58 protein-coding genes are annotated in these 55091 nt (G+C 67.3%); 27 read left to right on the top strand and 31 right to left on the bottom strand.

All coding sequences use genetic code 11. The annotated features are described in order from the left end of the window. The first annotated feature begins 70 nt into the window (after window positions 1-70). The 13 genes from PNO31109_RS19580 (at window position 71) to hemP (ending at window position 10528) form a co-directional block, all read left to right on the top strand. Window positions 71-1048, top strand: coding sequence for a DMT family transporter (locus PNO31109_RS19580; RefSeq protein ID WP_280525238.1), 978 nt, complete (start codon window positions 71-73; stop codon window positions 1046-1048). 213 nt (window positions 1049-1261) lie between these two features. Continuing rightward, window positions 1262-1834, top strand: a complete 573-nt coding sequence (locus PNO31109_RS19575; protein ID WP_150557123.1) for a TIGR00645 family protein — start codon at window positions 1262-1264, stop codon at window positions 1832-1834. Window positions 1835-1849: 15 nt separating this feature from the next. Beyond that, entirely contained in the window at window positions 1850-3373 is a 1524-nt protein-coding gene (locus PNO31109_RS19570) for a fumarate hydratase (RefSeq protein WP_150557122.1), read from the top strand. Between the two features lie 274 nt (window positions 3374-3647). Further along, on the top strand, window positions 3648-4127 hold the full coding sequence (gene bfr, locus PNO31109_RS19565; RefSeq protein WP_150557121.1) for a bacterioferritin: 480 nt from the start codon (window positions 3648-3650) through the stop codon (window positions 4125-4127). A 120-nt stretch (window positions 4128-4247) separates the two neighbouring features. Then, entirely contained in the window at window positions 4248-5126 is an 879-nt protein-coding gene (murI, locus tag PNO31109_RS19560; protein WP_150557120.1) for a glutamate racemase, read from the top strand. 169 nt (window positions 5127-5295) lie between these two features. After that, window positions 5296-5553, top strand: a complete 258-nt coding sequence (locus PNO31109_RS19555) for a (2Fe-2S)-binding protein (RefSeq protein ID WP_150557119.1) — start codon at window positions 5296-5298, stop codon at window positions 5551-5553. Between the two features lie 365 nt (window positions 5554-5918). Then, entirely contained in the window at window positions 5919-6620 is a 702-nt protein-coding gene (locus PNO31109_RS19550; RefSeq protein WP_150557118.1) for an energy transducer TonB, read from the top strand. A 39-nt stretch (window positions 6621-6659) separates the two neighbouring features. Then, the gene (locus tag PNO31109_RS19545; protein ID WP_150557117.1) at window positions 6660-7397 is read left to right on the top strand and encodes a MotA/TolQ/ExbB proton channel family protein; all 738 of its coding nucleotides are present in this window, start codon (window positions 6660-6662) and stop codon (window positions 7395-7397) included. A 27-nt stretch (window positions 7398-7424) separates the two neighbouring features. After that, window positions 7425-7850: an ExbD/TolR family protein gene (locus PNO31109_RS19540; protein ID WP_150557116.1), complete on the top strand. Its 426-nt coding sequence runs from the start codon at window positions 7425-7427 to the stop codon at window positions 7848-7850. Window positions 7851-8124: 274 nt separating this feature from the next. Beyond that, entirely contained in the window at window positions 8125-9021 is an 897-nt protein-coding gene (locus PNO31109_RS19535) for a pirin family protein (RefSeq protein ID WP_150557115.1), read from the top strand. 131 nt (window positions 9022-9152) lie between these two features. Next, complete coding sequence (locus PNO31109_RS19530) at window positions 9153-9563, top strand: OsmC family protein (protein WP_150557114.1); 411 nt, start codon at window positions 9153-9155, stop codon at window positions 9561-9563. A gap of 97 nt (window positions 9564-9660) precedes the next feature. Further along, entirely contained in the window at window positions 9661-10131 is a 471-nt protein-coding gene (locus PNO31109_RS19525; protein ID WP_150557113.1) for an SRPBCC family protein, read from the top strand. A 145-nt stretch (window positions 10132-10276) separates the two neighbouring features. After that, window positions 10277-10528 (top strand): hemin uptake protein HemP, encoded by a 252-nt coding sequence (gene hemP / locus PNO31109_RS19520; protein ID WP_150557112.1) that lies wholly within the window; start codon window positions 10277-10279, stop codon window positions 10526-10528. Window positions 10529-10835: 307 nt separating this feature from the next. Here hemP and PNO31109_RS19515 read toward each other — a convergent pair whose 3' ends face one another. The 3 genes from PNO31109_RS19515 to PNO31109_RS19505 all read right to left on the bottom strand — a co-directional run bounded on the left by PNO31109_RS19515 (window position 10836) and on the right by PNO31109_RS19505 (window position 12958). Beyond that, complete coding sequence (locus PNO31109_RS19515; protein WP_150557111.1) at window positions 10836-11243, bottom strand: GlcG/HbpS family heme-binding protein; 408 nt, start codon at window positions 11241-11243, stop codon at window positions 10836-10838. 117 nt (window positions 11244-11360) lie between these two features. Beyond that, window positions 11361-12275, bottom strand: a complete 915-nt coding sequence (locus tag PNO31109_RS19510; RefSeq protein WP_150557110.1) for a YdcF family protein — start codon at window positions 12273-12275, stop codon at window positions 11361-11363. A 194-nt stretch (window positions 12276-12469) separates the two neighbouring features. After that, window positions 12470-12958: a Dps family protein gene (locus PNO31109_RS19505; protein ID WP_150557109.1), complete on the bottom strand. Its 489-nt coding sequence runs from the start codon at window positions 12956-12958 to the stop codon at window positions 12470-12472. Between the two features lie 274 nt (window positions 12959-13232). Here PNO31109_RS19505 and PNO31109_RS19500 point away from each other — a divergent pair, with 274 nt between their 5' ends. Continuing rightward, complete coding sequence (locus PNO31109_RS19500) at window positions 13233-13913, top strand: thiamine phosphate synthase (protein WP_150557144.1); 681 nt, start codon at window positions 13233-13235, stop codon at window positions 13911-13913. Between the two features lie 183 nt (window positions 13914-14096). Here PNO31109_RS19500 and PNO31109_RS19495 read toward each other — a convergent pair whose 3' ends face one another. From PNO31109_RS19495 to recG, 3 genes are all read right to left on the bottom strand, one after another. Beyond that, a complete protein-coding gene (locus PNO31109_RS19495; protein WP_150557108.1) occupies window positions 14097-15545 on the bottom strand; it encodes a catalase in 1449 nt (482 codons plus the stop codon). A 636-nt stretch (window positions 15546-16181) separates the two neighbouring features. Further along, the gene (locus tag PNO31109_RS19490) at window positions 16182-17126 is read right to left on the bottom strand and encodes a LysR substrate-binding domain-containing protein (protein WP_150557107.1); all 945 of its coding nucleotides are present in this window, start codon (window positions 17124-17126) and stop codon (window positions 16182-16184) included. 208 nt (window positions 17127-17334) lie between these two features. After that, the gene (gene recG, locus PNO31109_RS19485; RefSeq protein WP_150557106.1) at window positions 17335-19488 is read right to left on the bottom strand and encodes an ATP-dependent DNA helicase RecG; all 2154 of its coding nucleotides are present in this window, start codon (window positions 19486-19488) and stop codon (window positions 17335-17337) included. A 225-nt stretch (window positions 19489-19713) separates the two neighbouring features. Between recG and queA the strand changes: the two genes are divergently transcribed. The 6 genes from queA to PNO31109_RS19455 all read left to right on the top strand — a co-directional run bounded on the left by queA (window position 19714) and on the right by PNO31109_RS19455 (window position 26554). Further along, the gene (queA, locus tag PNO31109_RS19480) at window positions 19714-20796 is read left to right on the top strand and encodes a tRNA preQ1(34) S-adenosylmethionine ribosyltransferase-isomerase QueA (RefSeq protein ID WP_150557105.1); all 1083 of its coding nucleotides are present in this window, start codon (window positions 19714-19716) and stop codon (window positions 20794-20796) included. Between the two features lie 163 nt (window positions 20797-20959). Continuing rightward, the gene (gene tgt / locus PNO31109_RS19475) at window positions 20960-22090 is read left to right on the top strand and encodes a tRNA guanosine(34) transglycosylase Tgt (RefSeq protein ID WP_150557104.1); all 1131 of its coding nucleotides are present in this window, start codon (window positions 20960-20962) and stop codon (window positions 22088-22090) included. 239 nt (window positions 22091-22329) lie between these two features. Further along, a complete protein-coding gene (yajC, locus tag PNO31109_RS19470) occupies window positions 22330-22596 on the top strand; it encodes a preprotein translocase subunit YajC (protein ID WP_241014253.1) in 267 nt (88 codons plus the stop codon). A gap of 134 nt (window positions 22597-22730) precedes the next feature. Continuing rightward, window positions 22731-24632 (top strand): protein translocase subunit SecD, encoded by a 1902-nt coding sequence (secD, locus tag PNO31109_RS19465; protein ID WP_150557102.1) that lies wholly within the window; start codon window positions 22731-22733, stop codon window positions 24630-24632. Between the two features lie 24 nt (window positions 24633-24656). Beyond that, entirely contained in the window at window positions 24657-25634 is a 978-nt protein-coding gene (gene secF / locus PNO31109_RS19460; protein ID WP_150557101.1) for a protein translocase subunit SecF, read from the top strand. Between the two features lie 233 nt (window positions 25635-25867). Beyond that, entirely contained in the window at window positions 25868-26554 is a 687-nt protein-coding gene (locus PNO31109_RS19455) for a cytochrome b/b6 domain-containing protein (protein WP_150557100.1), read from the top strand. A gap of 100 nt (window positions 26555-26654) precedes the next feature. Here PNO31109_RS19455 and PNO31109_RS19450 read toward each other — a convergent pair whose 3' ends face one another. Next, window positions 26655-27104, bottom strand: coding sequence for a c-type cytochrome (locus tag PNO31109_RS19450; RefSeq protein WP_150557099.1), 450 nt, complete (start codon window positions 27102-27104; stop codon window positions 26655-26657). A gap of 156 nt (window positions 27105-27260) precedes the next feature. Next, window positions 27261-28634, bottom strand: a complete 1374-nt coding sequence (gene purB, locus PNO31109_RS19445) for an adenylosuccinate lyase (protein ID WP_150557098.1) — start codon at window positions 28632-28634, stop codon at window positions 27261-27263. 275 nt (window positions 28635-28909) lie between these two features. Here purB and PNO31109_RS19440 point away from each other — a divergent pair, with 275 nt between their 5' ends. After that, window positions 28910-29521 (top strand): glutathione S-transferase family protein, encoded by a 612-nt coding sequence (locus PNO31109_RS19440; RefSeq protein ID WP_150557097.1) that lies wholly within the window; start codon window positions 28910-28912, stop codon window positions 29519-29521. Between the two features lie 6 nt (window positions 29522-29527). On the opposite strand, the gene PNO31109_RS22240 is transcribed toward PNO31109_RS19440, so the two are convergent. From PNO31109_RS22240 to PNO31109_RS19380, 12 genes are all read right to left on the bottom strand, one after another. Further along, a complete protein-coding gene (locus tag PNO31109_RS22240) occupies window positions 29528-30607 on the bottom strand; it encodes a lytic transglycosylase domain-containing protein (RefSeq protein WP_241014251.1) in 1080 nt (359 codons plus the stop codon). Next, window positions 30604-31761 carry an EscU/YscU/HrcU family type III secretion system export apparatus switch protein gene (locus tag PNO31109_RS19430; RefSeq protein WP_150557096.1) on the bottom strand — a complete coding sequence of 386 codons (1158 nt, stop codon included), beginning with the start codon at window positions 31759-31761 and terminating at the stop codon, window positions 30604-30606. The genes PNO31109_RS22240 and PNO31109_RS19430 overlap by 4 nt, the downstream gene beginning before the upstream one ends. Window positions 31762-31768: 7 nt before the next feature. Further along, window positions 31769-32611 carry a type III secretion system export apparatus subunit SctT gene (gene sctT, locus PNO31109_RS19425; RefSeq protein WP_150557095.1) on the bottom strand — a complete coding sequence of 281 codons (843 nt, stop codon included), beginning with the start codon at window positions 32609-32611 and terminating at the stop codon, window positions 31769-31771. Between the two features lie 6 nt (window positions 32612-32617). Further along, window positions 32618-32884, bottom strand: coding sequence for a type III secretion system export apparatus subunit SctS (gene sctS, locus PNO31109_RS19420; RefSeq protein WP_150557094.1), 267 nt, complete (start codon window positions 32882-32884; stop codon window positions 32618-32620). Window positions 32885-32903: 19 nt separating this feature from the next. Continuing rightward, entirely contained in the window at window positions 32904-33554 is a 651-nt protein-coding gene (sctR, locus tag PNO31109_RS19415) for a type III secretion system export apparatus subunit SctR (RefSeq protein ID WP_150557093.1), read from the bottom strand. A gap of 206 nt (window positions 33555-33760) precedes the next feature. Beyond that, complete coding sequence (locus tag PNO31109_RS19410; protein WP_150557092.1) at window positions 33761-34990, bottom strand: type III secretion system protein SepQ; 1230 nt, start codon at window positions 34988-34990, stop codon at window positions 33761-33763. Continuing rightward, window positions 34980-35426, bottom strand: a complete 447-nt coding sequence (locus tag PNO31109_RS19405) for a hypothetical protein (protein ID WP_150557091.1) — start codon at window positions 35424-35426, stop codon at window positions 34980-34982. Before PNO31109_RS19405 ends, PNO31109_RS19410 begins: the two co-directional genes overlap by 11 nt. A gap of 100 nt (window positions 35427-35526) precedes the next feature. After that, window positions 35527-35949: a hypothetical protein gene (locus PNO31109_RS19400; RefSeq protein WP_150557090.1), complete on the bottom strand. Its 423-nt coding sequence runs from the start codon at window positions 35947-35949 to the stop codon at window positions 35527-35529. Continuing rightward, window positions 35946-37328: a FliI/YscN family ATPase gene (locus PNO31109_RS19395; RefSeq protein WP_150557089.1), complete on the bottom strand. Its 1383-nt coding sequence runs from the start codon at window positions 37326-37328 to the stop codon at window positions 35946-35948. The genes PNO31109_RS19400 and PNO31109_RS19395 overlap by 4 nt, the downstream gene beginning before the upstream one ends. Before the next feature lies 1 nt (window position 37329). Further along, window positions 37330-39423, bottom strand: a complete 2094-nt coding sequence (gene sctV, locus PNO31109_RS19390; protein ID WP_150557088.1) for a type III secretion system export apparatus subunit SctV — start codon at window positions 39421-39423, stop codon at window positions 37330-37332. After that, window positions 39420-39821, bottom strand: a complete 402-nt coding sequence (locus tag PNO31109_RS19385) for a hypothetical protein (protein WP_150557087.1) — start codon at window positions 39819-39821, stop codon at window positions 39420-39422. Before PNO31109_RS19385 ends, sctV begins: the two co-directional genes overlap by 4 nt. Window positions 39822-39976: 155 nt before the next feature. After that, complete coding sequence (locus PNO31109_RS19380) at window positions 39977-40645, bottom strand: two component system response regulator (RefSeq protein ID WP_150557086.1); 669 nt, start codon at window positions 40643-40645, stop codon at window positions 39977-39979. A gap of 289 nt (window positions 40646-40934) precedes the next feature. Between PNO31109_RS19380 and PNO31109_RS19375 the strand changes: the two genes are divergently transcribed. The 5 genes from PNO31109_RS19375 (at window position 40935) to PNO31109_RS19355 (ending at window position 45340) form a co-directional block, all read left to right on the top strand. Continuing rightward, window positions 40935-41435: a hypothetical protein gene (locus tag PNO31109_RS19375; RefSeq protein ID WP_150557085.1), complete on the top strand. Its 501-nt coding sequence runs from the start codon at window positions 40935-40937 to the stop codon at window positions 41433-41435. Window positions 41436-41437: 2 nt separating this feature from the next. Next, complete coding sequence (locus PNO31109_RS19370) at window positions 41438-43144, top strand: EscC/YscC/HrcC family type III secretion system outer membrane ring protein (protein ID WP_244958212.1); 1707 nt, start codon at window positions 41438-41440, stop codon at window positions 43142-43144. Window positions 43145-43146: 2 nt separating this feature from the next. After that, a complete protein-coding gene (sctD, locus tag PNO31109_RS19365) occupies window positions 43147-44526 on the top strand; it encodes a type III secretion system inner membrane ring subunit SctD (protein WP_150557084.1) in 1380 nt (459 codons plus the stop codon). Then, on the top strand, window positions 44501-44752 hold the full coding sequence (locus PNO31109_RS19360; RefSeq protein WP_150557083.1) for an EscE/YscE/SsaE family type III secretion system needle protein co-chaperone: 252 nt from the start codon (window positions 44501-44503) through the stop codon (window positions 44750-44752). Before sctD ends, PNO31109_RS19360 begins: the two co-directional genes overlap by 26 nt. Before the next feature lie 174 nt (window positions 44753-44926). Next, the gene (locus PNO31109_RS19355; protein WP_150557082.1) at window positions 44927-45340 is read left to right on the top strand and encodes an InvB/SpaK family type III secretion system chaperone; all 414 of its coding nucleotides are present in this window, start codon (window positions 44927-44929) and stop codon (window positions 45338-45340) included. Window positions 45341-45520: 180 nt separating this feature from the next. Here the strand turns inward: PNO31109_RS19355 and PNO31109_RS19350 are convergent, their stop codons facing one another. The 11 genes from PNO31109_RS19350 to PNO31109_RS19300 form a co-directional block, all read right to left on the bottom strand. Continuing rightward, window positions 45521-46687 (bottom strand): TyeA family type III secretion system gatekeeper subunit, encoded by a 1167-nt coding sequence (locus PNO31109_RS19350; RefSeq protein ID WP_150557081.1) that lies wholly within the window; start codon window positions 46685-46687, stop codon window positions 45521-45523. After that, complete coding sequence (locus tag PNO31109_RS19345) at window positions 46680-47372, bottom strand: hypothetical protein (RefSeq protein WP_150557080.1); 693 nt, start codon at window positions 47370-47372, stop codon at window positions 46680-46682. Before PNO31109_RS19345 ends, PNO31109_RS19350 begins: the two co-directional genes overlap by 8 nt. Continuing rightward, window positions 47348-47995: a type III secretion system domain-containing protein gene (locus PNO31109_RS19340; protein ID WP_150557079.1), complete on the bottom strand. Its 648-nt coding sequence runs from the start codon at window positions 47993-47995 to the stop codon at window positions 47348-47350. Before PNO31109_RS19340 ends, PNO31109_RS19345 begins: the two co-directional genes overlap by 25 nt. Next, window positions 47992-48822 carry a type III secretion system inner membrane ring lipoprotein SctJ gene (gene sctJ / locus PNO31109_RS19335; protein WP_150557078.1) on the bottom strand — a complete coding sequence of 277 codons (831 nt, stop codon included), beginning with the start codon at window positions 48820-48822 and terminating at the stop codon, window positions 47992-47994. The genes PNO31109_RS19340 and sctJ overlap by 4 nt, the downstream gene beginning before the upstream one ends. Further along, entirely contained in the window at window positions 48819-49175 is a 357-nt protein-coding gene (gene sctI, locus PNO31109_RS19330; protein WP_150557077.1) for a type III secretion system inner rod subunit SctI, read from the bottom strand. Before sctI ends, sctJ begins: the two co-directional genes overlap by 4 nt. Next, complete coding sequence (locus PNO31109_RS19325; protein WP_150557076.1) at window positions 49172-49648, bottom strand: DUF1039 domain-containing protein; 477 nt, start codon at window positions 49646-49648, stop codon at window positions 49172-49174. Before PNO31109_RS19325 ends, sctI begins: the two co-directional genes overlap by 4 nt. Continuing rightward, window positions 49645-49863 (bottom strand): type III secretion system needle filament subunit SctF, encoded by a 219-nt coding sequence (gene sctF / locus PNO31109_RS19320; protein WP_150557075.1) that lies wholly within the window; start codon window positions 49861-49863, stop codon window positions 49645-49647. The genes PNO31109_RS19325 and sctF overlap by 4 nt, the downstream gene beginning before the upstream one ends. Further along, window positions 49860-50660, bottom strand: a complete 801-nt coding sequence (locus tag PNO31109_RS19315) for a helix-turn-helix transcriptional regulator (RefSeq protein ID WP_150557074.1) — start codon at window positions 50658-50660, stop codon at window positions 49860-49862. The genes sctF and PNO31109_RS19315 overlap by 4 nt, the downstream gene beginning before the upstream one ends. Window positions 50661-50875: 215 nt before the next feature. Then, on the bottom strand, window positions 50876-52477 hold the full coding sequence (locus PNO31109_RS19310; protein ID WP_150557073.1) for an FMN-binding glutamate synthase family protein: 1602 nt from the start codon (window positions 52475-52477) through the stop codon (window positions 50876-50878). 73 nt (window positions 52478-52550) lie between these two features. After that, window positions 52551-53711 carry a tRNA 2-thiouridine(34) synthase MnmA gene (gene mnmA / locus PNO31109_RS19305; RefSeq protein WP_174966477.1) on the bottom strand — a complete coding sequence of 387 codons (1161 nt, stop codon included), beginning with the start codon at window positions 53709-53711 and terminating at the stop codon, window positions 52551-52553. Further along, window positions 53708-54184, bottom strand: a complete 477-nt coding sequence (locus tag PNO31109_RS19300) for an NUDIX hydrolase (protein ID WP_150557072.1) — start codon at window positions 54182-54184, stop codon at window positions 53708-53710. The genes mnmA and PNO31109_RS19300 overlap by 4 nt, the downstream gene beginning before the upstream one ends. A gap of 445 nt (window positions 54185-54629) precedes the next feature. Between PNO31109_RS19300 and PNO31109_RS19295 the strand changes: the two genes are divergently transcribed. Beyond that, window positions 54630-55091: Rossmann-fold NAD(P)-binding domain-containing protein (locus PNO31109_RS19295; RefSeq protein ID WP_503124987.1), on the top strand; the 462-nt coding region annotated here is incomplete at its 3' end.

Here is a 55091-nt window from a genome sequence, read left to right as displayed (position 1 = left end):
TTCGACATCTTCACCCCCCTCGTCCCTGCCCGACGCGAACGCCGCCCCCGCGTCCTCGCGCGCCGAGCGCCTGTTCGCGCGCTTCCCGAGTTTCGCGCTCGCGCTTGCCATGACGATCGTCGGCACGAACGTCGGCATCGGCAAGACGATGGTCGCCGTCATGCCCGTGGCCGCCTTCGCGCTGTGGCGCTTCGTCATTGCCGTGATCGCGCTCTCGCCGCGCTACCGGCCCTCGGCAATGCGTCGCGTCACGCGCACGCAGTGGCTGCACCTGTTCGTGCAGACGTTCTTCGGTACGTTCCTCTTCACGCTGCTCATGCTCTCGGGCGTGCGCATGACGACGGCCACCGCCGCCGGCGTCATCACCGCCACACTGCCCGCCTGCGTGGCGCTGCTCTCGTGGGCCGTGCTGCGCGAGCCTCCGTCGCGACGCGCGCTCGCGAGCGTCGCGCTGGCCATCGCCGGCGTGGCGCTGCTCAACGTCTCGCGCGGCGACAGCCACGGCGCCGGCGACACGGCCGACGCGGGCACCGCCTGGCTCGGCAACGCGCTCGTACTGGGCGCCGTCGCGTGTGAGGCGATCTACGTGATCGCCTCGAAGCGCCTCGCGGCCGAACTGCCGGCCATCGACATCTGCGCCTACACGCACCTGCTCGGCGGCGCGATGATGCTGCCGTTCGGCATTGCCGGATTGATGGCGGTCGACTACGCGGCGCTCACACCCGGGCACTGGGCGCTCGTCGTCTGGTACGGGCTCGCCGCGAGCGTCTTCTCGTTCTTTCTGTGGATGCGCGGCATTCGCCACGTGAGCGCCCAGCTCGCCGGCGTCTTCACGGCCATGGTGCCGGTCGCCGCGACCGCCTATGGGGTGATCTTCCTGGGCGAGCGGCTCACCGTGGCGCAGGGCGCCGCCCTCGCGCTGACGATTGCCGGCATCGTCCTCGCCGCGTTGCCCCCCGCCGGCGCGTGCAAGACCGGCAACACGCGCAACGCGCTATTGCACGGCCGGGACGGAACGGAACACGGCCCTGGCGGCAAGACGTTGTAAAATGCCGGCCATGCCGGGCACACCGGATCTTGCCGCCCGGAATCCGGGACGCCGGGCGATGCCCCGCGCCATATCGGGTTGGCGTCCGGTCAGTGTTCGGCCGGTATCCGGTTTGCGCGATCTTCGCGTCGCGTTCGTGCATTGAGAGTTTGTGGATTGATAACTACGGCCTGCGGCTTCGGGCGCAGGCTTTTGCCCCCCAACAAGATAGCCATGTCGACTTCCGGTCGTCCGTCTGCCGCGCCGATGCGCCCCCTGCCCCGCGTCATCTTCTTTAGCCGCTGGCTGCAATTGCCGCTCTATCTGGGCCTGATCGCCGCCCAGGGCGTCTACGTCTACAAGTTCCTCGTCGAGCTGTATCACCTGGTCACGCACGCCACGACGTTCGACGAGACGCAGATCATGCTCGTCGTGCTCGGCCTCATCGACGTGGTGATGATCTCGAACCTGCTCATCATGGTCATCATCGGCGGCTATGAGACGTTCGTCTCGCGCCTGGGCGTAGAGGGCCATCCCGACGAGCCGGAGTGGCTCGATCACGTAAACGCCGGCGTGCTCAAGGTGAAGCTGTCGATGGCGCTCATCAGCATCTCGTCGATTCATCTGCTCAAGACGTTCATCGACGCGGCCCAGCAAACGCCGCACACGATCATGTGGCAAGTGATCATTCACTGCGCCTTCCTGCTTTCCGCCGTCGTCATGGCCGTGGTCAACAAGATGACCAACGACAGCCATGCGCCGGCGTATGCCAGCCCCCAAGTCATTACAAACACCAGTCCCCACTAAGTCGAGAGCCGTTTCATGTCTACCGTCATTAAAGAAGACGACGTCATCCAGAGCGTCGCCGGCGCCCTGCAGTACATCAGCTACTACCATCCGGACGATTACATCCAGGCCCTGGGCCGCGCCTACGAGGCCGAGCAAAGCCCGGCGGCCAAGGACGCCATCGCGCAGATCCTGACCAACAGCCGCATGTGCGCCGAAGGCCGCCGCCCGCTGTGCCAGGACACCGGTATCGTGACCGTATTCGTGAAGGTCGGCATGAACGTGCGCTGGGACGCCAAGCGCAGCCTCACCGACATGATCAACGAAGGCGTGCGCCAGGCCTACATGCACCCGGACAACGTGCTGCGCGCCTCGATCGTGGCGCCGCCCGAGGCCGGCCGCAAGAACACGAAGGACAACACCCCGGCCGTCATCCACTACGAAATCGTGGAAGGCGACAAGGTCGACATCACGGTCGCGGCCAAGGGCGGCGGCTCGGAGAACAAGTCGAAGTTCGTGATGCTCAACCCCTCCGACTCGATCGTCGACTGGGTCGTGAAGACCGTGCCGACGATGGGCGCCGGCTGGTGCCCGCCGGGCATGCTCGGCATCGGTATCGGCGGCACCGCGGAAAAGGCGATGGTCCTCGCCAAGGAATCGCTCATGGAGCCGATCGACATCCATGACGTGATCAAGCGCGGCCCGCAGAACTGGAACGAAGAACTGCGTATCGAGCTGTTCGAGAAGGTCAACGCGCTGGGCATCGGCGCGCAGGGCCTGGGCGGCCTGGCTACCGTGCTCGACGTGAAGATTCTCGACTATCCGACGCACGCGGCCTCCAAGCCGGTCGCGATGATCCCGAACTGCGCGGCCACGCGTCACGCTCACTTCACGCTCGACGGCTCGGGCCCGTCGTTCCTGGCCGCGCCCTCGCTCGACGCCTGGCCGAACGTGCACTGGGCGCCGAACACCGAGACGAGCAAGCGCGTCGATCTCGACGCGCTCACGCCGGAAGAAGTCGCCAGTTGGAAGCCGGGTCAGACGCTGCTGCTCTCGGGCAAGATGCTCACCGGTCGCGACGCCGCGCACAAGCGCATCGCGGACATGATCGCCAAGGGCGAACCGCTGCCGGTCGACTTCAAGGGCCGCGCGATTTATTACGTCGGCCCGGTCGATCCGGTGCGCGACGAAGTCGTCGGCCCGGCCGGCCCGACCACGTCCACGCGCATGGACAAGTTCACCGACATGATGCTCTCGAAGACGGGCCTTACCGTCATGATCGGCAAGTCCGAGCGTGGCCCGGCCGCGATCGAAGCCATCAAGAAGCACAAGGCTGCGTACCTGATGGCCGTGGGCGGCGCCGCTTACCTCGTCTCGAAGGCGATTCGCGCCGCGCGCGTGCTGGCGTTCGAAGACCTTGGCATGGAAGCGATCTACGAGTTCGACGTCAAGGACATGCCGGTAACAGTGGCCGTCGATTCGACCGGCGTGTCGGTGCACCAGACCGGTCCGAAGGAATGGCAGGCCAGGATCGGCAAGATTCCGGTCGCCGCGGAGTAATTCGCGCGCCGGTTCATTTGCGCGATACCGGCGCCCGCCCGATGGCGCCGCGGCGGGTCATCGTTGCGGCACGCGCCGCGCCGCAACGCCCCGCCCGCTATGGAAAGCCCGGCAACGTCCGGGCTTTTTTTCGTCCGCACGGCGGGGGCATGATCGCGAATGGATCGCGTTACCATTCGCACCTCGGTTCACGAAAAGCCTTGCATGGCTTGGCTTTCCGGGATTTTCCAGCTACATTTCAACCGCTTGCAAACTGCTTAAACAGGGATCCGAAATGAAAGGCGACAAGAAAGTCCTCGAACTCCTCAACGCGCAGCTCACCAACGAGCTCACGGCGATCAACCAGTACTTTCTGCACGCCCGCATGTACAACCACTGGGGCCTCAACAAGCTCGGCAAACACGAGTACGACGAGTCCATCGGTGAGATGAAGCACGCCGACAAGCTGATCGAGCGCATTTTCATGCTCGACGGCCTGCCGAACCTGCAAGACCTCCACAAGCTGCTCATCGGCGAGAACACCGAGGAAATCCTGCAGTGCGACCTGAAGCTCGAATACCTGTCGCAGAAGACCTGCAAGGAAGGCGTGGCGCACTGCGAAAGCGTGAAGGACTTCGTCTCGCGTGAAATCTTCAATGAGATCCTGCACGACACCGAAGAACACATCGACTGGCTGGAAACGCAGATCGAGCTCATCGGCAAGGTCGGTCTGCAGAACTACCAGCAGTCGGGCATGGCGTCGTTCGAAGACTAAGCCCGTCCCACCTGACAACGCATATCACAGGCGCAGCGCCGGCCTCGTCTCGATGAATCGGCCGGCACGGTTTGCGCTAGAATTCCGGGGCCGGCATTTGCCGGCCCTTTTTCATTCGCCATGCCCTCCAACGCGCCGATTGGCGTCTTCGATTCCGGCCTCGGCGGCCTGTCGGTCCTGCAGGCCATCCGCGCCCTGCTCCCTCACGAGTCGCTGCGCTACGTCGCCGACTCGCGCTTCGCTCCCTACGGAGAGCGCTCGGACACGTTCATCGAACAGCGCAGCGTCGCCATCGGTCGATGGCTGCGCGAGCACGGCGCCAAGGCGCTCGTCGTCGCGTGCAACACGGCCACGGCGCATGGCGTGGCGGCACTTCGCGCCGATGCACCGTGGCCCGTCGTGGGCGTCGAGCCGGGCATCAAGCCAGCCGCGGCCGCCTCCCGCAGCGGCGTGATCGGCGTGCTCGCGACCGCGGCAACCCTGCGCAGCGCGCGCTTCGCCGACCTGCTCGCACGTCACACGGCGCAAGGACAGCGCTTCCTCTGCCAGCCGGGCATCGGGCTGGTCGATCGCATCGAAGCGGGCGACGTCGATTCGCCGCAAGTGATGGCACTGCTCGAGCGGTACGTGGCGCCGATGGTGGCGCAAGGCGCCGACACGCTGGTGCTCGGCTGCACGCATTACCCCTTCCTGATTCCTGCGATCGAACGGCGTTTCGGCACGGCGCTCACGCTCGTCGACACGGGCGCGGCCATCGCCCGCCAGCTCCGGCGCCGGCTCCAGGAGGAAGACCTCGAAGCTCCCGGCGCATGCGCGTCGGCCGGGCAGGCTCCCGCGCGCGGCGACCTGCGCCTCTTCACCACGGCCAACGCCCAGGCGCTGCAAACGATGGCCGATCGCCTGCTCCCCGACTCCGCGCATGTCCAAACGGTGGAGATCGCTTCGGAACGCCCGTCGGTGCTCGACCTGCCGCCAAACCTTCCCATCATTTCGGCCTGAACGACGTCTCTTACTGCGCCATCACGGCTGCGCATACCCGTCCGGTTGCCGTCGAGCGCGGCAACGGTATATCCCTGAGCGGACCATGGGATAGGTCGATGACGCTTGCAAAACGTCCGCACTTAAATAATAATTATTCTCATTAGTGTTACATTTTGACGTTTTCACCATGATCGTCTGCGTCTGCAAATCCGTCTCCGAGCGCCAGATCAAGGCCTGTCTCGACGCCGGCGCCACCACCATGGAAGATCTCCAGATCGACCTCGGCGTGGCCCTGTGCTGCGGCAAGTGCGGTCCCTACGTTCAGGAAATGGTCTCGGGCGCCACGCCGTGCTGCGGCCGCTCGTGCGGCGGTTGCTGCCAGTCGGCCCAGGCGGAAACCCCGGCGGCCGAAGTCGTCAGGCGCGAACTCGCGCTGGCTGCCTGAGCACCGCCCGAAGCGCGCCGGGACTGTCCCGCGCCGCCGGTTGCCGGGCATCATCGATGAGTTTCGCCGTGACGACGCTTCGCGGCGAGAACGGAGCCAGCCATGCGCCAGCCAGCGATTCGTCACCTCCGGAGGTGCCAGATGGAACTCCTGATTGGCTTTGTCTCGACGTTATGTTTGTCGTTTTTCCTGTTTCGAAGGTGAGCCGCAGTCCGGTCTTTGACTCACCGTGTTAGCCGACCGCGCCCCTGGCGCGGTTTTCCTTTGATCGCACGCCCGGCCTATCCGAACCCCGAGGTTCCGCGCACCGCGCTTTACTCACCGTTCATCGCCGCAATCGCAACTAGCGTACTCTTGCCGTTACCATGTCGACTGTGCTTTCCACCGGCCTCGCGAACGTGCCGAGCCGCGATCCCTTAACGTCGCCGCGCGCGATCGCGGTGGCGGCGGCGATCGTGGTCGTTCACCTCGCCGCCCTGATCGGCTTGTCGCATCTGCGCAACGAGCCCGAACAGGCGACGATTGTGCCGACGGTCTTTTCCGCCACCATCATCCCGCCGCAGCCGAAGCCGGCGCCCGTGCAGCCCGCGCCGCCCAAGCCCGCCCCCGAGCCGCCGAAGCCGAAGGTTGCGCCGCCGCCGAAGCCGCGCGTTCAGCCCGACAACGCGATCACGCAGAAGGCCGAACCCGTGGCACCGCCGCAGCAGACGGCCGAGCCCGTGAAGGACACCGCGCCGCCAGCCCCGCCGGCGCCGCCCGCGCCCACACCGGCGGCCGCACCGCCGGGACGCGTGGAAGGCATCAAGGTGGAGTGCCCGGACCCGCCGCTCGTCTACCCGTCGCAGTCGCGTCGCCTGGGCGAGGAAGGCGTGGCCACGGTGCGCGTGGTCATCGGTACGAATGGCCGGGTGACGAGCGCCGAAATCACCAAGTCGAGCGGTTTTCCCCGACTGGACAAGGCCGCCGTCGAATCGGCCTACAAGATGCGCTGCGCGCCCCCGATGAAAGATGGTCGCAATGTGGAGACCACCGCGACCAAACCCTTCGGATTCACCCTGAACAACTAACGTAACGATTCACGAACTGGATCTCCAGAGGAACGCAAAATGCAAGAGTATGGTTTGAGCCACGTCTGGGCGCAGGGCGATTTCGTCACACGCGCCATCGCGATCGTGTTGCTGGTGATGTCGGTGCTGTCGTGGACGGTGATCATCATCAAGGGCACGCAAGTCTTCCGCCTGAGCCGCCTCACGCGCTCCGCCGAGCCCGACTTCTGGCACTCGGAAAACTTCTCCGCCGGTCTGCAGAAGCTGGGCGAATCGGGTCAGAACAACCCGTTCCTCGCGCTGGCACTCGCCGGCCAGGACGCCGCCGAGCACCACCGCCAGAGCCAGCCGCATCTGCACGACAAGATGGACGTGAGCGACTGGATCACGCGCGCGCTGAAGAACTCGGTGGACGACACGGTCTCGCGCCTGCAAAGCGGCCTGGCCATGCTCGCCTCGATCGGTTCGACCTCGCCGTTCGTGGGCCTGTTCGGCACGGTGTGGGGCATCTATCACGCGCTGCTGGCCATTGGGGCCTCGGGCCAGACGACCATCGACAAGGTGGCCGGCCCCGTGGGCGAAGCGCTCATCATGACGGCCTTCGGCCTGTTCGTCGCCATCCCGGCCGTGCTCGGCTACAACGCGCTCACGCGCGCCAACAAGGGCATCGTCTCGAAGCTCAACCGCTTCGCGCACAGCCTGCACGCCTACTTCCTGACCGGCGCCAGCCTGCATTCGACGCAGTTCGCAAGCAACGTCACGCCGGTGCGCAAGTCCACCTCGGCCAGCGCCAGCTAAGCCGCGGAACGAAACAAGGAGTTCGCTATGGCCATGGGTTCCTACTCCAGCGACGAGAGCGGCGATGACGGCATGATGAGCGAGATCAACATGACGCCGCTCGTCGACGTCATGCTGGTTCTGCTGATCATCTTCATCGTGACGCTGCCGGTGCTCAACCACTCGGTCAAGCTCGACCTGCCGCAAGCAAGCAGTCAGCCCGAAGACACCAAGCCGGCCAAGGTCGACGTGTCGATCCAGGCCGACGGCACGGTCTTCTGGGACAAGCAGCCAGTCGACGAAGCCGCGCTCAAGGCGCGTCTCGCACAGGCTGCCGGCGCGACGCCGCAGCCGGAACTGCATCTGTTCGCCGACAAGAACGTGCGTTACGAGAGCGTCGCGAAGGTGCTCGCCGACGCGCAGACCGCCGGCGTCACCAAGCTCGGCTTCCTCACCGAGCCCGAGACGAAGTAAGCGGCCCGGCGCCGGCCACGGCCGCCCGCCGGACCTGCCACAGCACGGACAGCACGTCCGGGAAAAGCGCGGTGCCGGCCACCGCGCTTTTTTTCGTCCGGACGATCCACGATCCGTCCTGCGAACGCCCATTGCGCCGGCATTGTTCCACTCAGGTAACAATCCTTCCCCGCTTGCGGACTACTCCTCGTGCCGTGCGCCCCGATATAGTGAGGACATGACACCGGACATGCGGGCGCCGCCGACGCCCCGGTCCCCACAGGAGATATGCCTCATGAGCACCCCCCACGCCCGCCCGGTCGCCCGTGTATTCACCGCCGCGCAAACGCAGGAAGGCGCCGGCTTCCACGTGAATCGCCCCTTCCCGACGCGCATGCTGATGGACTTCGATCCGTTCCTGCTGCTCGACGAAATGGGCCCGATGCAAGTCGCGCCCGGCAACGCCAAGGGCGCCCCCGACCACCCGCACCGCGGCTTCGAGACCGTGACGTATCTGCTCGCGGGCGAGATGGAACATCGCGACTCACAGGGCCACGCCGGCAAGCTCACGCCGGGCGACGTGCAATGGATGACGGCCGGCGCGGGCGTGATTCACTCGGAGATGCCGTCGCAGGCGTTTCAGGCGCGCGGTGGCGAGATGCATGGCTTCCAGCTGTGGGTGAACCTGCCGAGCGTCGACAAGATGATGACGCCGCGCTACCAGGAACTGCCCGCGGCGCGCATTCCGAGCGCATCGAGCGAAGACGGCAAGGTCAGCGTGCGCGTGATTGCCGGTGAGGCCCTGGGCACGCACGCGGCGATCGAGACGCGCACGCCGATCCTCTATCAGCACTTCACGCTCGAGCCGCAGGCGCTGCTCGACCATGCGGTGCCGGCCGATTTCAACGTGTTTGCCTACGTAATCGACGGTGAAGGACGTTTCGGTCCTGAGACGACGTCCGCGAAAGCGCACCAGATGGTCATCTTCGGCAACGATGGCCAAAGCGTGACCGTGCGCAACGACAGCGACACATCGATGTCGTTTCTGCTGATCGGCGGCAAGCCGATCGGTGAACCGGTGGCGCGTTACGGTCCGTTCGTCATGAACACGGAAAGCGAGATCCGTCAGGCGATTCTCGACTTTCAGGCCGGACGCATGGGGCGAATTCCCGCCACCGGTCCGAACGCCTGACGAGCGACGGGCGCCCGCCCCGTATCACGCGTACCGAGCGAGTCAAATTGGGTCACAATGGCACCTGAAGTGCGTTGTGACCCAGTCTTTTTCTAGGTCGGCCGTCTTCGTCATTCCACACAGGAGTCGTCATGGCAGCAGAAGCCACTGTTACCGCCCATCTGGGCGCCGCCGGATACACCACGCATCTCACGGACGGCAAGCATGAATGGATTGCCGACGAACCGGTGTCGCTCGGCGGTGCCGATCTCGCCCCCGCACCGGCGGCCCTGTTGCTGTCGAGCCTCGGCGCGTGCACGTCGATCACGCTGCAGATGTATGCACGGCGCAAGGAGTGGCCGCTAGAGAACGTAAAGGTCACGCTCGAGATGAATCCCGGCGGCAAACCGCCTGCGGGCGCAACGCAGATCACGCGCCGCATCGAGCTGGCAGGCGATCTGTCGGAAGCACAGCGGCAGCGCCTCTTGGAAATCGCCAACGCATGCCCAATTCACAAGGTGCTGTCGGGCACCATTGCCATCGACAGCGCATTGGCAGAGTGACATTCGATGCCCGCCCGCGCGTGGCGACATGGCGCGGGCCGCCATCGGCGGCCGACAGCCGGAGTCGACAGGAAAAGGAAAGGAAAAGGAAACCGTCTTGCAGTACGAACATCTGATCGAGGTCAACGACCTCCTGAATCCGCTGGCTTTTGCACTGTCGCGCGAACAACTGTGGCGCGGTCTCGTGCTGCGCGCCGAACAGCCGGAGACTTTCGTGCTCGGGCTCGACAAATGCATCGTGCATGAGCGCACGGACGACACGCTCACCCGCGAGCTGCGTTTCGGGCAAACCGTCGTGCACGACCGGGTCGTATTCGAAGCGCAGCAGTGCGTGCGCTACGAGACGGCCGCGACCGAGGAGCACGCGGGCGGCACCCTCACCATGCGTATCGAAGAACCGACGCCGACCCATTATTTCGTGCGATTCACGTACAGCACGACCCTGCCGGAAGACGCCGCGACCGCCGATACGCGCTACAGCGAGTTCGTGAAATCCGCCTACCGCGAAGCGGACATCGACACCGTTGCGCAGATCCGAGCCCTCGCCGAACAAGGCGCGCTCGACTGATACGCCGGTCGCGAGGTACAGGCCTGGGCTGTCCCGCGACCCGTCGTTTAGCCAGAAGCTATGCGACGCACTCGCGTTATAGCCAAATTCAAATACAAATGGGAATGATTCTCATTTAATATTCATCTCACAGTCAGCCACACGGATGAGCGAGATGACCGCAAGCCACACCACTGCCCGCCAGACCCCGCCCGCAACTGCACCGCGCCGCACGCTGTCGGTGCCGCGCACGCCGGCGGCGAGCACGGCGGCAGCCAAGCCGGCCGCTCACGCCACGGGCCGTGTCCTGACCAGCGATCATCTGCTGCAAGGCACGCAGTGCGTGAACATCCTGCACAACGGACAGACGTATCAGCTGCGCGCCACGCGTTACGGCAAGTTGATCCTGACGAAGTAAGACACCGAATTTTGACGACGGCACGGCCCCGACCGCGCCGCCGTCTTCACCGAGTTTTGTGGGGACCACCTCGCCCAAGAGGTGTTTGGCAGTAGCCAGCGAACGCAACGCGATCCCATGTAGTTACGGCAAGCCCCTCTCTACCTGCGTTGCGCGCCAGCCAAGCCGCTTTTTTGTCCAGCCACAAGGATTTCATTGATGTTCTCCTCGTGGTCCAGCCTGCCAAGCCTCAGGTTGCGACCATCCGGCCTGACAAGCCTTTGACCCGTCCCGCAAGGACGGGTTTTTCTTTGGGGCTCGCCCGAGCTCAGGCGCCGGTGACGGCGGCGATGCCCGCGCGCGCGATTTGCGCGTCCTGCGTGGACTTCACGCCCGACACGCCGACGGCGCCGATCACGTTGCCATCGACGATGATCGGCACGCCGCCCTCGAGCATGGCCGTGTTGGGCGCGCTGAGGAATGCAAAACGGCCGCCATTGATCATCTCTTCGAACGCCCCGCTCTCGCGACGCCCCACGGCCGAGGTCTGCGCCTTGCCCAGCGACATCATGGCCGTGCTGGGCGCTGCGCCGTCCATGCGGTGCAGCGACAACGCGTGGCCGCCGTCATCCACGATGGTGATGCACACATTCCAGCCGTTCGCCGTGGCTTCGGCCACGGCGGCGGCGTTGATCTTCTGCACGTCTTCTGCGGTCAGGACAGCTTTCGTCTTCATACGTCTCTCTCGTGTTTCCAGGGTTGCAAAATGGCAAGCTCGCGGCGCCGCGAAGCTCGCCTCGGCATACGCGCCTGTGATGCCGGGCTTGACGACATCGGTAAGGCCGCGTGCGAATCAATGCCCTACGGCCAGCGCCATCCACTCGCGCATGGCGCGGCGCGTGTCGCGCAGGCCGTCGATGGTGGGCCACCAGCCCGGAATCGCCTCCGGGTCGAGCGCGGCGGCGTTGCAGCACGGCGCGGGTACCACCGTGAGTCCGGCACGCTCGAACTGATCGCGAGCACGGCGCATATGCCAGGCGCTCGTGACCAGATAGATGCGCGTGACGCCGACGTTGGCCAGCATGCGCGCACTGAAAATGGCGTTTTGCGCCGTATTGAGCGATTGGCCCTCGGTCCAGCGGACCGGTGTGCCGAATTCTTCCGCGGCGACCCGCGCCATCGATCGCGCCTCAACCGGCTTGCCCGACGGGCTGCCGCCCGAGACCAGCACCGGCAGCGCCGCGTGGCGCGCCAAAAACAAGCCATAGCGCAGACGGGCGAGCGTTATGTCGCTGAGATCATATCCCGTGTCACGCCCGTCGCCTCCCCCCCGCCCGAACTCGGGGCTGCCGACGCTCATGCCGCCGCCGAGAATGACGACGGCCTGCGGCAGCTTCGCGGTTGCCGTCGCAGCGGCGGGCGCGGCGGGCGTGGACGATGTACCCGGGCTGTCGGGGCTGCCGGGGCTGCCGGGGCTGCCGGGGCTGTGGAGGCCGCCGGAGGCGCCGGAAGTCGCGGGCAAGCCCCGGGCGGCCTCGAGCGCGCGGATGTCGACCCGGGTTCCGACTTCGAGCGGGCGCGAGATCTGTCGCGCGAACCATGGCGAGGCCTGCAGCCACAAGCCGAGTGCGGCCAGCAAGGCCAGCGTCTTGCCGACACGCGCCCAGCGCTGCCCGCACACGAGCGCAAGCCCTGCGAGCACCAGCACGTTGACCGGCGGCAGGAACACGCTGACGATGAGATTTCGGATGAGCCAATCGATAGGCATCCGGCGAGTGTACTGGACTGCACCGCCGAGTGCATCCTTTCTCTATGACGTTCCCCGCCCGATAGCGCGCGATGCACGTTGCGCAGGCTGCGTCGCCGCCAGGGGCCAACGAAAACGGAAAACGCCCATGCAGGGCATGGGCGTGTGAGAGGCGCGCCCGCCCCGGCGGACGCGGGCGAGACGGCTCGGCTGACTCACGCGAGCAGGCTGCGCAGCATCCACGCGTTCTTTTCGTGGATCTGCATGCGCTGCGTGAGCAGGTCGGAGCTTGGCTCGTCGGAGGCCGCCTCGACCGTGGGGAAGATGCCGCGCGCGGTGCGCGTCACCGCCTCCTGACCTTCGACGAGTTGCCGGATCATCTCCTCGGCCGGTGGCACGCCCTCAGCCTCGGGAATCGAGGAGAGCTTCGCGAATTCCTTGTACGTGCCGGGTGCCGGATAACCCAGCGCGCGGATGCGCTCCGCGATCTGGTCGACCGCCTGCGCGAGTTCGTTGTACTGCGCTTCGAACATCAGATGCAGCGTGTTGAACATCGGCCCGGTCACGTTCCAGTGGAAGTTGTGGGTCTTCAGATACAGCGTGTAAGTATCGGCGAGCAGATGGCTCAAACCGTCGACAATGCGCTTGCGGTCCTTGTCGCTGATGCCGATATTCACGCTGGCCACGTTGTTCTTCTTTGCCATAGTCACTCCATTTGCTGTGTGGCTCGCTGCGCCGCCGCTGCCTTGCCGCGAGCGCACCGAATTGAAAATGTCGCCGTCGGAACCGTGTTTCATTGCGGCGTCGACGGCCGGTACGAGTACGAGAATCGCGTGGCGATCGCCGCACCTGCGTATCCGATGGGGCAAATCGCACGAGGTTCCGTGCCGCTCGATCTCGGTACTTTCCTCATGACGTGCGCACCCGCGTTCCGGTTACACTGCGCCCATGCCTGCCGACCCTGCCCGCCACCCGCCGATGTCCGGCCCGCCTTGCGGCGCGTCGCGCGTGACCGATGTCACGAGCGGCGCCCCCGCCGCAGCGCTCCCGCGCCAATTGCTCGTGACGCCCGACGTCACCTCCCGCGCGCAGATCGCCGCGTTTGCCTCGCAGCTCGCGCAGGCGCTGGCGCGCGGCATCCGGCTCGTGCAACTGCGCAACCGCTCGCTCGACGCCGACGGCTATCGCGCACTGGCCGAGAGCGCGCTGGCGCTCACGCACGCGGCCGGCGCGCAGCTCCTGCTGAACCCGCCGCACGAGGTGGCGGATCTCTGGCTCGATGCGCTCGGTGCGCCCGGCGGGGCGCACGCCGGCACCGTTCCCCAGGCCGACGGCTGGCACCTCACCAGCGCCCGCCTGATGGCTTCGCGCGAGCGGCCTGCCGGCTGGAAGCGGGTGAGCGCCGCCTGTCACGACGCCGCGCAGCTCGCGCAGGCCGCGCATCTGGGACTCGACTTCGTGACGCTGTCCCCGGTGTTGGCCACGGCCACGCATCCGGACGCCGCGCCCCTTGGCTGGGCAGCGTTCAGCGCGCTGGCCGCGCGCACGCCATTGCCCGTGTTCGCGCTTGGCGGCATGCGCGCCGACATGCTCGCCAGCGCGCGTAACGCCGGAGCCCATGGGATCGCCGCGATCCGTGCTTTCTGGCCCGCGGCCTGAAGCGCGCGCGGCCATACGGCCCCTTGCGCGTGCCCACGGGCACGCCCGTCAAGCGGCCCGCGCGAGATGGCGGGTTGCCGATACCTCGCCGTCTCGCGAGCCGCTCGGCGCACTACCCGTGCACTGCCCGCGCACTACCCATGCACTACGCGGTGCACTAAGCCATGTACTGCGCGCCATGCACTAAGCCGCCAACGCCTTGCGCGCCGCGATCACCCCCGCCGCGTAAGCCGGATCGATCTTCGCGAAATGATCGATCTGGCGCTGCACCACGTCGTCCGGCACGCCGTTCATCGACGCCGCGATGTTGCCGAACAGACGCGCTTTCTGCCCTTCGTCGAACAGATTGAACAACGCGCGCGGCTGCGAGTAGTCGTCGGCGTCCTCGCGATGATCGAAGCGGTCCGCCACACCTCCCAGGCCCAACGGCGGCTCGCGAAACTCCGGCTGCTCGGCAAACGCGCCGTAGCGGTTCGGCTCGTAGTTCGGTGCGCTGCCGAGATTGCCGTCGACACGCATTGCGCCGTCGCGATGGAAGCTGTGGTGGAACGGGCACTTCGGCGCGTTCACCGGAATCGCGCTGTGGTTCACACCGAGGCGATAACGCTGCGTGTCGCCGTAAGAGAACAGGCGCCCCTGCAGCATACGGTCCGGTGAGAAGCCGATGCCCGGCACGACGTTGGCCGGATTGAACGCCGCCTGCTCGACTTCCGCGAAGTAGTTCTCGGGGTTGCGATTGAGCTCCAGCACGCCCACATCGATCAACGGATAGTCCGCGTGCGGCCACACCTTCGTGAGATCGAACGGATTGATATGGTACGTCGCGGCCTCAGCCTCGGGCATGACCTGCACCTGCATGCGCCAGCGCGGGAAGTTGCCCGCCTCGATGGCGTCGAACAGATCGCGTTGCGCGCTCTCCCGATCGTGGGCGACGACTTGTGCCGCCTGCTCGTTGGTCAGGTTCTCCACGCCCTGCATCGACTTGAAGTGAAACTTCACCCAGAAGCGTTCGTTCGCGGCGTTGACGAAACTGAACGTGTGCGAGCCGAAACCGTGTTGCTGGCGATAGTTCGCCGGCAAGCCGCGATCACTCATGAGGATCGTCACCTGATGCAGCGACTCGGGATGCCGCGACCAGAAGTCCCACACTGCCGTCGGGTTGCGGAGGTTGGTCTTGGGGTCGCGCTTTTGCGTATGGATGAAGTCGGGAAACTTGAGCGGATCGCGCACGAAGAACACGGGCGTGTTGTTGCCCACCAGGTCCCAGTTGCCCTCATCCGTATAGAACTTGATGGCAAAGCCGCGCACGTCGCGCTCGGCGTCGGCGGCGCCGCGCTCGCCGGCCACCGTCGAGAAGCGCAGGAACACCGGCGTTTCCTTGCCGATCGCCTCGAACACGCGGGCGCGGCTGTACTTCGTGATGTCGTGGGTGATGGTCAGCTTGCCGTAGGCGCCCGAGCCCTTGGCGTGCACGCGGCGCTCGGGGATTACTTCGCGATCGAAGTGCGCGAGTTTCTCGAGGAACCACACGTCCTGGAGCAGCGCGGGACCGCGCGGGCCGGCCGTCATCGTGTTCTGGTTGTCGGGCACCGGTGCGCCGGCGGCGGTCGTGAGTTTCTTCGTATCGGACATGTGACGCTCTCCTGTTTGCTGATCGGTGGGTCGACGGCCATCGAAGGCTATCGACGGGAGTCAAAGGAAGGGAAGGAAGCCGGCGGGCTTAGGCGCCCGTCAGGGCGCAGTCAGGGCGCAGTCAGGGCGCAGTCAGGGTGTAGTCAGGGCGAAGTCGGCAAGCAAGCGTTCCAGCGTGGTCTCGATGTCGTGCAAATAGGCCTTCAAGTCGGTCATTCGGGCACCTCGAATGCGTCGCGTGCTATGGAGGCCATGGCCGTTGTCCCGCCATGGTCGTTCGCAGCGTCTGATGCCCACCGCCTGAAGGGCCGGCTGTCAAACGCATGGAACGATATTAATTATATTTATTGAATCAGTCGAATTGATCGTTTTTATATATTCGATAGCGAGACGCAATACGTGCCCGGCGAAGGGTTGACGTAACGGCGGGCGAGACGTGCCACCGCCCGTGCAGAGCGATGGGAACGGTGGAGGCGATCCCCCGCGCGCTGATGCGGCCGACGACAGGTGTGATGACTCAGACGCGCACGGGGGATACGGGGGATTACGACGGATTACGGGGGGATACGGGGGATACGGGGGATACGGGGGACAAGCGAATATGGCGGGGGCGGAATGCCCCCGCCGGGGGACGCCTCAGTTGGACGTCGCGGGCAGATCGAGCGGAATCACGCCCGGCAGGTCGCACCGCGCGATGGCCTGCGCCACGGCGTCGATGGCCGGCAAACGTGTGAAGCTCTTGCGCCAGGCCAGCACCACGCGACGGTCGGGCACCGGCGCCGAGAACGGCACGTAACGCAGCAGGCTGTCCGGCGCATGGGTCTGCGGCACCGACGTCTTCGGCAATACCGTGATGCCCACACCGCTCGCGACCATGTGGCGAATCGTCTCGAGCGAAGAGCCTTCGAACGTCTTCTGGATGCCGTCGGCGTTCTGCGAAAAGCGCATGAGTTCCGGGCAGACGCCCAGCACGTGATCGCGGAAGCAGTGGCCGCTGCCGAGCAGCAGCATCGTTTCCTGCTTCAGATCCCCGGCGTCGATCTGCGCGCGCTCGGCCCACGGGTGCGAGCGCGGCAGTGCGACAACGAACGGTTCGTCGTAGAGCGGGCGCACCATCAACCCGCTCTCGGGGAATGGCAACGCCATGATGGCCGCGTCGATCTCACCCTGCTTGAGCAACTCGATGAGCTTGAGCGTGTAGTTCTCCTGCAGCATGAGCGGCATTTGCGGCGTGGTCTCGATCATCTCCTTGACGAGCGCAGGCAGCAGATACGGCCCGATGGTGTAGATCACACCCAGGCGCAGCGGGCCGGCGAGCGGGTCGCGCCCCTGCTTGGCGATTTCCTTGATGGCGATGGTCTGCTCGAGCACGCGCTGCGCCTGTGCGACGATCTGCTCGCCGAGCGGCGTGACGCTCACTTCGGCGGCGCCGCGTTCGAAAATCTGAACATTGAGCTCGTCCTCGAGTTTCTTGATGGCCACCGAGAGCGTCGGCTGGCTGACGAAACAGGCTTCCGCCGCGCGACCGAAATGGCGCTCGCGCGCCACCGCCACGATGTACTTGAGTTCCGTGAGGGTCATGTCGTCCTAACCTGTGTCATTAATCGAATCACTGCGACCGATAGATTTTGTTTTTTATAGCACAATCGCGCGGCGATTGCCCGTTTTCGGAAGACGCGCGTGGCGTCTTCCCGGATCGCGGCCATCGCTTCGGCTGCGCCCTGCCCCGGCGGCGAACGCCGCTTCGCGCGGCCCGCACGCGCGGCGCCGGCAAAGCGACGGCATGCGCTCACGCCTTCAGATAGTCCTCTCGCGCGCCCAGCCAGCGCTCCAGATGCGCGGCGACTGCGGCGGGATGCGACTTGAGCAGCACCTCGGCCGCCTCCTGCGCGCCGGGAATGAGCCAGCCGTCCTCGTTGAGATCGACGAAGCGCAGCATGGCCGCGCCCGACTGCCGCGCGCCGAGAAACTCGCCCGGCCCGCGAATCTCGAGATCGCGCCGTGCGATGACGAAACCGTCGGTCGTCTCGCGCATCGTCTGCAGGCGCGCCTTCGCGCCCATCGACAGCGGCGACGCGTACATCAGCAGACAGACCGATTCGGCCGACCCGCGGCCGACGCGCCCGCGCAACTGGTGCAACTGCGCCAGCCCGAAACGCTCGGCGTGCTCGATCACCATCAACGACGCATTGGGCACATCCACGCCCACTTCGATCACCGTGGTCGCCACCAGCAGATGCGTGTCACCGCGCGTGAAGTCGTCCATCACGGCGGCCTTCTCCGCGGGCGTGAGGCGTCCATGCACGAGACCCACGCGCAGCTCCGGCAGCGCCGCGACCAGTTGCGCGTGCGTATCGACCGCCGTCTGCAGTTGCAGTGCCTCGCTTTCCTCGATGAGCGGACACACCCAGTACACCTGGCGCCCCGCGAGCGCCGCCGCGCGCACGCGGTCGATCACTTCGGGACGGCGCGTGTCGCTCACCAGCTTGGTGACGACCGGGCTGCGACCCGGCGGCAGTTCGTCGATCACGGACACGTCCAGATCGGCATAGTAGGTCATGGCGAGCGTGCGCGGAATCGGCGTGGCGCTCATCATCAACTGGTGCGGCATGGCGTTCTCGCCCATGCCCGCCGTCTGCATCTTGCTGCGCAGCGCGAGACGCTGCGCCACGCCGAAGCGATGCTGCTCGTCGACGACCGCCATGCCGAGCCGCGCAAAGGTCACGGTATCCTGAATGATGGCGTGCGTGCCAATGACCAGTTGCGCCTCGCCGCTGGCCACGCGCGCAAGCGCCTCGCGTTTTTCCCTGGCCTTCATGCTGCCCGCGAGCCAGGCCACCTCCACGCCGAGCGGGGTAAGCCACGCCGAGAGCTTGCGCAGATGCTGTTCGGCCAGGATTTCCGTGGGCGCCATGATCGCCGCCTGGTAGCCGGCGTCGATGGCCTGCGCGGCCGCGAGCGCGGCGATGATCGTCTTGCCGCTGCCCACGTCGCCCTGGAGCAGACGCTGCATCGGATGCGGCTGCGCCAGATCCGCCCGAATCTCCGCCCATACGCGTTGCTGCGCGCCGGTCAGGCGAAACGGCAGCGCCGCCTCGAAGCGCTCCAGCAGCCCGCCGGGCGCCCGGGTGCCGAGCGCGGGCGCCGCGAGACGCCGACGCGCCGCCTGCGCCCGCTTGAGCGACAACTGCTGCGCCAGCAATTCCTCGCACTTGATGCGCAGCCACGCCGGATGCGAGCGCTCGACGAGCGCCGTCTCCGATACGTTGGGCGGCGGGGCGTGCAACAGTCGCACGGCCTCGGCAAGCGCGGGCAGCGGATGATCCGGGCCGATGGTCCGCTGCAGCAACCCGGGCGGCAGCAACTCGGGCAGTGGCGTGCGCTCCATTGCGTTGTGGATCGCCTTGCGCAGGTACGCCTGCGACAGGCCGGCCACGCTGGGATAAACGGGGGTGAGCGATTCCGGCAGCGGCGCGGCGGCGTCCTGCACCACGCGATAGGCCGGATGCACCATCTCCAGCCCGAAGAAGCCGCCGCGCACTTCGCCACGCACCCGCACGCGCGTGCCGACGGCAAGCTGCTTTTGCTGGCTGCCGTAGAAATTCAGAAACCGCAGCACCAGTTCGTGCCCCTCGTCGGCGATGCGCACGACCCACTGCCGACGCGGCCGGTACGCCACTTCGCTCGACGTGACGACGCCCTCGACCTGCGCCGTCTCGCTCGGCAGCACCTCGCCGATCTTGCGCAGCGTGGTCTCGTCCTCGTAGCGCATCGGCAAATGCAGGATCAGGTCGATGTCGCGCTTCAGGCCAAGCTTGGCGAGCTTGTCGGCGCTGCCCGAGCCGGGCTTGGCTGCGCTCTTGCGCGTCGCTTGCTTCGTGGCTCCCACGAGATCGGCTGGCTCGTTCTCACGCGCGTTGGCGGGCATTGTGCGTTCGGTCATGCAGTCGCGGGTCGGGAGTTGTCCGTCCCGAAGCCTCGCCGTGCCGGCAGGCCTTCGGACGAACCAAGTAAAATGTCGGTCTTTGGGGCCCGCTCACCGTCATTCCGGGAAGTTCGACGGGAGCGCGTCCTGCCGGGCGCCCGGCGCCGCCGCGCCAGCCTTGCGGCCAAACACGTTCACGAACCCGGTACCCAGGTGAACAGACCCCGAGCATTGTAAACGCTGATGTATACCCTTTCCGATTTCGATTTCGACCTGCCGCCCGAGCTCATCGCGCAGACGGCGCTCGCCGAGCGCAGCGCCAGCCGTCTGCTCGAGGTGGACGGCAGCGTCACGCCGCCGCATCTCTATGACCGGCATTTCGCCGACCTGCCCGGCCTGCTCGCCCCCGGCGACCTGCTCGTGTTCAACGACACGCGAGTGATCAAGGCGCGCCTTTTCGGCCAGAAGGCGAGCGGCGGCAAGATCGAAGTGCTCGTCGAGCGCGTGGTGGACGAGCGCACCGCGCTCGCCCAGATCCGCGCGAGCAAGTCGCCCGCACCGGGCACCGTGCTGCGTCTGGCGGATGCGTTCGAAGTGACCGTCGGAGAGCGCGTCGAGCCGTTCTACACGCTGCACTTTCCGCACGACTGCTACACGCTGCTCGAGACATACGGCCGCCTGCCGCTGCCGCCCTACATCACCCACGACGCCGACGCCGCGGATGAGACGCGCTACCAGACCGTCTACGCGCGCAATCCGGGCGCGGTTGCCGCGCCGACGGCCGGGCTGCACTTCGACGAACCCCTCTTCGCCCGGCTCGACGCACTGGGCGTCGAGCGCGCCACACTGACGCTGCACGTGGGCGCCGGCACGTTCCAGCCGGTGCGCGTGGAGAACATCGGCGAGCACAGGATGCACTCGGAGTGGTACGACATCACGCCCTCACTCGTCGACGCCGTTGCCGCCACGCGCGCCCGTGGCGGACGTGTCATCGCGGTGGGCACCACGTCGATGCGGGCGCTGGAGTCCGGGGCCCAGGCAGCGCTGGCCGCCGGCGGCGCGCCCGGCTCGCTGCGCGCGGGCAGCGCCGAGACGGACATCTTCATCACGCCAGGCTACCGCTTCCTGCTCGTCGACCGTCTGATCACCAACTTCCACCTGCCCAAGTCGACGCTGCTCATGCTGGTCAGCGCGTTCTCGGGCATGGAGACGATTCGCGCCGCGTATCGCCACGCGATCGAACAGCGCTACCGCTTCTTCAGCTACGGCGACGCGATGATCCTCTCGCGCGAAGCGATTCACCACCCGGCGAAAGCCGTCGCCTGAACGGTCATCGCATATCCGGACGGGCCCCCGCGGGGCGCCGCGCGGGATTGCCGGGACTTCCCGGTACAATAGCGGCCTGGCCGCGCATGGGGCGCGGCCGCTCCTTTTGACGTCCCGCGCGGGCGCTGGCTTGTTTTGCCGGTGGTGCCGGGGCGCACGATACATGCTCAAGTTCGAACTCATCACCACCGACGGGCAGGCCCGCCGGGGGCGCGTCACGCTCAATCATGGCGTGGTCGAGACGCCCATCTTCATGCCCGTGGGCACCTACGGCTCGGTCAAGGCGATGTCGCCCGCCGAGCTCGTCGAGAACAACGCCCAGATCATCCTCGGCAACACCTTCCACCTGTGGCTGCGCCCGGGGCTCGAGACGATCGCCGCCCACGGCGGGCTGCATCGCTTCATGGGCTGGGACCGCCCGATCCTCACCGATTCGGGCGGCTTCCAGGTATTCAGCCTTGGGGAGTTGCGCAAAATCAGCGAAGAAGGCGTGAAGTTCGCGTCGCCCGTCAACGGCGATCGGCTCTTCCTGTCGCCGGAAATCTCGATGCAGATCCAGCGCGTGCTCAATTCGGACATCGTCATGCAATTCGACGAATGCACGCCCTACGAGATCGGCGGCCGTCCGGCCACGGAAATCGAGGCCGGCCAGTCGATGCGCATGTCGCTGCGCTGGGCCAGGCGCTCCATCGACGAATTCCACCGCCTGGAGAACCCGAATGCGCTGTTCGGCATCGTCCAGGGCGGCATGTACGAGCATTTGCGCGACGAATCGCTCGCAGGCCTCTCGGAGCTGGGCTTCCACGGGTATGCGATCGGCGGGCTGTCGGTCGGCGAGCCCAAGGAAGACATGATGCGCGTGCTCGAGCACGTGGCGCCGCGCCTGCCGGCCGACAAACCGCACTACCTGATGGGCGTGGGCACGCCGGAAGACCTGGTGGCGGGCGTGGCGGCCGGTGTCGACATGTTCGATTGCGTGATGCCCACGCGCAACGCCCGCAACGGCTGGCTGTTCACGCGTTTCGGCGATCTGAAGATCCGCAACGCATCGCACAAGAGCGATACCCGCGCGCTGGACGAAACTTGCGGCTGTTACACCTGTCGAAACTTCTCGCGCGCCTATCTGCACCACCTGCAGCGAGCCGGGGAGATTCTGGGCGCGCGGCTCAACACCATCCACAACCTGCATTACTATCTGACGCTGATGCAGGAAATCCGGGATGCCATCGAAGCACACCGTTTCGACGCGTTCGTCACCCGCTTCCGGGCCGATCGCGCGCGCGGCGTGCAATAACGGCCGGGGCCCGGACTGCGGGCGTCGACGACATGGATTCCTCCCGGGGAACGGGGTCGGGCGGTGGTAAAATGCCGGGCTTGGATCGTGCGTCCTCGCACCGAAACAACATGCCGCGCGCGACCGGGCAACCGGTCGCATGCGGCTTTTACTCGTCTTACACATAAGGAGAACCGAACGTGCTGATTTCCGAAGCCTTCGCTCAGACGGCTGGCGCCGCCAGCCCGACCAGCAACCTGATGAGCTTCCTGCCGCTCGTGCTGATGTTCGTGGTGCTGTACTTCATCATGATCCGTCCGCAGATGAAGCGTCAGAAAGAAGTGCGCAACATGCTGGCCGCGCTTGCCAAGGGCGACGAAGTCGTGACCTCGGGAGGCCTGGCCGGCCGTATCTCGAAGGTCGGCGAAACGTTCGTCACCGTGGAGATCGCCGAGAACGTCGAGATCAACGTGCAGAAGGGCGCCATCACGACCCTGCTGCCGAAGGGCACCATCAAGGCGCTCTGACCTTCGCACAACCGCACGCGGCCGCCCTTCCGGGCGGCCGCAGTGCATGGCGCCGCCGGTCCTCGCGGCCGGCGCTGTCATGCGAGCCGGTCTGCAGCACGGTTTGCCACGAGGCATCACCCTAGCCCGCCGCTATGAATCGCTATCCTCTCTGGAAATACATCATCATTCTGGTGGCGCTCGCCATCGGGGTGCTCTACACGCTGCCGAACCTCTTCGGTGAAACGCCGGCGGTACAGATTTCCAGCGTCAAGGCGACCGTCAAGGTCGACCCCACGACGCTTTCTCGCGCCGAAGACGCGCTGAAGTCCCAGAACATCGCCTACCAGGGCGCCGTGTTCGACAGCACGGGCAACAACCCGAGCGTGCGCATTCGCTTCGCCGACACCGACACGCAACTGCGCGCGAAGGACCTGCTCCAGACGGCGCTGAACGCCGATCCGAGCGACCCGACCTACGTCGTCGCGCTGAACCTGCTCTCGGCTTCGCCGGAATGGCTCGCCAAGATCCACGCGCTGCCGATGTACCTCGGCCTCGATCTGCGCGGCGGCGTGCACTTCCTGCTGCAAGTCGACATGGCCGGCGCCATCACGAAACGTCTGGACGCGGCCGCCGCCGACGCCCGCACGCTCCTGCGCGACAAGAACATCCGCCACAACGGCGTGACGCGCACGGACAACGGCATCGAAGTCGCCTTCTCCAGCCAGGAAGACGCCGAGCGCGCCCGTGGCGCCCTGGGCGACGGCCTGCCCGATCTGTCGTACACCACCCAGGCGGGGCCCAACGGCACGTTCAAGGTCGTGGGCGCCTTTACCGAGGCGGCGCGCCGCGCGGTGCAGGACAACGCCGTCAAGCAGAACATCGTCACGCTGCACAACCGCGTGAACGAACTGGGCGTGGCCGAGCCGGTGATCCAGCAAGAAGGGCCGGACCGCATCGTGGTGCAGCTGCCTGGCGTGCAGGACACGGCCAAGGCGAAGGACATCATCGGCCGCACCGCAACGCTCGAAGCGCGTCTGGCGGACCCGGACGCACCGCGTCTCGTATCGGCCGACACCCCGGTGCCGCCGCAGGATGAACTGTTCCTGCACGGCAACGGGGCGCCGGTGCTGCTCAAGCGTCAGGTCATCTTCAGCGGCGATCGCATCACCAGCGCCGCCGCGGGCTTCGACGACCACCAGCAACCGTCGGTCAACATCAAGCTCGACGCCGCCGGCGGCCGTGTGCTGCGCGACGTCTCGCGCGACAACATCGGCAAGCCGATGGCCATCGTGCTGTTCGAGAAGGGCAAGGGCGAAGTGCTGACGGTGGCGAACATCCGCAGCGAACTCGGCCAGAGTTTCCAGATCACCGGCATGGGCTCGGCGCAGGCGGCCAACGACCTCGCGCTGCTGCTGCGCGCCGGCTCGCTCGCCGCGCCGATGGAAATCATCGAGGAACGCACCATCGGCCCGAGCCTCGGCGCGGACAACGTGCAAAAGGGCGTGGACTCGGTGCTGTACGGCCTGGTCGCCATCGCCGTCTTCATGATGCTGTACTACATGCTGTTCGGGGTGTTCTCGGTGATCGCCCTGCTGGTCAACCTGCTGCTGCTCGTGGCCGTGCTCTCGATGATGCAGGCCACGCTCACGCTGCCGGGTATCGCGGCTATCGCGCTCACCCTCGGTATGGCCATCGACGCGAACGTGCTGATCAACGAGCGTATCCGCGAGGAACTGCGCGCGGGCGCGTCGGCCCAGAAGGCGATTTCGCTCGGCTTCGAGCACGCCTGGGCCACGATTCTGGACTCGAACGTGACCACGCTCATCGCCGGCCTGGCGCTGCTGGCCTTCGGCTCGGGCCCGGTGCGCGCGTTTGCCGTGGTGCACTGCCTGGGCATTCTGACCTCGATGTTCTCGGCCGTGTTCTTCTCGCGCGGTCTGGTCAATCTGTGGTACGGCAGCCGCCGCAAGCTCAAAACGCTCGCGATCGGTCAGGTCTGGCGCCCGGACGGCGCCGCGAACACCCCCGGCGCACGCGACGCAGGCGAGCAATAAGCGCAGGCGCGAGAGGAAACAGTCATGGAATTTTTCCGTATCAAGAAAGACGTGCCGTTCATGCGGCACGCCCTCGTCTTCAACATCATCTCGGCGCTCACGTTCGTGGCGGCGGTGTTCTTCCTGCTCACGCGGGGCCTGCACCTGTCGATCGAGTTTACCGGCGGCACGGTCATGGAAGTGGCCTACACGCAGGCGGCCGATCTGGAGAAGATCCGCGGCGAAGTCGGCAAGCTCGGCTACCGCGACGTGCAGGTGCAGAGCTTCGGCACCTCGCGCGACGTGATGATCCGGCTGCCGATTCAGAACGGTCCGGACGGCAAGCAGATCACCAGCGCGCAGCAAAGCGACGCCGTGATGACCGCGCTCAAGGCGGACGCGCCCGACGTGTCGCTGCGTCGCGTGGAATTCGTCGGCCCGCAGATCGGGCATGAGCTGTTCACCGACGGCTTGCTGGCGCTCACGTTCGTGGTGGTCGGCATCATCATCTACCTGTCGTTTCGCTTCGAATGGAAGTTCGCTGTGGCCGGCGTGATCGCCAACCTGCATGACGTGGTGATCATTCTCGGCTTCTTCGCCTACTTCCAGTGGGAGTTCTCGCTGGCGGTGCTCGCGGGGGTGCTGGCGGTGCTGGGCTACTCCGTGAACGAATCGGTCGTGATTTTCGACCGGATTCGCGAGACGTTCCGCAAGATGCGCAAGGCGAGCGTGCAGGAAGTGATCGACCACGCCATTACCACGACCATGTCGCGCACGATCATCACGCACGCGAGCACGGAAATGATGGTGCTGTCGATGTTCTTCTTCGGCGGCCAGACGCTGCACTACTTCGCGCTGGCGCTGACCGTGGGTATTCTGTTCGGCATCTACTCGTCGGTGTTCGTGGCCGCCGCACTCGCCATGTGGTTCGGCGTGAAGCGCGATGACCTCATCAAGCACACCAGCAAGGACGGCGAGGAAGGGATGGATCGCAACGATCCGAACTTCGGCGCGCGGGTCTGATCGCTGCGGGCACCGGTCCGAAGCCGGTCCCAAGCCAATCTGAAAAAACCGCCGGCGCGTCCGGCGGTTTTTTTGTCCGCGCGCACGAGTCTCGCGCGGGTCTTTCGCACCCGTCTGTACGGCACGGCGACTTGGTAATCCAGCGAACAGGCCAGCATCGCTGGTCTGCCGCGTGCACGACGCACGGGCTTGCGGTAATCTCGCGGGATTCGCCCATTCCGACACGTCTTGCCATGAAGCCGATCCGCATCTGGGACCTGCCCACCCGTCTGTTCCACTGGTCGTTCGTCGTGATCGCCGTCGCGGCCTATGTGACGGCCAAGACCGGTGGCAACGCGATGGTCTACCACTTCTGGTGCGGCTACGCGATTCTCGCCTTGCTGATTTTCCGCGTGGTGTGGGGCCTTGCGGGCCCGCGCTACGCGCGCTTCAGCGCCTTCCTGACCGGCCCGCTCACGTTCGTTCGGTCGCTGCGCGACGCCGCGGCCACCGACGCGCGTTTTGCCGGGCACACGCCGCTGGGCGGCCTGTCGGTCATCGCCATGCTGCTCTTCTTCGGCATCCAGGCCGTGCTCGGCCTGTTTTCGAACGACGATATCTTCAACGACGGGCCGCTCGTCAAATTCATCGACAAGGACCTGAGCGACGCCCTGACCGGCTGGCATCAGCGCAATCAATGGGTGCTCGTGGCGCTCGTGGCGCTGCACGTGCTGGCGATCGTCTATTACCGCGTGGCGCGCAAGAAGGATCTGATCACCCCAATGATCGGCGGCGACAAGCATCTGGCCACGCCGGCGCACCCGGCGCGTGACGATTGGCGCGTGCGTGCCGGCGCGCTGGTGCTGATCGCGCTGGCCTCGGCGCTCGTGTACCGCATCGTCCATCTGACGCCGGCCGTCGCGTCGCTCCCGTCGTATTGACGCGTCGGGCGCTACGTCGGCGCCCGAATGCAAAAAGCCGGTCGCGTTGCACGCGGCCGGCTTTCCTGTTTTCCCGTGGCGAGAACAGCCCGGGAGCGATTTACTTCGCGCGGAAGTTGTCGTGGCAGCTCTTGCAGGTCTGCGCCGCTTCGCCGAAGGCCGTCTTGATCGAGGCGAGGTCGCCGCCCTTGGCCACGGTGTTGAGCTTGGCAACCGCGGTTTCCATTTTCTCGGCCGCTTGCTGGAACTTCGCCTTGTCGGAGAAGACCTCCGGCTTGGCCTTGCTCTTTGCCGTCGTCTGGCCGCCCTCGAAGGCGGGCCACGGCAGCTTCGAGAGCGTGGCGACGAGTTCCGCGTTCTTCGCCACGTCGTCCTTGTTGAACGGGGCGTCGCCCTTGACGACGGCGCCGATGCGGCCAAAGTGGTTGCCGAGCAGGAAGAGTGCGGACTGGCGGTATTCCACGGCGTCCTCGGGCTTGGCGAACTGGGCTTGTGCGAGGGCCGGCACGACGGCGGCGGCGAGAGCGGCTACGGCGAAAGTCAGCTTCATCGAGGGGATTCTCCTTATAGATTGTGCGGCTATGATACACAGCAACCCGACGATGTGTGTGACACCTCGCGGCGCCCGGCGCGCCAGGGTCGCGCCCATGAAAAACGGGCCGCACCGGCGGCCCGTTCACTGTCCCCGACAGAATGCCTTCGCGCGTCAGACGCGCTTGGCGAGCGACTCGGCGATACCGACGTAGTTCGCCGGCGTCATCTCCAGCAGGCGCGCCTTGGCGTCTTCCGGAATGGCCAGTTGCTTGATGAAGGCCTGTAGCGCTTCACGGGTAATGCCCTTGCCGCGCGTGAGCTCCTTGAGTTGCTCGTAAGGATTGGGCACGCCAAAGCGGCGCATCACCGTCTGCACCGGCTCGGCCAGCACTTCCCACGTGTTGTCGAGGTCTTCGTCCAGACGCTGCGGGTTCACCTCGAGCTTGCCCAGACCGCGCAGGCACGAGTCATACGCCAGCAGGCTGTACCCGAAGGCCACGCCGATGTTGCGCAACACGGTGGAGTCCGTCAGGTCGCGTTGCCAGCGCGAGACCGGCAGCTTGTCGGCCAGGTGACGCAGCACGGCGTTGGCCAGCCCCAGATTGCCCTCCGAGTTTTCGAAGTCGATCGGGTTGACCTTGTGCGGCATGGTCGACGAGCCGATCTCGCCGGCCTTCGTCTTCTGCTTGAAGTAGCCGACCGAGATGTAACCCCAGATGTCGCGGTTCAGGTCGAGCAGGATCGTGTTGGCACGCGCCACGGCGTCGAAAAGCTCGGCCATGTAGTCGTGCGGCTCGATCTGGATGGTATACGGATTGAACGTCAGGCCCAGACGCTGCTCGATGACCGCCTTCGAGAACGACTCCCAGTCGTACTCCGGATAGGCCGAGAGGTGGGCGTTGTAGTTGCCGACCGCGCCGTTCATCTTGGCGAGCAGCTCCACACGGCGAATGCGCTCGAGCGCACGGGCCAGACGCACGGCCACGTTGGCGAGTTCCTTGCCGAGCGTGGTCGGCGAGGCGGGCTGGCCGTGGGTGCGCGAGAGCATCGGCTGGGCGGCGTGTTCGCGTGCGAGCTCGCCGAGCTTGGCCACCAGCGATTCGAGCGCCGGCACGAGCACCTTGTCGCGCGCGCCCTTGATCATCAGGCCGTGAGACGTGTTGTTGATGTCTTCCGACGTGCACGCGAAGTGGATGAATTCGCTCGCCTTTTCGAGTTCCGCCTGACCCTGGACCTTTTCCTTGAGCCAGTACTCGACGGCCTTCACGTCGTGATTGGTGACTTTCTCGATGTCCTTGATGCGCTGGGCGTCGGCGTTCGAGAAGTTGGCGGCCAGCTCGAGCAGGAACGTCTCCGCCGCCGCCGAGAACGGCGCGATCTCGGCGAAACCGGCCTTCGACAGCGCGATCAGCCAGTGGATTTCGACCGTCACGCGGTGACGCATGAATGCCGCCTCGGACAGCCACGGGCGCAAGGCGTCGGTCTTGCTGGCATAACGGCCGTCGAGCGGGGAAAGCGCGGTCAGGGGGGAGAATTCGTCAGACATGGCACTGGGCACCGAAAAAGAAAACCGGGGGAGCCGGCGTGGCGCCAACTCGGAAAGACCGCCATTTTACCATTCCCGGCCCCCGGGCATCCGCACGCCGGCCCGCCGCCGTTGCGTGGGCGATGTCCGCGGCCCTGCCCTGGCCTGGCGCTTCCTGCTTCCCGGGCGCGCCGCCTTCCTCCATGCTTTCCCCGTGCCGCTCGCGGCACTGCTCGGCCGCCTCGGGCCGCACGTTATACTCTCCCCCGCGCTACAGCGATTTATGAAGGAAACACATGAAGTTGATCGGTGCCCTCGCCAGTCCCTACGTTCGCAAAGTCCGCATCGTGCTGGCGGAAAAAAAGCTCGACTACAAGCTCGAGCTGGAGAATGTCTGGGGCGACGACAGCCGCGTCCACGAGTCCAACCCGCTGGGCAAGGTGCCTTGCCTGGTGATGGAAGACGGCGAAGCGGTGTTCGACTCGCGCGTGATCTGCGAATACCTCGACACGCTCTCGCCCGTGGGCAAGCTGCTGCCGCCGTCCGGGCGCGAGCGCGCCGAAGTGCGCTGCTGGGAAGCGCTTGCCGACGGGCTGACGGACGCCGCCGTGCAGATTCGCGTCGAAACGATGTTCCATGACGAGGCGTCGCGCTCGCAACGGCTCATCGACCGGCAACTGCGCAAGATCACCGAGGGGCTGCGCGCCATGGAGCTCGGACTGGCCGAGCGTCAATGGTGCGCCGGCAATCGCCTGACGCTGGCCGACGTGGCCGTGACCTGCTCGCTGGGCTATCTCGACTTCCGTTTCCCGGAAGTGCCGTGGCGCGACGCGCATCCCAACCTGGCCCGTCACTTCGAGCGCATGTCCGCGCGCCCGTCCGTGGCCGACACCGTGCCGGTGGCCTGATCGGCGTCATCCGCCCTGACGAGGCGGCATCACGACGGCCGGCCGATCGCGATCGTCCATGCGCGCCGACGGGCTGCGCGTCATCCATTCCCCCAGACCCCGCAGCAGGCGCCAGGCGCGCTCGGCCGCCGCGTCTGCGGTGGCACGCGGCGACGGGGTGCGTGCGTCAGTCGGGTCCCGGTCCGGCTCCCGCGACGACCCCGCACCCGCACGGCTCGGGGCGACGGCCGCGCGCGCCGCGGACGCCCCGGCCTGAACGGCATGCGCGCCTTCGCCCGGCTCGCGCAGGATATCCGCGAGATCGCTGCCGGCAGGCGGCGGCCTCGTCGCGACGCCTGCGGCGGCTGCTCGCGCCCTGAGCGATTCGCGTCGAAGGGGGCGTTGTGCCGGCGACGCCTGCTCGCGACGCCATGCATCCTGATCGTGCGACGGGTCCGCATCGGCCAGACGCGAATATCCCGCCATCACTTTGCGCACGTAGTTCTGCGTCTCGGGGAATGGTGGAATCCGGCGGCCGTGTCGCAACACGGCCCCCTCGCCGGCGTTGTAGGCGGCGAGCGCAAGAACGAGTTCGCCGTCGAAACGCTCGAGCAGCCAGCGCAGGTACGCCGCGCCGGCGCGCAGGTTCTCCGCCGGGTCCTCGAGACGGCGCACGCCGAAGCGCGCACCGGTGCGCGGCAGCACCTGCATAAGACCGATGGCGCCGCGCGGCGACACCGCCAGCGGATCGTAGCCCGACTCGGTCTCGATGATGGCGTGAAGCAGGGCCGCCTCCAGCGACGCCGCACGAGCCGCGTGCCGGACGAGGGCATCAAAGGGCCGTGCATCAAAGGGCCGTGCTTGCGAAATCGACGAGGCCGCCGCGCTCGTGTCGGAGACGATTCGTTCCGGGACACGCGCCTGCGAAGCCGCCTCGGCGCGCGGGACGACGCGGGGCGCGGGCACCGCCAGCTGCGCGTCGGCAACGCGCGGGTGACGCGGCAGCAGTCCCGGTGTCGAAGCCGTTGCCGACAGCGACACCAGCCCCGCGCCAAGGGTCAACGTCCATGCCGCGAACCGGCCGGCCCGGCGCCGCGGCGCGGTCATGTCGCGCCTCCCGGTCCGGCGACGTTCCTTCCCGTTTGCGCCCCACCCTCACGTCGACCGCCTGGCGCGTCCGCCGCTGCGCCGTGCAGCGCGTCATCCGCGGCGCCGTCCACTTCGTAAGGCAGGTCGAGCGCGAGACGCAGAATCGCGGCCACGGCGTCGAACAGATCGGCGGGAATCGGCGCGTCGACTTCGACGTCGTCCATCAGTCGCCGCGCGACCGGAATGTGCTCGATCACCGGCACCCCTTCGCGCTGCGCGAGCTCGACGATACGCCGTGCGCGCGCATTGCGACCCTTCTCGATCACCAGCGGCACGGCAGTCTCTCCGGGCACGTAGCGCAGGCACACTGCAATACGCGTCGGATTGCGCACGACGGCCGTCGTGCGCCGGACGTTGTCCGACAGGCTGCCGCTCTCGATCGTCTCCCGGTGAATGTCGCGACGCTTGTTCTTGATTTCGCGGTTGCCCTCGACTTCCTTGAGCTCGCGCTTGATCTCCTCGTGAGACATCATCAGTTGCTTGCGCAGTTGATACTTCTGGTACGCGTAATCGAGGCCGCCGAACACCACGTAGGCCGCCACGAGCGCCGCCATCAGCCAGAACAGCAGGCGCGCGGTGAGCGCCAGCCCGCACGAGGGTCCGCACATCGGCAACACCGCGAGCGACGGCGTGTACTGCCGCACGAGATAGAAGAACACCACGCCGAGCACCGCCACCTTCATGAGTGATTTGCCGAACTCGAAGAGCGACTGCATCGAGAACAGTTGCTTCGCCTTGGCGACGGGATCGATGCGCTCGTATTTCGGACGGAGCACGTCGGGCGCCACCAGCGCGCCGATCTGCAGAATCACGACGAGCCAGGTCGTGACGACCAGCAGCAGCGCGAGTCCGCCCGCGAAGCGCAGAAACAGCAGCAGCGAAGGGGCCAGCATGCCGCGCACCGCCTCGTCGACCGGCTCGCGCAGCACGAGCAGCATGCGCGCGACGAGCGCCTCGAGCGCGGCATACAGCGCGGGCCCCTCGAACACCAGCCATGCCAGCACCGCGCCGAGCTGCACGCATACGCTGAGATCGGCGCTCTTGGCGACGCGCCCCTTCTTGCGCTGGTCCTGGATCTTCTTGGGTGTGGGCGGCTGGTTCCTTTCGCTCATGTCAGCCTCACGGTGCCGGCAACGCCAGTGCCTGCCACGCGCGAAACATCTCGGGCAGCCGATACCAACTGGCCAGTGGCACGCCGATCGCGAACGGCAGACTCGCGACCGTCACGAGCAGCGCCATGGCGCTCTTGACGGGCATCGCGAGAAAGAACACGTTGAGCTGCTGCGCCGCGCGGTTGACGAAGCCCATCGCCAGGTCGACGAGCACCATCACCACGATCGCCGGCAGGGCGACGGCCAGGCACATGAGCTGCATTGCCTGCCACAACGACAACAGCCAGGCCGCGCTGTCGTCGCTCCAATGCCAGGCCGCGCCGACGGGCAGCGCGGTGTACGAGTCGTACAGCGCACCGAGCAACGCATGCGCGGCCGGGGTGATGAAGAACAGCACGCACAGCATTTGCGTGAGCGCGATGCCAAAGACCGAGGATTGCGCGCCCATGAGCGGGTTGAGCACGCTTGCCATTGACGCGCCCCGCAGGGTGTCGATCACGTAACCGGTCATGTCCATCGCCCAGAACGGCAGCGCGGCGGCGAACCCGAGCAGCCCGCCCACCCCCAGCTCGCGCAGGACCAGCATGGCCCAGCCGGTCCATTGCGCCGGCATCTCGGGTGCGGCATGGACGAGCGGCACCGCCGGCAGCGCCAACGCGAGCACCAGGGCGTTGCGCAACAGGCCCGCCCCCAGCATGCCCACGGAGAACACCGGCAGCAGCATGGCAATGCCCAGCGGGCGCAGCATCGCCACGCCCCAGGCGAGCGCCCAGTCATGGAGCCCGGTCCAGACGGGCGGGAGCAGCGCATCGGCGGCGGGCGCCAGGCCCGAGAGCAGCGTGGGAGTCATTGGCGCTCACCGCATCCGGCTGATCTGTTCGAACGCGCCGCCCGCATAGTTGAGCAGGACATGGCCCATCCACGCGTAGGTTGCAGCGAGCGTGACCGATACGGCGACGAGCTTGATGAGAAACTGCACGGTCTGGTCCTGCACCTGCGTGAGCGCCTGCACGAGCGAGACGAGCACGCCGACGACGGCGGCCACCACGACCGTGGGCAGCGACATCAGCAGCGTGAGCCACAGCATTTCGCTGGTGAGCTTGACGACGATGGCTTCACTCATGCACACACTCCCGAAGCCGTCATGCGTAGGAGAGCATGAGCTGACGCACCAGTTGCTCCCAGCCGTTCATCATCACGAAGATCAACAGCTTGAACGGCAACGCGATGGTCATGGGCGAGACCATCATCATTCCCATCGCGAGCAGGATGTTCGAGATCACCAGATCGATCACGACGAATGGCAGGTACAGCAGCAGGCCGATCCTGAACGCCTCGGCGAGCTGGCTGAGCGCAAACGCGGGCATGAGCACGAGCAGCGAATCGGCGCCCAGGCGCCCGCGATGCGCCTCCGGCCACGTCTGGCCGGCGATACCAGCGAAGAACTCGCGCTGTCGCACGTCACTGTGGCGCGAGAGAAAGGCACGGTAAGGCGCGAGCACGGCGGCGTCGACGTCGGCCACGAAAGTGGGCGAGGACATCGCGACGGGGCGACGCGCGAGATTCGTTTCGATATCGAAGGCGACGGGCGCCATGATGAAGCAGGTAAGCACGAGCGACAGGCCGTAGATGGCGATGTTCGGGGGAATCTGCTGCGTACCGAGCGCGTTGCGCAGCAGCGCGAACACCACGGCAAGCTTCAGGAATGCAGTGCCCAGCACCACCAGCAGCGGCATGATCGACAGCAGCGAGAGCACAACGACAAGCTGCACCGGGTGGTCGAGCAGGGACATGCGGACTCCAATGGGCGTCGTGGGCGGGCGGCGCGGCAAACGACGTCGACAAGACGGCACAAGCGAGGGGCCTGCGAAGGAATGCCGCGACACCGTGCCGGCGGTGTGTCGGGCGTCGGGCGATGTTAGGAATGCCGCGCGCGCATGCCCATCCGGTCACCACCCGAGATTGCGGAGAGCACGGCGACTTGCGTACCCACATCGGGTCAGGGGCGGATTTCCGTGGCTTCGGTGGCTTCGGTGGCTTCGGTGGCTTGGGCGGCTTGGGCGGCTTGGGCGGCTTCGGCAGCGTTGGCCGCGTCGGTGGGCTCGTCGCCCGCCGCGGCGAGCGCGCCATGCGCGGCGCCGAGGCGTGCGGCCCATGCGCCGCAGCCAAAGCGCAATAAGCGCGCCGCGGCCCACGGCATGCCATCTCGCCACAACACGACGTGCGAGGTGGACAACGTATGGACCTCGGAGACGGGCGGCCGGGCGTCGACGCGTCCGGCGCGCCAGGCCATCAGCAGGGGGACAGGAAAAGGCCGCTCCCCGATGACGGCGATCAGGCGGGTCATGGAAGACGCGGGCGGTGCGGCGTTCGGTCGATCGGCGCGGGCGGGGCCGATGTCGGGAGGACCGTCGATAGGGTCGCTGCCGTTGATGGGAGGGATGGGGTCGATGGGGGCGAGCACGACGCTTCGCCCAAGCGGCGCAGCGTCGCGGATCGCAATCGCGAAGTCGCCGTCCAGCAGCCATGCTTCGCCATGCTCGACGTCCGCGGCCACGTCCAGCAGCACGGCATCGCCTTCGCGCAACGCATCGCATTGCCGGCTCGCGAGCGTCGTCCATCCCGCAGCGAGTGTGCAGCGGCGCTGCGGGAGCCCTGCCGGATCGAGCGGTGCGTCGCTCTGGCGCGCCGCCTGACAGCGTGTGGACAGCCACGACGTTGCGCCGTCGAGATAGCTCAGCGCCAACCGGCGGCCGTCGCGCTCGAGGACCATGCCGACGCGCCACGCCGCCGCCGCCCAGCCCGGCGCCACGTTCGTCACGTGCGGCCATGTGGCGAGAGCCGCGGCGCTCGCCACGGGGTCGCCATCACCGCCATCACCGCCATCACCGCCACCGTCCTCATCATCGCCATCGCCGGCAATGGCGGGAGCCAGGGTCAGCGACGCGGCAATCTCCGCCCAGTCCGACGCAAGTGCCTCGTGCAGCGGCACCGGCAAGCGCGGCGCGAGCCAATCGTGCCATTGCTGCGCGTCGCACCAGAAACGCACCGGGGCCATGACGCCGTCATCGACGCGGGCGCTCACCACGAGGCCCTCGCCGCCCGAGCGAAGCCACCCGACGCTTACGTCGATGTCCTGCACCGCGAACGCGACGCAGCCCGAAGCCCCCGTCAGCACACCGTCGAGCGGCCCCGCGGCGATCGGCAACGCCCCCGGCTCAAGGTACATATCGCGCCTGCACTTCGACGGTCACCGCCAATCCGAGGCGCGACGTCAGCGCGCGTGACAGTTCTCCACGATGCGCGAGCAGCCGCCGGTACAGCGCCAGGCGCACGCAGATCAGCGAGACGGTGATGCCCAGCCGCCCTCGCCGCGCTTCCACGACCAGACCGTCGAGCGCCCCGCCGTGCACCGCGACGCGCAGCGAACTCACGCCCTCCCAATTCTCGCTTTGGCGCTCGCGCCACACGCGCAGCCACCGCAGCACGTCGACAGGGCCGCTCACCCGCACCACCCGCTCGCGCGCCAACGTGAACGGGCGTTCGTCGGACTCGTCGCGATACCCCGAGCGGCGGGCCCCGGCGTCGTGATGCGACTTCACCCGTTCGCCGGACAGGCCGGCGAAAGGATCGGCGGAAACGGCACTGCGTGGGACGGTACTCATGGTGTGCTCCTCATGGTGACGAAGGGGTGCTGCATCGGGGGCGCGCCAGCCGTCGCGCGACTTGCAAGGCGCGGGCGGCCAGAGAGCGTGCGGCATGGCGTCAACGCCGTTGCGCGAGCAACGCGCGCAACTTCTCCTGCTTGCGCGCGTTGGCATACAGCCGTTCGCGCTGCTCCTGCAATTGCGCCTGCGCCTGCTGCCACTGCGCGTGCGCTGCCTGTGCTCGCGCACGGGCATGCGCGAGCGCTGCGCGCGCCTGCTCGACCTCGCGTGAGACCTGCGCCGCCTCCCGCCGCGCGTACACGCCGCCGCGCGCCAGGGCTTGCTGCCAGACCTCGCGCAGCCGGGCGTGCTCGCGCTCGCTGGCCGCGAGTGCGTCGCCGGCCTCGCGCGCGGCTGCCGTCAGACGCGCCAGGGCGGCCCGCAGACCGGCTTCGCGCCGCGCCGCCAGCGACGTTAGTGACACGAGTGACGTTAGCGATGCTGGAGACGTCAGCGCGAGGGCGCCGTCCCGATCGCTCATGCCACCAGTTGCGCGAGCCAGTCGCGCGTATCGTCGAAGGGCGCCACTTCGCCTTGCGGCTGGCACAGGAACGCACGGATGTCGGGCGCGCGCGCCAGGGCGTCGTCGGTCTCGGGATCGTTGCCCGGCTGGTATTCACCCACGCGCACGAGCAACTCGACCTCGGCGGCCAGCACCAGCGCGCGCCGCACTCGCGCCGCGCACTCGACGTGCTCGGCGTCCGCGACCTGCGTCATCACGCGCGACAGGCTCCTCGATACGTCGATGGGCGGATAGTGGCTCTCCTGCGCCAGACGCCGCGACAACACGATGTGCCCGTCGACAATCGAGCGCACTTCGTCGGCCAGCGGCTCGTCGAGGTTATCGCCCTCGACCAGCACGGTATAGAACGCGGTAATGCTGCCGACGGCGCCGGTGCCCGCGCGCTCCAGCAGCCGCGGCAAGCGCGCGTAGAAGCTGGGCGGCAGCCCGCTTGTCGCGCCGAGCGGCTCGCCCGCGGCCATGCCGATGTCGCGAACGGCGCGCCCGAAGCGGGTGAGCGAATCCATCAGCAGCAGCACGTCCTTGCCCTCGTCGCGGAACGCCTCGGCGATCGCCGTCGCCGTGTACGCCGCCTTCATGCGCTCCAGCGCGGGACGGTCCGACGTGGCGACAACGCACACGGTGCGTGCCCTCGCCTCGGGCGCGAGGGAGTGCTCAAGAAACTCGCGCACCTCGCGGCCGCGCTCGCCGATGAGCGCGAGTACGATGACGTCGGCCTGCGCGCCCTGGCACATCATCGCGAGCAGGGTGCTCTTGCCGCCGCCCGCCGCCGCGAAGATGCCCAGACGCTGCCCTCTGCCGCAGGTGAGCATGCCGTCGATGGCGCGCACGCCGACGGGCAGCGGCGTGGTGACGGGTGCGCGTACCATCGCCGGCGGGGGCGGCGCGTCGAGGGCGCGCCACGCCGCATCGGGCGTAGCGGCGACGGTGTCGCGCGCGTGCTCGCCGCCTGTCGTCCCGGACGCGAGCGGCCTGCCGAGCCCGTCGAGCACGCGGCCGACCAGATGGGGGCCGACCGCTACGCGCGACGCCGTGCCCAGCGCCTGCACCAGCGTTCCGCTGGCCACGCCGTTCGGCTGCGCATACGGCGCGAGCCATACGTGACGTCCCTCCACCGCGATGACCTCGGCGTCGAGCGCGGGCGAGAGCACCCGGCACTGCTCGCCGAGCGCGGCGCCGGGCAGTCGCGCCCGCATGGCATTCGGCGTGATCTTGTCGATGCGTCCGTAGCGCGCCGGCTGCGCGGATTCGCGTTGCCAGGCTTCGCACGCGCCGCGGCGGGAGTCCAGCGTCCGTGCGAGCGCGTGGGCGATGCGGGTCTCGTCGGGCCGGCGCATGTCAGTAGGCGGCCTGCAGGTCGATGGTGCCGAGCACGCGCAGATGCGGCTCGTCGGCCACTTCCTGGAATGACAGCACCGGCAGGTCGGCGCGCTCGCGCTCGATCAGCTTGCGCAAGAAGCGCCGCACGTCCATCGCGGTAAACAGCACGGCGGGCGTGCCGTCGTGTGCGAGCCATGCCGCGTCGATCGCGTTGAGGATGGCGTCCGTCTGTGCGGGGTTGAGATCGGCGTAGGAGCCCGACGACGTCTGACGCACCGCTGCCCGCACCGTGTCCTCGATGCCGCGCCCTACGTTCCACCCGGCGATGTGCGCCATGCCGCGCCGGAAGCGGCGCGTGATATGGCGGCGCAGGCTGAGGCGCACGTACTCGGTGAGCATGATCTGGTCGCGCTCCTTGGGCGCCCACTCGATCAGTGCCTCGAAAACGCGTCGCAGATCGCGGATCGACACGCCCTCCGCCACCAGCCGCTGCAGAACCTCGGCCGTGCGGCTGATCGGCAACTGCCGCTGCAACTCCTTGACGAGTTCGCCATAGCGGTCTTCCATGGCGTCCATCAGGAAACGCGCTTCCTGCACGCCCAGGAAGTCGGCGGCATGCGCGTCGATAACCAGCGAGACGCAGTGCGCAACGCGCTCGGCCCCCTCGATCACCGTCCCGCCAAGCGCGCGCCACTCCTTAGCCTGCGGGCCATTGAGCCAGAACAATGTCTGTCCGCCAAACGGCAGCGGCATCTCGCGCGGAGCCCCGGCCGAGAGCGCGCGCAGCGCGGGCAGCGGGTGCGCCGCGTCGTGACGCGCCAACGCCTCGAGCGGCGCGACGTCGATGGACATCACGCTTTCGTGGTACAGCGCGATATCCAGCCGGTGCTCGCCCAGCGTCTTGTCGACGACGATTTCCGCTTGCGGCATCGGCACGCCAAACTGCTCGAACTTCCGGCTGCGCAGGGCATCGACGCACGCCGCAAGCGCCGTCGGCCCGCCGCACGCCTGCGCGAGCGCTTCGCTCACGCGGGCCTGCAACGGCTGCGCCCCTGGGCGCCCCTCCAGGGATTTGGCGGATCCGGCGGTCGTCGCGCTCTCGCCCGTGGCCCCGTCGTCGCCGGCCTTCGTGCCCGCCTCGCGCGCGAGCCGCGCGACCCACCACGCCGCGCCGCCCGCCAGTGCACCGAGCAAGGCGAAGTAATGCATCGGGAAGCCGGGAATCAGTCCGAAGAGCAGAAGCACCACGGCGGCAAGCATGAGCGAGCGCGGCTGGGCGGCCAACTGATCGGTCAGTTCGCGCGCCAGGTTGCGGCGCTGCTCGCCGGGCACGCGCGTTACGATGATGCCGGCCGTCACGGAGATGAGCAGCGCGGGAATTTGCGACACGAGACCGTCGCCAATCGAGAGAATGGCGTAGATGGCGGCCGCGTCGCCCGCGCTCATGCCGTGCATGAAGACCCCCACGCCAATGCCGCCGAGCAGGTTCACCACGATGATCACGAGCCCCGCAATGGCGTCGCCCTTGACGAATTTCATCGCGCCGTCCATTGCGCCGTAGAACCGACTCTCTTTCTGCACCGTGCGACGCAGCCGCCGGGCTTCGGCCGCGTCGATCGCCCCCGCGCGCAGGTCCCCGTCGATGCTCATCTGCTTGCCGGGCATGCCGTCGAGCGAGAAGCGCGCCCCCACCTCGGCCACCCGTTCCGAGCCCTTGGTGATCACGATGAAGTTGACGACGGTGATGATGAGAAACACGATCATTCCCACCACGATGTTGCCGCCGGCCGCGAAGTCGCCGAACGTGTAGACGATGTCTCCCGCATCGGCGCGCAGCAGAATCAGCCGGCTGGTGCTGATGGTGAGGCCGAGCCGGAACAGCGTGGTCATGAGCAGCACGGAAGGGAACGCCGAGAAGTCGAGCGGCTCGTTGATGTAGAGGGCGACCATGAGCAGCAGCAGCGACACGCCGAGATTGAGCGCGATGAGCAGATCCATCACCGACGGCGGCATCGGGATGATGATCATCAGCACTGTCACGAGCAGCAGGCTCGCCAGCACGATGTCCTGGCGCCCCGCGGCGATGCGCAGCCATGTCAGCGGGCGGCTCACGCCCAGGCCTCCGACGTCTCGCGCTGTCGTCGCGCGTCGATGTGCTCGAGCACACGGCGCATGCGCGTCACGCAGGCCAGCCAATCGGTGGCCTGGGCGTTACCGCTCGCGGGCGGCGTGGCGATCAGCATGGGACGGCCCTGCGCCACGCAGGCCCGCACCGGAATGCCGGGACTCCACTCCGGCACGCAGACCTGCAACATGTGCAAGAGCCAGCGGTACGCGCCCGGGCCGGGGCGGCGCAGCTTCATGACGAGCGTCACGCCGTCCGTGCCGGCGTCGATCATCAACACGCACGAGACGCCCAGCGCAAGGCGCATGCGCGGCGCCACCCGCTGCGCGGGCAGCGCCAGCAGTTCGAACAAATGCTCCAGTTTGCGTTGCGTCTGAGTGTCCATCGACGGGCGCCGCGCCGGCTTGGAGCCGGCGGTGCGGGAGAGGAGACAAAAAGTAGCGGCGATGGTCACCCAGGCATGCGCCGCGCGCCTATCCGGCGCGGACCTGAGTTTTCGCAACCGGCGCGCGTGCGCCGCCGCCGCGGTGCCGGGACATGTCACATCATCATGCCGAGCCGGTGCGCCCAGTTCACGACGTCCGCCACGTTGTGCGCGTCGAGCTTGCGCATCATGTTCAGGCGATGCGTCTCGACCGTCTTCACGCTGATCGATAGCACCTGGGCGATGTCCCGGTTGCGTTGCCCTTCGGCCACGAGCTTGAGCACTTGCCGCTCGCGCAGCGTCAGCGACTGTTCGGGGGTCTCGACGTCGCACGCGCGTGTCGCGCGAGGCGTGTGCGGCTTGCGCACCGTCTCGAGCGCGCCGCCGAAGACGGCCGGATCGACGAAACGGTGGCCGCGCATGACCTGTTGGGCGGCGTGAACGAGCGTTCGGCGCGGGCTGCTCTTGAGCACGAACGCGCGAGCACCTGCGTCGAGCGACTGCCGCGCGCGCTCGCTGTCGTCGCTGGCCGAGTTCACGAGAATGCGCAGGTCAGGCCAGCGCTGCATGCATTGATGAATCACATCGACGCCGTCCATGCCGGGCAGGCCCAGATCCAGCAGCATCAACGCAGGACGATGGACCTGGCAGGCCCGGTACACGTCGAGACCGTTGGCAACCCTGGTGAGGACTCGCCAGCCGAGATCGCACTCGACCAGCCGGCACAGGCCGTCCGCGAGCAGTTCGTGATCCTCGACGACGATGACACCGACGCACCCCGTCATTCGTATCTCCTCGATAGTTAGTAGTTCAAATCCATAGGGATTCTTGATCACTCTCTTTCGAAATTTGTCCAGGCGGCCGATTCTTGTGCCATCGCCCCGCGCCCGGTGTAGGAAAACTCGGGAAAGTGGCGTCGCACGACGTCAGTTCAGGTCAGGGCCCGATGGCGTGACGTAACGTTCGCCGGATAATTTCCGTCTTCACCGCGACGCCCCGTCGACGTGTCGGCGCGGGCGGATTTCGAAAACGCATGTTTTCCCGGCGCCCCGGTGCCGCCTCCTTCCGATACTTATGCGTTTGCCATTTGCGCTTGCCGCACTCGACTGGATTTCCCCGCGAGACGTACAAGGCGCCCGCATCGCGCTCGAGCTCGACGGCCAGCCGGGCTGGACGTGCCCGGCCGGCGACGGCTTCTGCGTGGCAACGGCAGTGCCGTGGCCGGGCGCACTCATCACTGCGCACGGGGCTTGCCCGCGCCCCCTCGGCACGCGCGCGCTCGATGCGGCACTGCGCGACGACACGCCGCTCTCGCGTTGGCTGATGCACCTCGCGCTCGTGCTGGCAGCCTCGCACGAGCTGCGTGACGACAGCCTGTGCATTGCGAGCGACACCGTCTGGTGGCTGCATCGATTCGACGCCAAAGCGCCCGTTGCGTGCGTAGAGGCGCAACTTCGCCGTCAGTTGCTGGCATGTGCGATGCTCGCCTCACGGGACGCACGCCCGGCGGCGCCGAACGCAGCCCCGCCGCGAATCCACGGCAGCGCGCGACTGCCGGATGCGCGACGTTGCTGATCGTGTCAGCGCTGCGCTCGCGCCGGATCGCTTCACTGCTCGCCGCGCCCGTGCTGCGCGCGACGGGTGCGGCGATCGCCGCCGTTGCGGCGATGCCGGCGGTGTCGGCAGCCGCGACGGCGCCGACCCCATCGAACGCACTGGCCGCAACCATGGCGTCGAGCGCAACGAATGCGGCGAACCCAACGAATGCGGCGAACGTACCCTCCGCGTCCCCCGGTGCGAACCCTGTGTGGCGCGGCGGCCCGTTCGTCTTCCAGAGCGCGGGCACACCGCTTGCGGAGCTGCTGCGCGACTTCGGCGCGCATCATGGCATTCCGACGGTCGTCAGCGCACGGGTCGACGACCGCTTCATCGGCACACTGCCGCCGGGCGCCGCGCAGACCACGCTCGACGCGCTTTCGGAACGTTATCGGCTTTCGTGGTACTTCAACGGCCAGACGCTGAACATCTATAAGGCCAGCGAAGCGACCCGGCGCGTCGTGCCGTTGCGCTACGCGCCGCCCGACGATCTGCTCGCGCACCTGCGCGGGGCCGGCGTCCTCCATGCGAGACACTGTGTAGCACGGGCGATTCCGGCAACCCGTGCGCTGGAGATCGCGGGCGTGCCGGCGTGCATCGACACCGTGACGATGCTCGCCCGATACGTCGAGCGCGACGCCCGCGAACAGCAAGAGAGCGAAGAGACCATCAAGATATTTCCCCTGAAATTCGCGACCGCCGACGACACAAGGTACTTTTATCGCGGGCAGGAGGTCGTCGTGCCAGGCGTTGTCAGCGTACTCAAGGACCTGATCCTCGGCGCCGGCCCACTGGTCGCCACCGCGGCGAGCGCGTCTGTCGACGGCAGCGAGGCCGACTCGGCCGCCGCCGTCGCGACGGCCGCTCGCGCCGGCACGCCGCGCTTTTCGGCGGACCCTCGCCGCAATGCGGTCATCGTGCGCGAGCGCCGCCGCAACCTGCCGATCTACGGCGACCTGATCGCGCAGCTCGACGTGCGGCCGCGTCTGGTCGACATTTCGGTGGCCATCATCGACGTGAACGCAAGCGACATCGCCGAGCTGGGCGTGGATCTTTCCGGCAGCGCGCGGCTCGGCGGCTTCGGCAGCGTCGCCCTCAACGGACCGACGCAGGAGGGCGAATCGGGCACGTTCACCACGGTGATCGGCGACACCAACAGGTTCATGCTCAATCTGAACGCGCTGGAGCGCAATTCGAAGGCGCGGGTGCTGTCGCGGCCATCGATCGTCACGCTCGACAACATGCAGGCCGTGCTCGATCGCAGTGTCACGTTCTACACGAAGGTTGCCGGCGAAAAGGTGGCCAAACTGGAGAGCGTGACGACGGGATCATTGCTGCGCGTCACGCCGCGGCTCGTCCCCGGCGAAGAGAAAGGGCGCGAGCAGGTGATGCTCACGCTCAACATCGAAGACGGCGGCGAGGCGCGCACTGAACGCGCCTCGCGCAGTGAGGTGCCGTCGATCCGCAACTCGTCGATCGCCACGCACGCCACGTTGCAGGCCGGGCAGAGTCTGCTGCTCGGCGGCTTCGTGCAGGACGCGCAGCACGAACACGAACGCAAGATCCCTCTGCTCGGCGACCTGCCGTTCATCGGCCGGCTGTTCAGTTCCACGAGCCATCGCAACGACAGCGTGATGCGGCTGTTTCTTATCAAGGCGGAGCCGGCCGCCGGCCTGCCGGGTGCGTGATCATGCTGACGCTGACGTTGCTAGAAGGCCCCCTCGCGGGACGCCCGCTGCCGATGCCGCCCGGGACATTCACGCTTGGCGACGGCGACTCGGACATCGCCGTGGCGCTCGAAAATGGCGTGCGCATTGCGTTGCACGTGGACGCACAGGGCGTAGCGCTGACCGGTGAGCCGCCCGTGTGGATCGACGGACGCGCGCTGTGCCTCGCGAACGAGCCGACCGGTTTGGAAGCCAGCGCCGAAGCGGAGGTCTGCCCACCCCCGGCGCATCGGCTCCCGCTCCACACCCCCATCGACCTCGCCGGACTCGGCGTCTGGTTCAGCGACGGCAGCAAACCGCTGCCCGTGCCGCTGCCGCGCCGCCCGGCGCGCCAGCCGGAAGCGTCGCAAACGTCATCGCCCTCGCCACGCGGCACCGCCGCGAGCCCCCACGGGCCGGCGCCCGAGCGCGGAAAAAGACGCAGGCGGCAACGCTCCCGCGCCGCGTGGATCGCCATCTCGTGTCTCACGCTGATGATCGCCTCGGCGGGTGTGGCGGTCTGGCGCACCGGCACAGCCAACGTCATCTCGGTCCCGCCGCAACCCGACAGCCTGAGGCTCCTGGCCGCCCGGATCGCTCCGGGCGCCACGCTTCGCATCGCCGGCGACGTCGTGCATCTGGGCGGCGGGTGCTTCGACGAGAGCGTGCTCGCCCGTCTGCGTGCCGAAGCACGCTGGCTCGGCAAGGCGCTCAACGATGAGACGTGGTGCCCCCAGCATGCCGCGCAATCGGCCGCCACACTGCTGCGGCTGCACGGCTATGGCGCAGCGCAGGTGAGCGTGGCCTCGGACGGCGCTGTCGTCGTCGGCGGCGTGTTGGTGGCCGACGCGCGCTGGCGTGCGGTATCCGACGCGCTGGACGCGCTGGCGCTCCCGCATGGCTGGCGCGTGGCCGACGGCACATCGCACGGCTTCGACGCGCTGGTCCGGACGTTGCGCGACGCCCGCCAACTGCATGGCATCGACATCTCGCGCGATCGCCACGGCTGGCGCCTCACCGGCGCGATGACGGCGGGCCGGCAAGCGTCGCTCAAAGGCATCGCCGACGCGTGGAGCGCTGCGGCGCGGGGCCTGCCCGTGCGCATCGAACCGTTGCCGCCGCCGATCCCGACGCTTGCCGAAACGGGCTTTTCCGCGCCGCTGGTCAGTATCGGCGGCGCGCCCGACTCGCCGCAGCTCACGCTCGCCGACGGCACGCGCCTCGCCCGGGGTGTTCGTCTGCCCGGCGGCACGCGCGTGGTCGAGATCCATCCCGACGGGGTCTCGATCGGCGCGCACGACCGGCTCTTTTACCTGCCATTGACCCCGGAGATTCGCCATGACGACCCGTCTGACGCACCTTGAAGACCGGCTCGCCGCGTCCCCCGACACCGTCGCCCGGGAGCTCGGCGCCCGCCTGGACGCGGCCGACGCGTCGTTGCAGCGCGCGTTGCGAAGGCCCCTCGCGCCGGCGCAGCATGCCGCGCTGATCGCGCAATCCCAGGCGCTGCGGGCGGCGCGCACGATCCTCATGCGCATGGCGAACCGCTACGGCACGTCTTATGGCGCGTCGTCAAAGCGTTCCGGGTAATGCGCGTGCGCGGAAGCGACAACCGGGCTCAGACGACGAAAGCCCCGCTTCGCCGGCCATGGCAAGCTTGCGTGTCTTGCCTCGCACGCATCGTCGTCCCAGTCTTCGTCTGCCTCGCCGGATGGCCTACACGCGGGACACAGTACCGACTTCCTCCACGCTTGCACCCACATCATGCCAAGTCACGACCTAGCTCAAACTCTTGTCGAAGCGCTGAAGTTGATCGGCTGCGATCCGAGCCGGATCGACGCCGTCGACAATCATTCCCCCATCGAACTGACGTTTACGGCCTCGCCGACGATCGTCGTCGAGACGCTCGAGAACCGGGCGTGCGGCATCCACGCGGTCGTGGCGAGTGACGAAGCCGCACGCCTGCACCGCGCCAACAGCGAACGCCTGCTTCAGTTTCTCATCGAGCCCGCGGACTGGGCTGTCACGGGCCACGTTCAGTTGCGCGAGCGCGGCAACCAACTCGTATTGCACGCCCAGATGAAGGAGGAGACGACGGCCGATCCCGAGCCTTTCGCCGTGGCACTCACCGATTTCTACGATCGCATCAAGATCTGTCAGGAACACCTGCGCGCCTGAGTCGCAACGGCGACGTCCATTCTTGCGCATGCGCCGTGCCCCGATGTGGGCCGATGTGAGCCGATGTGCACCGGCGCCGGCCCGTTCCTGCTCCCGCCCCCCGCCCCCCCGCCCCCCGAACCTCCGACCTCAAGCGTTTCCGTCCTCGCGTCGCGCGAGCGCGTGCATCTCGCCCCGGGCTCATGCGCCCACCGCCCCGCACTCCTCCGCCAGCCCCGAGCGCCATTCGTCCAGCGCTTCACTGATCGCCTCCCGTTGTGTCTCGTCGCGAAAGCACCCCTCGTGCGCTGATTGCACCAGCCACGTCAGTTCGCGGGCATACGCATAGCGCGCTCCTGCCGACGGAATGCCCAGATGTGCCGCGCGCTGCACCAGCCATTCGACGCCAACCCAAGGTTGATCCAGCAGCGTCAGCACCTCGACGATCATCTTGTCCGCATCGCAAGCGCGCCATCCTGCGGCATGGACCGCATGTGCGGATTGCGCGCAGCATGACTCCAGCGTGAGAAACAGCACCACACGCCGAACGTCGTCGATCACAGCCGCAAGACGCGCCATGTCGGCGTCGGCGCGCTGCGCGCCCAGCTCGAGGCCCAATGCCTGCAGCAGCGCTCGCAGGCGAGCTCGTCGTTCCGGAAGCCGGCGACACTGGTCGAACCATTGCGCGAGGGACCGTTGCGTCGTGCGCGCCTGGCGAAACAGCGTCCTGAGCTGCTGCAACAATTGAGGACTGACCGCCCCTGCGCCGCCACACTCCAGCGCGGCGAACGCCTCGATCGCCCAGTCCTCGCCCGCCGTCAGCGTCTCCAGGGTTTGATTGAGACGCTTGCGCGCGCCGGCGTCGAGCCCGTCTGGCGCGTCTTGCGCAAGCCACGCCGCGACGATCAACGCCGCATGCCCGGCCGACAGTCCCGCCTGCCGGAGCAGTTGCAGCGGATCGGGAACGAACGGCAGGTCGCGCATCTGTTCGCGCAGCGTTTCGAATTGCACGCCGCTCACGCGCGCGAGCCGATAGATCTGCTGTTCAAAGAGCGCACGCGCGCGGTCCTTGTCGTCGCGCACGCTGTGCTCGCCGCCGCGGCGGAATCGAACGCCAAGCGCAAAGCCGAGATTCTCCTGCGACTCGGCAACAGCCGCTTCCTCGCTCTGCGCGATCGCCGCCTCGATCAGGGCGAGATGGCCGCCCGGCGCCACGCACGACGCGCTTGCGCTCGCGCGTGACGATGGCGCGCCGTCACCGTCGAGCCCCTCCCATTCGTCATCCGGAGCGCGCGCCGGCGCGGTATTCTCCCGCGGCGCCGCGCCGACACTCCCCAGTGCGCCGGATCCCGGCAGACGGTCAACCATTGGCGACCTCCAGACTCGGACCGTTACGCTGCAGGCGCTCGACGACGGCGGCCAGATCGGCCTCCAGATCGAGGCACACGGTGACCCATTCGCTCTCGAGGCGTGCCTGATGCCCGGCGAGGGTCTCGTCGGGCTCGCAGGCGAGGACGATGTCGGCGCCTCGCAACGCCGTGGCAACGGCCTCCCTCTGCGCCGGCGGCACGCGCAGGACGAGCGCCCCTTCGCGCACGAGCGAGGGCAACGCGCGCGCTACGCGCTGTGCGATGCGCGCGCCGACATCCTGCGACTCGACGAAGTTCGTCAGCGCCTGCGTCAGCGTCTGTGCAATGCGGCGCTCGAGCGAGCACACGATCTTGCGCTCGAGCAGCGCCTCGTCGACGAGCCAGTCGACGGCTTGCATCACCGCCGCCTGGCGAGCGGCTTGCGCGTTCGCCGCGGCTTCCCGCCGGGCAAGCTCACGCGCCTGGGCCAATGTGGTTTCGCGCAGCGTTCGCGCATTGCGCTCCGCCCGGGCCCGCGTTTCGAGCGCGCTGTCGCGTTCGGCCCGCGCTTGCTCCAGCCATGCGGTGCGCTGGCGCGTCTCGTCGCGCAGGCGCACCAGTGCCTCGCGCAAAACGACTGGCCCCGCCGGAGCGGGGCCGTCCATCCGCTCGATGGCGGTCAAGGCAAAGTCGACGACATACATAACATCTTCTCCAACGCGGCGAAGCGTTGCCAGATTCCGTCAACGTCCGCCTGTGCGACGCTCGCGCGCGCCGCAACAGGCGCCGGCGGCAACAGAATGCGCGCGGCAGCCCCTACGGTGGCGACATCGTCACGCGACGCAGCGGCAGCAGCGTCCAGGCACGCTCCCGCGGTCGCCAACGCTTCAGCGACCAGCGCCTCCGGAACAACCGACGAGCGCGCCGGCCACTCGCTGCGCGTGAGCAGCAGACGATCGCATTGCCAGGCATCCAGCCACGGCGACAGCGCCCGTCGGAAGCTGCCAAGCAGCAGGTAGTCCGGGCAGCCCAGCACGCGCAGACCGTAAGCCAGCGCAACGCGGCGAAGGCCGGGCACGAGGCGCAGCATCGCGCGCGCCGCGTCGCTGTGCGGCGGCACGCAGCAAGGCGCCCGCGCCGAGGACGGCCAGCCGCGCCGCGCGACCAACATCGCGTCGATGCGGGGCCGGCACGCCGGATGGCGGCGATAGGCGTCGCGCCACGGCGCCATCTCGAAGGTGCGCCACCAACCCTCGTCCATGCACGCGCCGGGCTGCCAGATCAGCCGGCCGAGCCTGGTGAGCCCGGCGCCCGTCGTTTGCCTCATGGCGTGTCGTCCGTGCGCCGCCCCCGCCGCAGCACACGCGTGAGCCACGCGCCGCGCCGGTGCAGGATTACGGCGCCGCCGCCCAGCAGCGCCGCGGCGGCGCCGGTCAGCGCCACCCACGACCAGCCGTCCATAACGAAGCGCCGGCCTTGCCGCGCCTGTTGCGCATCGAGCGCCGCGCGCGGCAGACGATAGTCGGCAGGCTGAAGCACGATGCTGATGCGCTCTGGCGTCACGCCCGGCACGCTGTCATGCACGAGGCTGCGGATATCGGTCATGCGCTGCGTCATGTTGATCTCCGGGCTGTACTTCAGGAACACCGCGACGCCCGGCGGCAGCGTCGCCCGTCCCGCCGAATCGGTCGGAACCTGCGCGATCGACACTTCCGCGGCCATCACGCCGTCGAGCGACGCGAGCATGCGCTCCAGTCGCTGCTCCTTGAGGAACGCCAGCTTCGCCTGCTCCTGCACGGGTGAACTGACGAGCTGCCCGGCGGGAAAAACGTCGGCCACCGAGGCGCGCTTTTCTCGCGGCAATCCGTGCTGGCGAAGCACCTCCACGCCGCGCACGAAATCGCCCCGCTCGATGCGCACCGTCACGCCATTCGCATCGGCGCGCTTGTCGGCCTGCAGCCCGGAGACGAGCAGGAGCGCCAGCATCTGATTCGCTTCCGTCTCACTGAGCGATCGGTGCAGTTCCACCTTGCAGCCCGCGAGCGTCAACGTCAGCACGACGGCGAGAAACCGTCGCACCAGTCTTTGCGGCGCACCGCGCACGCCGTGCCGCGCACGCGCCGTCGCCCGCAGCGGGCAGGCGCGGGTCGTCATTGCATGTGCACCAGCTTGTTGATGCCCTGTGTGCTCGCACCCGCGACCTTCGCGACGAACTCGAGCGCCAGCACCCGCTCGGTCAGATGGCGCTGCATGGCGAGCAGGTGCACGGGATCGCCCACGGCGCTGTCGTCGGCCGTCACGCGCTGCACGATATGTTGGGAATGGCCCGCGAGCTTTCCCGCCGCGCTCAGCAGATGATGTTCGGGCAGCGCCGGTGCACTCGCCAGCGCATGCCCGAAACGGGCGGCGTCCGTCGGCCCCGGGGGCGCAGCCTTGGGGGCCGGAACGGCGGGCGCCGCTGTGGCGGCAGCGTGTACGGCAACGTAGGAAGCGGAAGCAATCGTCATGATGGAGACCGGGGAGAGAAGAACAAGGGGGACGATGGAGACAATGGAGACGATGAGAACGAGGAAGGCGAGGCGGCGGGAGAGACGGCGGAAGCGGCGACGGAAGCGGCGACGGAAGCCGCGGCGGAAGAGACGAAGGAGCCGTTCGCGTCGACCTGGGCCGGCGCCGCCTCGGCAAGCCACCGGGCGAGCACCGCGACGCTCGGCGTCAAGCGCCCGTCTGCGGCCTCGAAGCGCGCGAGGCAGGCCCGTGCCGCCTGCGTGTCGCCGAGCGCGATGAGCAGCGCGGCGTGCAGCCACTCGCGCGTCTCGCGCTCGGGTACCAATGCGGGGAGCGCGTCCAGAATCGTGCGCGCCTCGCCGTGCATGCCGTGCTGCGCGCCGGCGAACGCCAGTTCCACCACGGTCTGCCGCGTGACGGCGTCCAGGGACGGCTCGGGCGCCGTCGTGCCAATGCCCCGCACGCGCTTCATGCGATCTTCCCGATGATTCCCATCACCGTGTCCTTGATGAGCTTGATGGACGCGCTGTGCAGCCCGACCATCGTCGAGAATTGCTGCAGCTTGAACTGCACCTCGAGCATATGGCGCGGATCGTTGGCTTCGCCCGAGCGAAGCGCCTGTGTGGCCTCGTCGGACATGCGCCGCACGCCCTCGGACATGCCGCGATGCACTTCTTCGACGTTCATTGCACACCTCCATCGGCCGCGACCCCGTGGCCGCCCACGAGGTCGGCGCGCATCGCGGCGTAGGCATCGGCGCGCGGCATCGCTATCCTTCGCCCGCCGCGCTGCGGCGGCGTGCCGAGCCGGATTTCCGTCGGCGCGCAATCGAAGCGCTTGCGGAACGTATCGGTGAAATGGGCGTGATTGGTGAAGCCGCACTCGAGCGCGATGTCGAGCACCTTGTGGCGAGTGGAGAGCAGCAAATCGCGCGCGAGTCGCAGCCGCCGCTCCAGCAACCACTGCTTCGCGGGCATGCCGTAGGTCTGCTGGAACAGATAGCGAAACTTGCGCAGCGGCATGCCGAACTCCTCGGCAAGACGCCCCACCGGCCACGGACGATGAAAGTTCGCTTCGACGAAGTCGAACAGCGAGTGGCTGCCCGCAATGCTCTGCCGCAGCATGGCCGAGTAATACCGCTGATCGCGGCACAGGCAGTAGACGTAGAAGAAGCGAAGCATCGCCATGCGATCGACCTGCTGCAGCGTCATGGCGACGTCGACCATGGTGGGCTCGAGGATGAGCGTGCGCGCCGCCTGCCGGTGAAAGACGCCGAGCGGGCGGCGGTCGAGCAGATCGACCACGTCCGGGTACAGCGCCTGCAGATCGCAGGCATGGAAGTCGTGCGACACCACGGGGCCCGCGCATTCGACCGTGGCGTCCGGACTGGTCGCGGTCATGCTTCCGGCTGGCAGCGTTTGCACAAGGCCGTTCACTTTCAGCTTGATGTCGTAGCGGCTGATCAGAAATCGCACTGTACTCATAGGCTCCTCCTCTCACGACAATCCGTCGGCGGGATGACAAAGTCGAAGGCCACAAGATAGGCGAGCACGCTCGCGAGCATCATCGGGTGGACACCTTAATGTGAGGCGCGTCCCCGCGAGGTTTTGGTTTTTGGGAGAAAAGCTATCGCGAAAATAAAAAACCCGACGCAACGACGCGTCGGGTTCGGGGCGGTGATGGCCCGGCAGTGCGCCGCTCAGGCGAGCGCGGCGGGCGAAAAGCTGTCGGCGCGCGCCATCGGCCAGTACTTTTCGTAGAGCTGATAGCGGAATTGCCCGCGCAGCAAATCGCCCGGCTCCAGATACTTGAGCGATTCGGACATGAGACGAATCTCATTGGACGACACGCGTTTGACGATGTGATGGGCGCGCAACTCCGAAGGATGCGACAGCCCGGCCGCCTGAATCAGCTCCTGCAACGCGTGCAGCGTATGTGCGTGGAACTGCTGGACACGTTGCGCCTTGTCCGGCACGACGAGCGCGCGCTGACGCAGCGGATCCTGCGTGGCCACCCCGGTCGGACAACGATCGGTATGGCACTTCTGCGACTGGATGCAGCCGATCGCGAACATGAAACCGCGCGCCGAGTTGCACCAGTCCGCGCCAATGGCGAGCGTGCGCGCAATGTCGAACGCCGTGATGATCTTGCCCGACGCCCCGATGCGAATTCTCTCGCGCAGGCCCGCGCCGACGAGCGTGTTGTGCACGAGCAGCAGCCCTTCCTGCAGCGGTGCGCCCACGTGATCGGTGAACTCCAGCGGCGCGGCGCCGGTGCCGCCTTCCGAGCCGTCCACGACGATGAAATCGGGCAGGATGCCGCTCTCGAGCATGGCCTTGACAATGCCGAAGAACTCCCACGGATGGCCGATGCACAGCTTGAAGCCCGTTGGCTTGCCGCCCGACAGGTTGCGTAGCCGATCGACGAACTGGAGCAAGCCGAGCGGCGTGGAGAACTCGCTGTGACGCGACGGCGAGATGCAGTCCTGCCCCATCGGCACGCCGCGCGTGGCCGAAATCTCGGGGGTGATCTTCGCTGCGGGCAGCACGCCGCCATGGCCGGGCTTCGCGCCTTGCGAGAGCTTCACCTCGATCATCCTGACCTGCGGCGTGGTGGCCTGCGCCGCGAATTTCTCGGCGTTGAACGTGCCGTCGTCGTTACGGCAGCCGAAGTAGCCCGAGGCCACCTCCCAGATCAGGTCGCCGCCCTGCTCGCGATGATGCGCGGAGATGGAGCCCTCGCCCGTGTCGTGAATGAAGTTGCCGAGCTTGGCGCCGCGATTGAGCGCGCGGATCGCGTTGGCCGATAACGCACCGAAGCTCATCGCCGAAATATTGAAGATCGACGCGGAGTACGGCTGCGCGCGGTCCGGGCCGATGATGATGCGAAAGTCGTGGTCCTTGAGCACCGTCGGCGCGAGCGAATGCGCGATCCACTCGTAGCCGGTGGCCTTGACGTCGAGCTCCGTGCCGAACGGACGGCTGTCGACGTCTGCCTTCGCGCGCTGGTAGACGATACTGCGCTGCGCTCGCGAGAACGGCGTCTCGGAGGTGTCGTCCTCCACGAAATACTGGCGAATTTCCGGGCGGATGAATTCGAACAGAAACCGGAAGTGGCCCCACAGCGGATAATTGCGCAGCACGGCATGACGCTGCTGCACCACGTCCCACGCCCCGAGCGCTGCCAGCGCCGCGAACGGCAACGGCCAGAACGGGTGCCAACCGTCGAGAAGCACCAGCGCAAGCGTTGCGACGAGCAACGCCACGGCGAGCCAGAGAGCCAGGAATCGGCGCGAAAACATGGAACCTCCTTGCTTGTGGGGGGGACACGCGCCGGCACGCCGCCGGGTGTCCGCCCGGCAAGCGCCGGCGGCTTCAGTGCGTGTTAAGAATGGTGCGCTTGCCGGCAGCGCCCGTGCCGGCGGTCTTGCCGGCGTCCGGGACCTGCGCGGCCGTGGTCGAGGCGATGATGCCTCCGCCCAGGCAGATCTCGCCGTCGTAGAGCACGGCCGACTGCCCCGGCGTGACGGCCCACTGCGGCTCGGCGAACGACAGCGTGAGCGCCTGCGCGTCGGCGCGCGCGACCTCGCAGGCGGCGTCGGCCTGACGGTAGCGTGTCTTGGCGCCGACGCGCGCACCCGCGGCGGGCGGCTCGCCCGCGACCCAGGACAGGTCCTCGGCGTCGAGCGCGGCCGAGAGCAGCCACGGGTGGTCGTGCCCCTGGACCACGTACAGCGTGTTGCTGGCCATGTCCTTGCGCGCGACGAACCACGGCTCGCCGGAGCCCTCGCGGCTGCCGCCCAGACCAATGCCCTTGCGCTGGCCCAGCGTGTAGAACGCGAGCCCGACGTGCTCGCCCACGACGGCGCCATCGGGCGTCTTCATCGGCCCCGGACTGGTGGGCAGATAGCGATTGAGGAAGTCGCGAAACGGCCGCTCGCCGATGAAGCAGATCCCCGTCGAGTCCTTCTTCTTCGCGTTCGGCAAGCCGATCTGTGCGGCGATCTCGCGCACCCTGGTCTTCGGAATCTCGCCGAGCGGGAACATGGTGCGCGACAGTTGCTTCTGGTTCAGGCGATGCAGGAAGTAGCTCTGATCCTTGGTGTGGTCGAACGCCTTGAGCAGTTCGAACCGTCCGTCGCGTTCGCGCACGCGCGCGTAGTGACCGGTGGCGATCGTCTCGCCGCCGAGCGCCACGGCGTGGTCGAGGAATGCCTTGAACTTGATTTCCGCGTTGCACAGCACGTCCGGGTTTGGCGTGCGCCCGGCCGAATACTCGCGCAGGAACTCGGCGAACACGCGGTCCTTGTATTCGGCGGCGAAATTGACGGCTTCGACGTCGATGCCGATCAGATCGGCGACCGAAACCACGTCGATCCAGTCCTGCCGGGTCGAACAATATTCGCTGTCGTCATCGTCTTCCCAGTTCTTCATGAACAGGCCGACGACGTCGTAACCTTGCTGTTTGAGCAGCCATGCGGTGACCGACGAATCCACGCCGCCCGACATGCCCACCACTACGCGCTTTTGACTCATGTGTTGCCTTGCCCGCCGGCCAGTGCCGGATGGGTCTGAAGTATGGCGAGGTCGTACCGCACGCCCCGCAGGTAATCGTCCACGCACTGCTCGAGAATCGGCGAACGATGCCGTGCGCGCTGCGCGCGCATCTCCTGCGGCGTGAGCCACAGCGTGCCGACGATCCCCTCGTCGAGCGGCCGCGTCGGATCGTGCGCCCCCAGGGCGCCCGCGAAGGTGAAGCGCAGATACGCAATGTCCTCCGGGCCGGGCGCGAGGTAGATGCCCAGCAGATGCTGGGGCTCGAACGCATAACCGGTCTCTTCGAGGACTTCGCGACGCACGGCGGCAAGGATCGACTCGCCGCGCTCCAGATGTCCGGCGGGCTGGTTGATCAGCAGGCCCGCAGGCTTTCGCTCTTCGACAAACAGAAAACGGCCGTCCCGTTCGACGACCGCCGCTACCGTCACGTTGGGCTTCCAGCGTGCATTCATGGCACATCCTTGCGGGGTGCGGGACGGACGACGCCTCTGCGCCCCCCTCGCCGCCAACCGGGCGCGAAACCCGGACCTCACCCGATGGAAAAGCGCCATTTTACCGTCTGGCGGGCTTTGGCGCAGGAGACTGCGCCGATCCGTCGACCGACCGGCCGGTCGGTGTCTCGCATGCGCGTTCCCCTGGTTTCGGACATATCCATATGCGGTTTCGCGCAATAGGCGCGTTTGTCATCTTCGGGTAAGCTTCGACGAGCACCCGTCACGTGCAGCCAGCAGTCGCAGTACCCGCATCACCGGTTTATGCAGAAGTTCGTTTGCAGTGTTTTGTGCAGGACTCATGTCATCAGCGGCGAATCAGGTAGTGCGCCTTGCCCCCGGCAGCGTGAGGCTACGGCTCCTTGGCCGCTGACGAGATCAGTTCACAAACCCAAGGAGAGACGCAATGAGAATCGGCATTCCCGCCGAGACGCTTGCCGGCGAAACCCGTGTCGCGGCCACGCCCGAGACGGTGAAAAAGCTGGTCGCATCGGGACATCAGGTGGTGGTCGGGCGCGGCGCGGGAGACGCCGCCAGCGTTCCGGATACGGCTTTCGAGGCCGCGGGCGCATCGCTCGGCAGCGCGGGCGACGCCCTGGGCGCCGAACTGGTGCTCAAGGTGCGGGCGCCGTCGCCGGAAGAACTTGCCCAGATCCCGCGCGGCACGGTCGTGGTCGGCATGCTCAACCCGTTCGACGCGCAGAACAACGCCCGCATGGCCGCCGCCGGCATCATCGGTTTCGCTTTGGAAGCCGCACCGCGCACCACGCGTGCGCAGAGCATGGACGTGTTGTCCTCGCAGGCCAATATCGCGGGCTACAAGGCGGTGATGCTCGCCGCGAACCTCTACCAGCGCTTCATGCCGATG

Origin of the sequence: Pandoraea nosoerga (assembly GCF_902459585.1) — a bacterium.
Classification (GTDB): Bacteria; Pseudomonadota; Gammaproteobacteria; order Burkholderiales; family Burkholderiaceae; genus Pandoraea; species Pandoraea nosoerga.
Note: the sequence above shows the minus strand (reverse complement) of the source record. Positions and strands in the feature narration are given on the sequence as shown.

Excerpts from the sequence above, each read along its gene's own strand:
- PNO31109_RS19540 (WP_150557116.1), top strand. The coding sequence starts at position 7,425 with ATGGCCATGGGTTCCTACTCCAGCGACGAGAGCGGCGATGACGGCATG.
- queA (WP_150557105.1), top strand. The coding sequence starts at position 19,714 with ATGTATACCCTTTCCGATTTCGATTTCGACCTGCCGCCCGAGCTCATC.
- PNO31109_RS19345 (WP_150557080.1), bottom strand. The coding sequence starts at position 47,372 with ATGTATGTCGTCGACTTTGCCTTGACCGCCATCGAGCGGATGGACGGC.
- PNO31109_RS19535 (WP_150557115.1), top strand. The coding sequence starts at position 8,125 with ATGAGCACCCCCCACGCCCGCCCGGTCGCCCGTGTATTCACCGCCGCG.
- PNO31109_RS19570 (WP_150557122.1), top strand. The coding sequence starts at position 1,850 with ATGTCTACCGTCATTAAAGAAGACGACGTCATCCAGAGCGTCGCCGGC.
- PNO31109_RS19505 (WP_150557109.1), bottom strand. The coding sequence starts at position 12,958 with ATGGCAAAGAAGAACAACGTGGCCAGCGTGAATATCGGCATCAGCGAC.
- PNO31109_RS19340 (WP_150557079.1), bottom strand. The coding sequence starts at position 47,995 with ATGAGGCAAACGACGGGCGCCGGGCTCACCAGGCTCGGCCGGCTGATC.
- murI (WP_150557120.1), top strand. The coding sequence starts at position 4,248 with ATGCCCTCCAACGCGCCGATTGGCGTCTTCGATTCCGGCCTCGGCGGC.
- PNO31109_RS19400 (WP_150557090.1), bottom strand. The coding sequence starts at position 35,949 with ATGAGCGATCGGGACGGCGCCCTCGCGCTGACGTCTCCAGCATCGCTA.
- sctT (WP_150557095.1), bottom strand. The coding sequence starts at position 32,611 with ATGACTCCCACGCTGCTCTCGGGCCTGGCGCCCGCCGCCGATGCGCTG.
- PNO31109_RS19380 (WP_150557086.1), bottom strand. The coding sequence starts at position 40,645 with ATGACGGGGTGCGTCGGTGTCATCGTCGTCGAGGATCACGAACTGCTC.
- PNO31109_RS19555 (WP_150557119.1), top strand. The coding sequence starts at position 5,296 with ATGATCGTCTGCGTCTGCAAATCCGTCTCCGAGCGCCAGATCAAGGCC.
- sctR (WP_150557093.1), bottom strand. The coding sequence starts at position 33,554 with ATGTCCCTGCTCGACCACCCGGTGCAGCTTGTCGTTGTGCTCTCGCTG.
- PNO31109_RS19355 (WP_150557082.1), top strand. The coding sequence starts at position 44,927 with ATGCCAAGTCACGACCTAGCTCAAACTCTTGTCGAAGCGCTGAAGTTG.
- PNO31109_RS19495 (WP_150557108.1), bottom strand. The coding sequence starts at position 15,545 with ATGTCCGATACGAAGAAACTCACGACCGCCGCCGGCGCACCGGTGCCC.
- PNO31109_RS19300 (WP_150557072.1), bottom strand. The coding sequence starts at position 54,184 with ATGAATGCACGCTGGAAGCCCAACGTGACGGTAGCGGCGGTCGTCGAA.
- PNO31109_RS19410 (WP_150557092.1), bottom strand. The coding sequence starts at position 34,990 with ATGTACCTTGAGCCGGGGGCGTTGCCGATCGCCGCGGGGCCGCTCGAC.
- secF (WP_150557101.1), top strand. The coding sequence starts at position 24,657 with ATGGAATTTTTCCGTATCAAGAAAGACGTGCCGTTCATGCGGCACGCC.
- PNO31109_RS19490 (WP_150557107.1), bottom strand. The coding sequence starts at position 17,126 with ATGACCCTCACGGAACTCAAGTACATCGTGGCGGTGGCGCGCGAGCGC.
- tgt (WP_150557104.1), top strand. The coding sequence starts at position 20,960 with ATGCTCAAGTTCGAACTCATCACCACCGACGGGCAGGCCCGCCGGGGG.
- sctJ (WP_150557078.1), bottom strand. The coding sequence starts at position 48,822 with ATGACGACCCGCGCCTGCCCGCTGCGGGCGACGGCGCGTGCGCGGCAC.
- PNO31109_RS19430 (WP_150557096.1), bottom strand. The coding sequence starts at position 31,761 with ATGAGCGAAAGGAACCAGCCGCCCACACCCAAGAAGATCCAGGACCAG.
- PNO31109_RS19510 (WP_150557110.1), bottom strand. The coding sequence starts at position 12,275 with ATGCCTATCGATTGGCTCATCCGAAATCTCATCGTCAGCGTGTTCCTG.
- recG (WP_150557106.1), bottom strand. The coding sequence starts at position 19,488 with ATGACCGAACGCACAATGCCCGCCAACGCGCGTGAGAACGAGCCAGCC.
- PNO31109_RS19545 (WP_150557117.1), top strand. The coding sequence starts at position 6,660 with ATGCAAGAGTATGGTTTGAGCCACGTCTGGGCGCAGGGCGATTTCGTC.
- PNO31109_RS19500 (WP_150557144.1), top strand. The coding sequence starts at position 13,233 with ATGTCCGGCCCGCCTTGCGGCGCGTCGCGCGTGACCGATGTCACGAGC.
- PNO31109_RS19575 (WP_150557123.1), top strand. The coding sequence starts at position 1,262 with ATGTCGACTTCCGGTCGTCCGTCTGCCGCGCCGATGCGCCCCCTGCCC.
- PNO31109_RS19385 (WP_150557087.1), bottom strand. The coding sequence starts at position 39,821 with ATGGACACTCAGACGCAACGCAAACTGGAGCATTTGTTCGAACTGCTG.
- sctF (WP_150557075.1), bottom strand. The coding sequence starts at position 49,863 with ATGAACGTCGAAGAAGTGCATCGCGGCATGTCCGAGGGCGTGCGGCGC.
- PNO31109_RS19360 (WP_150557083.1), top strand. The coding sequence starts at position 44,501 with ATGACGACCCGTCTGACGCACCTTGAAGACCGGCTCGCCGCGTCCCCC.
- PNO31109_RS19350 (WP_150557081.1), bottom strand. The coding sequence starts at position 46,687 with ATGGTTGACCGTCTGCCGGGATCCGGCGCACTGGGGAGTGTCGGCGCG.
- PNO31109_RS19405 (WP_150557091.1), bottom strand. The coding sequence starts at position 35,426 with ATGAGTACCGTCCCACGCAGTGCCGTTTCCGCCGATCCTTTCGCCGGC.
- hemP (WP_150557112.1), top strand. The coding sequence starts at position 10,277 with ATGAGCGAGATGACCGCAAGCCACACCACTGCCCGCCAGACCCCGCCC.
- PNO31109_RS19315 (WP_150557074.1), bottom strand. The coding sequence starts at position 50,660 with ATGAGTACAGTGCGATTTCTGATCAGCCGCTACGACATCAAGCTGAAA.
- PNO31109_RS19310 (WP_150557073.1), bottom strand. The coding sequence starts at position 52,477 with ATGTTTTCGCGCCGATTCCTGGCTCTCTGGCTCGCCGTGGCGTTGCTC.
- secD (WP_150557102.1), top strand. The coding sequence starts at position 22,731 with ATGAATCGCTATCCTCTCTGGAAATACATCATCATTCTGGTGGCGCTC.
- PNO31109_RS22240 (WP_241014251.1), bottom strand. The coding sequence starts at position 30,607 with ATGACCGCGCCGCGGCGCCGGGCCGGCCGGTTCGCGGCATGGACGTTG.
- PNO31109_RS19530 (WP_150557114.1), top strand. The coding sequence starts at position 9,153 with ATGGCAGCAGAAGCCACTGTTACCGCCCATCTGGGCGCCGCCGGATAC.
- purB (WP_150557098.1), bottom strand. The coding sequence starts at position 28,634 with ATGTCTGACGAATTCTCCCCCCTGACCGCGCTTTCCCCGCTCGACGGC.
- sctD (WP_150557084.1), top strand. The coding sequence starts at position 43,147 with ATGCTGACGCTGACGTTGCTAGAAGGCCCCCTCGCGGGACGCCCGCTG.
- yajC (WP_241014253.1), top strand. The coding sequence starts at position 22,330 with ATGAGCTTCCTGCCGCTCGTGCTGATGTTCGTGGTGCTGTACTTCATC.
- PNO31109_RS19395 (WP_150557089.1), bottom strand. The coding sequence starts at position 37,328 with ATGCGCCGGCCCGACGAGACCCGCATCGCCCACGCGCTCGCACGGACG.
- PNO31109_RS19440 (WP_150557097.1), top strand. The coding sequence starts at position 28,910 with ATGAAGTTGATCGGTGCCCTCGCCAGTCCCTACGTTCGCAAAGTCCGC.
- PNO31109_RS19455 (WP_150557100.1), top strand. The coding sequence starts at position 25,868 with ATGAAGCCGATCCGCATCTGGGACCTGCCCACCCGTCTGTTCCACTGG.
- sctS (WP_150557094.1), bottom strand. The coding sequence starts at position 32,884 with ATGAGTGAAGCCATCGTCGTCAAGCTCACCAGCGAAATGCTGTGGCTC.
- mnmA (WP_174966477.1), bottom strand. The coding sequence starts at position 53,711 with ATGAGTCAAAAGCGCGTAGTGGTGGGCATGTCGGGCGGCGTGGATTCG.
- PNO31109_RS19375 (WP_150557085.1), top strand. The coding sequence starts at position 40,935 with ATGCGTTTGCCATTTGCGCTTGCCGCACTCGACTGGATTTCCCCGCGA.
- PNO31109_RS19450 (WP_150557099.1), bottom strand. The coding sequence starts at position 27,104 with ATGAAGCTGACTTTCGCCGTAGCCGCTCTCGCCGCCGCCGTCGTGCCG.
- bfr (WP_150557121.1), top strand. The coding sequence starts at position 3,648 with ATGAAAGGCGACAAGAAAGTCCTCGAACTCCTCAACGCGCAGCTCACC.
- PNO31109_RS19550 (WP_150557118.1), top strand. The coding sequence starts at position 5,919 with ATGTCGACTGTGCTTTCCACCGGCCTCGCGAACGTGCCGAGCCGCGAT.
- PNO31109_RS19325 (WP_150557076.1), bottom strand. The coding sequence starts at position 49,648 with ATGAAGCGCGTGCGGGGCATTGGCACGACGGCGCCCGAGCCGTCCCTG.
- sctI (WP_150557077.1), bottom strand. The coding sequence starts at position 49,175 with ATGACGATTGCTTCCGCTTCCTACGTTGCCGTACACGCTGCCGCCACA.
- PNO31109_RS19515 (WP_150557111.1), bottom strand. The coding sequence starts at position 11,243 with ATGAAGACGAAAGCTGTCCTGACCGCAGAAGACGTGCAGAAGATCAAC.